Below are 56,590 nucleotides of genomic sequence, written 5' to 3'. Positions count from 1 at the left end.
CGGCGGCGGGGTCCCGTGCTCCCCCGCGGGCAGCGGCCACTGGAGGATGTCGGTGTCCGACAGGGTCACGACTGGGCTCCTCTGGTACCGGCGTTCGGCGGCGCGGCCTGCTCGACGGCCGGTGCCACGGCCGGCTCGACGGCCAGTGCGATGGTGGCGAAGCCGTGGCCCGGCGCCGGCGCCAGGGCCGGGACCTCGCCGTTCCACAGGGCGAGCTGCAAGGGCCAGGGACGGTTGTAGAGGAGGAGGGCGGTCCGGGTCCCCGTGATGCCGGGCAGGTCCAGGACGAGCGGGAGTTCGGCGAGGACGTAGCCGAGGTTGAGTTCGATCTGCGCCGGGGTCGGCTCGCCGCCGAGGACCGTCATGAGGTAGCCGCGGGATGCTTCCCGGCACAGTTCCCGTAACCGGCCGTCCGAGCGGAAGGCGTCGTCGACCTGGGCGCGCAGCTCGCGGTAGCGCTTCCGGTTGATGAGCCGGGTCCAGCTGTTGACCCGGTCGTGCGGGTTCGGGCCGGAGGCGTGGAGGGCGCGCCGTGCCGCCGCGCGCATCCTGCGCACGGCCCGGGTCGCGCTCTGTGCGGCCTCCCGGGGTGCCCGCCCGCAGGCGATGAGGCCGAAGGCCATCTCGTAGCCGGGCAGGACGGCTTCGACGTGCCGAAACCTTCCGGCGGCCCAGGCCAGCAGGGTCTCGACGGTCGCGGGCCGGTAGAACCCGTTGAACGGGCTCAGTCCGAACACCGCGGCCTCACCGGTGTCGAGGATCTCCCGCGACTGCTCGTTGAGCGGGTGGACCGTGACGGCTTCCGCCGGGACCGCGATCACAGGCTCCGCCGCCAGTACGCGCCGCAGACGTCGATCCGTCGGATCGGGTCGTCGATCCGCTGCTCCTCACGGAAGTCGTGCACAGCGGCCCGGCACGCCGGGATGACGTAGTCGTCGATGATCACGAACCCTCCGGTGGACAGCCTGGGGTACAGGTGGGTCAGGGCGTCCCAGGTGGATTCGTAGAGGTCGCCGTCGAGCCGGAGCAGCGCCAGCTTCTCGACCGGCGCCTGGGGCAGGCTGTCCCGGAACCGGCCCGGGAGGAAGGCGACGTGGTCGTCCAGCAGCCCGTAGCGGCGGAAGTTCTCCGCCACCTCCTCCTGGGGCACGCCGAGTACCCCGTTGGCCTCGTGCAGGGCCAGTTCGCGGTCCAGGGGGTGCCCGTCCGCACCCACCTCGGGGATGCCGGTGAAGGAGTCGGCCACCCACACGCGGCGGTCGGTGATGCCGTGCGCCTTCAGGAAGGCACGCATGAAGATGCAGGCCCCGCCGCGCCAGACGCCGGTCTCGATGAGATCGCCGTCGACGCCGTCCGCGACGACCCGCTCCAGGCAGTCGTGCAGGTTGTCCAGCCGCTCCCTTCCGATCATCGTGTGCGCGGCAGCGGGCCAGTCCAACCCTCCGTGCCGCTCCTCGGCCTGGTAGCCGGTCGGTCCGTCCGGAGTGAGCCCACCGTCCTGGTAGATGACATTGGTCAGGACCTTCTTCATGAGGTCCAGGTAGAGGTGCCCGTCACTGTCGCAGTCATCCACTGGCTGTCTCCCTGGCAGGTCGGTTCTGGTCCGGATCGGTCCAGATCGGTCAAGATCGGTCCGGAGGGCTTGGCGGACGTCACGCTGGTGGTGCGGACCACCCGCGGTCGATGAAGTCGGGAGCGCCCTCCTCGGAGTTGACGCCCTTCTCGACGAAGGCGAGGTTGTGGTAGATCGTCAGAGCCACGGCATGCCGGTCGGCGTAGGACGGTCCGGGCGCTGCCGCCGGTGGCACCCACTCCCGGTGGTGCAGGCCGTCGACGAGCTGCTTGAGCAGGCCGACCGAGGTTCCGGGCCCGGCGACGGGGCCGGCGGTGCCGCCGTAGCCGGGCCAGTAGGCGGTCTGGAGATCCTCGACGACGTACAGCCCGCCGGGCCGCACGTGCGGGAACAGGGCGGTGAAGGAGGCTCGCACATGGGCGTTGAGGTGGCTGCCGTCGTCGATGACGATGTCGAACGGCCCGAACCGACGGCCGAGGTCGTCCAGGAGTCCGGGGTCGCCCTGGTCCCCGACGGCGGTGGCGATGCGGGGGCCCCGAACACCGGGTTTGGGGACGATGTCGAGCCCGAGGACCAGTCCCGCCGGGAAGTAGCGCTGCCACATGCGCAGTGACGCGCCGCCCTGGTCGGGTGCGTCGTAGCCGCCGATCCCGATCTCCAGCACTCGGACCGGCGCGTTCCGGAAGCGGGCGAAGTGCCGCTCGTAGTGCTGGGTGTACCAGTGGAGGTCGGCCCACTTGTCCGAGCCGAACCGGGTCGAGAGCCCGCCGAGGTCGACCGGGTGCCGTTGGCAGGCGGCCACGACCGCCTGGACCGCGACCGCCAGCCGCTGGCGTTCGCGGACGATCGCGGTGAGCCCACCGGGGGCCGGGTTTGGAGCATTCAGCTCGGCGCAGGTGGTGACCCGTCGACTGGTCCGACGATCGGTGCCGGGGCCGTAGAGGCCGCGCAGGAGGTCGACGGCGTCATGGGTGATCCGCACCGGCGCCGCCTGCCAGCCGTCCCGCTTCGAGGTCAGCCCGTCGCGGTCGACGGTGAGGAGGCGACAGGCCCGTTCACCGCCCGACGTGAGCTCGAAGGCGAGGTGCGCGGCGCCGTCCACCGGCACCGGATCGCACCGCACGGCCAGTTCCTCGACGACGACCTCCGCGACCCGGTCGAGCCCGAGGTCGGCGACGGCCCGCGCCAGCCGGTGCTCGTCGGCCGCCGCGCGCAGCAGCGGTTCGATCGCGGGCCAGCCGGGGCCAGCCACCGCGCCCGTGGGGGCGCCGCCGACCGGTGCCGCGGTCGGGGCGCCGACCGGTCCAGGGCCGGTGCGGGTCATGACGCGGCCTCGACCAGCTGTCGGACGACCTGCTCGGGGCCGGGCATGGCCTTGATCTCCTCCCGGACCTGCCGGCAGGCCTCTCGGATCCGCCGGTCGGTCAGTGCGCGGTGGATCCCGTCGGCGAGTGCCGCGGGGTCGATGTCCCGGTCGGGGAACGCCACCCCCACCCCCCGCTCCACCACCGCTTGTGCGTTCACCGGCTGATCCGCCACCTGGGGCAGGACCAGCTGTGGCACCCCGTTGGCGAGTGCGGTGAAGGTGGTGCCCGACCCGCCGTGATGGACGACGGCGGCGCAGCTCGGCAGCAGAGCGCTGAGCGGCGCCCAGTCGACGGCACGGAGGTTCGGCGGGAGCGGCCCCAGGCCGGACAGGTCCGCCCCACCCGTGGTGAGGACGACCTCGGCGTCCGCGGCGGCCAGCGCGTCGACCACGTCCCGCAGGACCGGGGTTCCACCGACCGCGGGAAGCACCGATCCCCAGGTGACGCAGATGCGTGGGCGCCGCGGCGCAGCGCTCACCCAGTCGGGCAGCACGGCACCGCCGTTGTACGGCACGTAACGCATCGGCCATCCGGCCTTGGCGTCCGGAGGGCGCAGGCTCTCCGGGCACAGGTCGACCGTCGCCACCGGATCGGTGAGCGCACCGGTGATCCCGTGGCGTGCCCGCACGTCCTCCAGTGCGCTCAGCACCGCGGCGAAGGACGGGTAGGGCAGCCCGATCCCGTGCATCACGCAGGGGATTCCGGTGGCCTCGGCGGCGAGCTGACCGCCGGCCAGGAAGGTCGTGAAGACCAGGAGGTCCGCGCGCCACCGGCGGATCAGGTCCACGGTGCCGTCCACCATCCGGCCTCCCACCCCGAGGACCAGGGCGGCGACGTCCTCGCGCGCGGGGTCCAGCCGATCGGCGGCCGTCGGGCCCGGCCGGCCCGCCGCACCGGTGAACCGGCGCCAGGCGTCGGACAGGTCGTACCGGTCCGGCCGGTTCTTCGTGACCCGGACACCGAGCCGGTGGTAGGCGTCGGCGGCGTCGCCGTCGGATACGTCCACGGCGGCCAGGCCCGAACGCGCGGCCATGTCCAGGCTCGGTCCGGTCGCGGCCACGAGTACCTCGTGACCGGCCGACTGCGCCGCCCACATGGTGGGCACCGCAGGCATGAGGTGGCCGACCCCGGGTGCCACCACGAACAAGATGCGCACGAAGTGCTCCTAACCGGCTGGAGGCATCGAGGACCGCCGAATTCGGCGTGATTCGTTGGGATTGTCCAGCTCGGCCACACCGTATTCAAGTACGCCGGGCCGGGACCGTCACCCCGGGACCGATCGCACCGGATTGCCTGGCACGCGCATTCCGGGGGAGCTTGACCGGAAGCAACGGACACGAGACCGTGTCACGCGACGGTCATTCCAACAGAGTTCGGACAAAGGGATTTCATGTGATGAGCACATTCTCGGATCCCATGGCGGACAGGAAAGCCGATTCGGCCACACCCATCGAATGTCTCAGGCTGGCCGGAGACGACACCCGCTCCCTGCACTCCGTCGTCCACTCCTTCGAACTGGCCGACCTCACGGCCGTGTTGGTCGACGAGATCCTGTTCCGCTGCGATCCACCGGGCAACACCGATCCGGTCACCGTCGACCTGGACGTCACGCGCGGCGAGGAGCGGGTCAGCACCTCCTTTCTCGTCCAAGCCGGTCGACCGGTCGGCCTGAACGGTGCGGACGGCCCGGCCGCACTCTTCCGCATCGAATACGATGTGCTCGACCTGGTACGGGAGTTGTTCGGGCCGTCCGCGCCCGGCGGGCCGGCGAACCGACGGACCGAGCTGCGGTTCGTCCCGGAGTCCATGACAGTGGAGGGCGTTCGCCCGCTCGGCTCGATCATGGCGGCGGCCAGCACCATCCTCACCGGCTGCTCCTCCGACCACCCCGGACTCGCCCGGCTGGCCCTGCGCCACGACTCGGACAAGTGGGGCGGCCTGCACTGGTTCGCCGCCCTGTACGAACGCCACCTGCGCCAGCTGCGCGACCAACCCGTCCGAGTGCTCGAAATCGGAATCGGCGGATACGACCACCCCACCCTGGGCGGCGGGTCATTGAAGATGTGGAAACACTACTTCCCGCGCGGTCTGGTATTCGGCGTCGACCTGTACGACAAGAGCGGCCTCGACCAACAGCGCCTGCACACACTGAAGGCGGACCAGAGCGACCCCGCCCAGATGATCGAAATCGCCGAACGGCACGGTCCGTTCGATATCGTCATCGACGACGGAAGTCATATCAACGAACACGTCAGGACAACATTCCGGGCGCTGTTCCCCCACGTCCGCGCCGGAGGCCTCTACGTCATCGAGGACCTGTGGACCTCCTACGCCCCGGGCTTCGGCGGAAACGAGGACCCGGAGGCGTGCGACAGCACCACGCTCGGCCTCGTCAAACGGCTCGTCGACGACCTGCACTACGAGGAGCAGCCGTTGAAGACCACCGGCGGAGTCGGTCCGTCCCTGGCCGGAATGCACCTCTACCGCAACATCGCGTTCCTGGAGAAGGGCCGCAACGCCGAAGGGGGGATCCCGGGCTGGATCCGCCACTGAGTCCGCAACACCGCTCGTTCCACAGGCAGAGCCCGGCGAAGAGCCAGGCGGACCCCAGCACGGCGCGGGCCTCGTCGAGGGTGCGACAGTGCGTCCGACCGGGGTCGGCGATCATCACCTCGCAGTCCCGACCGGCGGTCAGGAAACGAACCGCCCGGGGCGGTCGGCGACCGACCGTCCCGGGCACCGGACCGCGCCCGGCGGCCCCGTCAGGACCACCCCCACTGCGGCTTGCCGTTGTCCTTGCGGCCGATGTCCCCGTACTGGTACTTGTTGTTGGGGAGGGCGAAGACGTACTCGTGCGGGTCGGCCGCTGCGCCCTCCAGCTTCTCCGGGACGCTGTGGTAGCCGAGCGCGTAGAGGTTCTTGGACGGATCCCAGCTGTTGTAGCAGGCGATGGCCTTGAGCTTGGTCTTCATGTGGGCGTCGGGGATGTTCAACACGTAGGCGGCGCCCCTGCTGCGGTCGGGGAGCTCGTGGTCGTAGGCGTAGACGAAGTTGAAGCGCACATCGGTGAGCTTGCCCTCCCTCGCCAGCTGCACGGCCGCGTCGGTGATCGCCTTGTGGGTCGCGCTGACCTCCAGCCAGCCCGCGGTGAACTTGTGCGAGGCGCCCGGGTACTGATCCGCGATGGACGCGATCTTCGACTTGACCGTGCTGGTGAACTTCTTGAAGGCGTCGTCCCCGCCCCACGCGGAGTCGGGGAGCTTGAGGTTGATCACCTTGTCGACGCCGAGGCGGGCCGCCGAGGCCATGAACTCGGCGGTCCGGGCGGGCACGATGACGCTGTCACTGGCGCTCGCAGGTATGGTCGGCCAGTTCAGCCCGTGGTGGCCGCGGGCCACGCACGGATGCCGGCGGTCCTCTGTGGTCATCGGACAGGGATCGGTGTTCATCCGCCTCGCCAGCCCGTCGTTCTCACCCCGTGTCACCAGCACCAGGTACACGGGCCGTCCGGCCGCCTTGTGCTCCAGGATCGACCCGGCCAGACCCAGCGCCTCGTCGTCCTGGTGCGGCGAGTAGAAGATCGCCGGAGCTGACGCGGCCGACGCCCTGCCCCCCGACAGACCGGTACCCAGGAGCGTGGCCCCGGCCAGCGCCCCCGCCGTCAGCACCCGTCGCCGGGACAGACCCGCCCCTCCGTTGTCCACCATTGCCGCCTCCTGCCGGCCCCACCGGGCCGGCCCGTACCCCGGCCCGCCGTCGCCGGTGGCAGCGGAGGAGTCGAAGCGGTGGAGGAAGTGACGATCGGCCATGGGCAGGCTCCTTGGACAGCGGCCCCACGGGGCGGCACGGGAAACGGGAGTCGACGGTGACGGCGGACGAACCACCAGGTCACGCCCCCGACGCTACAGAGCGCACCCGTCACCCGGCGTCACCCACCGGAACGGGGACCGCACTCCCGCTCCCACCCTCGCCCGGCACCGTGCTCCCGGGTCCCACCCCGCCCATCGGCGGGGGTGCTGGTACGCCGTACCGGCTCCACGGCCGCCGGATCCGCTCCGCCGGACGCCTCGCCCTGCCCGTTCGTGCGGGAGCACGGGAAGCGGCGGGCGCGTGCGGCGGCATCCGAGGCTCGTCCGGCCAGCAGCGGCGGGCCGGCGCCCGGCGCTGGCGCACAGCGCGGGGCTCGTCCTCACGGGGTCGGTGCCGGCCGGAGCACGAAGCCGCAGTTCAAAACATGCGAGGACCAAGCCCGGGTGCGGGTTGCATCGGCTGTGCTGAGGACGTCTTCACGACGGCGAGGGTTCTTCACCCCACGAGGGCATACCCCGCACGCGTTCTGCTCGGCCGAGCCGTGGACGGCCGCTCAGCGGTGCTCGGGGTTCCCAGTCTCCCTCCGCACTCGGACCGGGCACCCAACCTCGTGTACCGGTCACATTGCGGCGGTGGCACTTACCGGCGTGATTCGGCAGGATCCCCTTCATGAGGTCTCAGGACACAGGGTTGTCACCCGCGTGGGTTGCGCGGAAGGTCGTGGCGTACGACGAACTCCAGGCCGTGGCGGGCTCGCTGTGGTGGTTGCAGTCCGACCCCGATCACGGCGGCGTCCGGCGCGTGATGTGTTCGGAGGGCTCCGGCAACGCCTTCGCGGTGACACCGTCCGACTTCTCAGTCGGAGGTGAGCTCCACGCCTACGGCGGCGGCAGCTTCGCCGTGGTGGAGGGCGCGGTGTGGTTCGTCGGGGACGGCGGCTCCCTCTTCCGCCAACCGCTCGGCCGCGCGCCGGACAGGATCGTGTCCATCCATGGCTCCGAGCACTATGGCGACCTCACTCCGGGCCCGGACGGCAGCGTCTTCGCGGTCCGTGGTGACGGCGCTGCGGACGAGATCGTCGCGGTGACTCCGGCCGGAGACGTTCAGATCCTGGTTCGCTCCTCCGAGTTCCTCTCCTGCCCCCGGCTCGCCGGGGACGCCCTGGCGTACCTGGAGTGGAGCCGGGACCAGATGCCTTGGGACAGTTGCCGCCTCCTGCTGGCCGACATCCGTTCCGGCCGCCCCGGAGCGGGCCGGGTCGTCGCAGGCGGCTCCTCGGAGTCCGTGCTCCAGCCGTCCTGGGGGCCGGACGGACTGCTGTACTTCATGTCCGACCGAACGGGTTGGTGGAACCTCTACCGGCTTCGCGACGACACGGTGACGCCGGTCCTGCCCATCGATGCGGACTGCGCGCCGGCGCCCTGGGAAGCGGGCTACCAGTCCTACGGATTCGCCCCCGACGGCGCCGTCGTGCTGACCGTCCTGAACGGGTTCTCCGCCGAACTCGTCGCCGTCGATCCCACCGGCGGTCGGCGCCGGCTCGGCCCGAACCTCACCTCGGTGAAGCCGTACATCGCGGTCGACGAAGGCCGGCTCGCCGTGATCGGCTCCTCCCCCTCGTCCGCCCCCGGGCTCTGGTCGCTCGACCTCGCAGCACAAGCCGACGCCCCGGCCGTCCCGGTGGGCACCCGGTCAGGGGCGGTTCCGCCTTGGACGCCCGTCCCGCCGTCGCTCGACACAGCACCGGGTGCGGACGGTCCTGTCCGCTTCCTGCTGCACCGGCCTTCGGGAACAGCGGCGCCCGTACCGCTTCTGGTGCGGGCGCACCCCGGTCCGACGGACGATGTGCCCCTGCGGCTGGACTGGACGACCCAGTTCTTCGTCAGCCACGGCTTCGCCGTCGCCGAGGTCCTCTACCGGGGCAGCACCGGCCGTGGCCGCACCTTCCGGCAGATGCTGCACGGCCACTGGGGCGAGTACGACGTCGAGGACTGCGCCGCGGTGGCCGAGCACCTGCGCTCGACCGGCGTGGCACTGCCCGGGGCGATGTTCATCAGCGGCGCGAGCGCCGGCGGGTACACGGCGCTCCAGGCGGCAAGTCGTCCCGGGCCGTTCGCCGGTGCGACGGCCACCTCGGCGATCATCGACCCCGCACGGTGGGAGCTGTCCGTCCCGGAGTTCCAGCGCCCCCACGCGGCCGCCCTCCGCGGGCCTGCCGGAGCGGTGACGCCGGAACGGATCCGTTGTCCCGTACTCGTGATTCACGGCACCGCCGACACCATCACGTCCGCCGAGGAGGCCATGCGGTTCGCCCAGGATCTGGCCGCCCTCGGCGGTGACCACGACAGCCTGCTGCTGGAGGACGGCGACCACTACCTGTCGGCGCCCGCCGCCCGGGAACAGGCCCTCCGCGCCGAACTCGACTTCTACCGCCGCCTCATGAGCCGCCCAAGAGCTTGACGGCCATGTCATCGGCCTCGGGTAGCACGGCCCGGGCGAACTCGCGCAGCTCCCGGGCCGGGGCGCAGTCGGCATGGACCCGCAGCTCGGCCAGGACGCCGGCCACCCGCTCGACGCACCGGCCTGACCCCGTCCTGGCCGCGTAGGCGACGGCGTCCCGGCCGGCCGCGCACGCCCGGTCGAGGTCTCGAGTGCGCAGCCAGGTGGCGGCGAGCAGGGCGGCGTCGATCGCCCGCCGGCGGACCCTGTCCTCCCCCACTCCGCTGAGCGCCTCGGCGAGTTGACTCCTCGCAGCCGGGGCACGACCGAGGTCGTGGAGGCAGTGGGCCACCTCGTCCGCGAGGTAGGCGTGGTTGAAGTAGCGGATCCAGGTGGGCTCGTCCTGGTGGTCAACGGTGTCGAGCAGCTTCTCGGCCTGGATGATCAGCTCGGTCGCCTCGGCCTCCCGGCGCATCCTGGCGTTCGCGCGGGCCACGACAGCGGTGATCGCGGCCCGGGTTGCCGGGCTCGCGGCGGTTCCGGCCGCCGCTTGGGCCGAGGCTGCCCAGCGCAGGGCGGTCTCCGGCTCTCCACAGTGCAGCGCGAGGTGCCCGAGGTTCACCGCCACGAGGTAGGCGCTGTACGCCTGATCGTTGGTCACAGCTGTCAGGGTGAGCGCGCGCCGGTAGTAGGCCTGGGCCTGGTCGGGGTTTCCGGTGTCGACGGCCTGGTATCCGGCGAGCTCGCAGAATCCTGCTGTGAGCCCCGCCCGCCGACGAGCGACCGACTCGTCCGCGACCGGGCGACGGAGAAGCGCTTCGAGTTCGTTGTCGATGTAGGAGCTGACCTGCCGCTGGTACTGCCGGGCCCCGTGCGTGTGATCGAGCTGACGGAACAGGTCGAGCATTCCCTCGGCGGCGCCGAGGTCGGACTCGGTCACCGGCAGCACCAACGCGGTCGCTTCGGTCGGTGAGCTGATGGACAGCCAGTCGACGACCAGACCGCTCACCTGTGCCAGAGGCGACCGTACGGGCGTCACCTCCTGCTCGCCCCGGCTGAATTGGTTCGCCGCTTGCGCTCGTCCGTCACCCTTCTCCGGAACGGCGGCCGGCCCACCGACCGCATCCGATCCTCCGGGGAGCAGGGAACGCAACTCGGCCGCGGAAACCTTCAACAACCTCGCGAGCTTCGGCATCTGCCACGGTTGCGGCGTCGCCGTGCCTTTCTCCCAGCGGTGGACGGTTGTGCGGTCAACGTCCATCAGCGCGGCCAACTGCTCCTGGGTGTAGCCGGCGGCCCTGCGCTGCACGGCGAGCCGTCCCCATCGTGCCATCGCGCTCTCCCCAAGAGTTCCTGGTGCGCCAACCGCGCAGGTCATCAGCGCCTTTTCAACATCACTGCCGCACGTTGCCACAAGTCTGCACTGTTCCACCGTGCTTGGCAGGTGCTTCCGTATGAGCCCCCAAGGATTTCGCACCTTGGACCGGGCTCCTCCCTACGCACTGCCACGGAGCCGCACGCACCTGGGCGTCGGCACGCTGTCCGGCCGTGCTCGGGCGGCGCCCCCGTCAGGCTCCACAGCTTTCCAGGCAAGGAAACCGATAGCCACGACCGGTTCGAGTCCGTCCGTGAGTCGTCGGCCCGCCCGCCGGGCCCGTCACGGACGAACGGTGACAGCACTCACTCCGACCTCCGACAGCGGAGGACTACAAGGAAGACGTATGGAGATGACTGAACACGCTCCCCCGCAGCACGCGGTGGTGATCGCCTCCGGTGGGCTGGACAGCACCACCGTTGCCTACTGGCTCGCCGACAGCGGCAGCCGGCTCACGCTGCTCTCCTTCGACTACGGGCAGCGGCACCGGAAAGAACTCGATTTCGCCCGCCAGGCCGCTGGCCGCCTGAACGCCCGCCATGAGGTGGTGGACCTGAGCGGTCTCGGCCGCCTGCTGTCGGGCTCGGCACTGACGGACCCGGCTGTCGAAGTGCCCGACGGCCACTACACCGCCGAGAGCATGCGCAGCACCGTGGTGCCGAACCGGAACGCGATCATGCTCTCGGTCGCTGTGGGTGCGGCGGTCGCCGTGGGGGCGGACGCGGTGGCGTTCGGTGCCCACGCCGGCGACCACGCCGTCTACCCGGACTGCCGCACCGAGTTCTTCGACGTGTTCGGCGAAGTCGCCCGGGTCGGCAACGAGGGGTTCATCGCCGAGGGCTTCCGGCTGCTGGCGCCGTTCATCGACCAGACGAAGGCGGACATCGTGCGGGTCGCCGGTCAGGTCGGTGTGCCGTTCGCGGACACCTGGTCGTGCTACCGCGGCGGCGAGCTGCATTGCGGGACGTGCGGGACGTGCGCCGAGCGGATCGAGGCGTTCGCGCTCGCCGAGGTCGAGGACCCGACCGAGTACGCCACCGCGCCAACGGGGGTGGCCCGATGAACGGGGTCGTCGTGCCCGGCCGACACCGGATCGGGAAGACGTTCCGGTTCGAGGCGGCCCACTCCCTGCCCGATCTGCCGGAGGGGCACCAGTGCGCGCGGATGCACGGTCACTCCTACGCGGTGGAGTTCGTTCTCACCGCCGACCGGCTGGTGCCGCCCGGGTTCGTCACGGACTTCGGCGAGCTCGCCCCGGTGAAGAAGCTGATCGACAGCACGCTCGACCACCGGGTGCTGAACGACGTCCTGTCGGTCGCGCCGACGTCGGAGAACCTCGCCGCCTGGCTGGCCAGCTGGTTCGTGGAGCACGTGGAGCCGCCGTTGCCGGGCCGGCTGGTGTCGGTGCGGGTTTCGGAAACGGCGAGCAGCTGGGCCGAGTTCGTACTGGAGGAGCGGTGAGCGTGTCCGGGGGTGAGGTCGTCGGCGGCAGGGGTCTGCTGGTGGCGGAGTGCTTCGGGCCGACGTTCCAGGGCGAGGGTCCGAGCGTCGGGCAGCAGTCGCTGTTCGTCCGGTTGTCGCGGTGCAACCTCCACTGTCCGGGGTGCGACACCCCGGAAACGTGGGACTGGTCCCGGTTCGACCCGCGGGAGGTGTCCACGCGGCACGGCGTCGAGGATCTGGCGGCGTGGGTGATGGCCCGCTCTCCCCGGCTGGTGGTGGTCACCGGCGGTGAGCCGCTGCTCCAGCAGCCCCAGCTCGTCGACCTGATGCAGTTGCTGTCGGGCCGCCGGGTGGAGGTGGAGACGAACGGCACCATCGTCCCGCGGCCGGAGCTGGTCGAGTCGGTCGCGGCGTTCAACGTGTCGCCGAAGCTGGCGGCCTTCGCCGCGCCTGGAGACCGGCGGATCGTCCCGGAGGCGCTGGAGGCATTGGCCGCCTGCGGGAAGGCCCGGTTCAAGTTCGTCGTCCACGAGGCCGGCCAGCTCGACGAAGTCACCTCCCTGGTAGAGGAGTTCTCGCTTCCCGAGGTGTGGGTCATGCCGGAGGGGGCGAACAGCGCGGTGGTCCTGCGCACGATGCGGGAGCTGGCGGACGAGGTTCTGGGGCGGGGCTGGAACCTGACGCCGCGGCTGCACACGCTGCTCTGGGAGGCCGAACGTGGCCGGTGAGAGCAGCGAAGCACCTGGACGGCGCGGTCGTTCCGGCTCCCCGAGGCCGCGCGTGTTGGGTAGCGGCCAAGTATGTGGTGCAGAGGGGAGCGGGATCCTGCATGCCGTCCAGGCACAGACCACTATAGCCAACTCCCGTACTCCGCGCGCCCATTCGCTGATGCCGTTCCTCGTCGATCCACGGCATCTGAAGGCCGCCGCACGGGCCTGCATGCGCCGGGCCGGAGCACCGGGTGCCGACGGGACGAGCTGGGCGCAGTTCCGGCAGGGCATGGACAGCCGGCTGGAGGTCCTGGCCGAGGAGCTGCGGACGGGCTCCTGGAGGCCCGGCCCGCTGCGCGAAGTGGCGATAACCACGTACACCGGCAAGGCGATGCCCTCGGTGATCCCAACGGTGGTGGACCGGGTCGTCCAGCGGGCGATGCGGTCTGCGGTCGAGCCTGTGTTGGAGCAGCGGGCGTTCGCCGACTGGGTCTCGGGCTACCGGGCCGGGCGGAACCGGATCACGGCGCTGCGCGACTCCGACCGGCACCTGCAGGAGGGCTTCCGGTGGGTGGCGGACGTGGACGTGCGGCGGGTGTCGGAGGGGTCGTGCGCGGCCGAGGTCACCGACTGGCTGGCCGAGCACGTGGCGGACGGCTCGTTCCTGCGGCTGTTCGAGCGGGTGCTGGAGCCGTTGCCGTGTCCGCTCGTCCCGGGCACGGCGCTCGCGCCGCTGCTGATCAACCTGCGGCTGTCGCGGGCGGACGCGCGGCTTGCGGGGCTGCGCACGGTGCGGTTCGCGGACAACTACTGCGTCTTCTGCGGCGGCGCCGAGCAGGCCGGAGAGGCCCTCGAAGCCATCACCGGCGCGCTGGCGCGCTGTGGGCTGCGGCCCAACCTCGCCAAGTCCAAGGTCTGGGCCGGCGTGAACGCCGAAGACCTGTTCCTGATCGCCGGATGAAGGGGGCAGCCATGACGATGAACTTCGTCGGCCACAGGCTCGCCTGGGTGCCGGTGCCGGGCGGTGTGTGCCTGTTCGGTGACCGGCAGAAGCCGTTGCGTGTGGTCGACCTGGAGTGGACGGCGACCCCGGTCACCCCGGCCCAGCTCGGCCTCGATCCGGACCACCGGCCGCTGGTCGGGGTAGCCCAGGCGCAGGCGGCCCGGATCGCGGCAGACCTGGGCGGCCGGCTGCCGCTGTCGAAGGAGTGGGAGTGGGCGGCCTCCGGGCCCGAGCGCCGCCGGTACCCGTGGGGAGACGAGGAGCCGGCGGAGGGACGAGCGAACCTGCGCGACCTCTGTGGAAGGCTCACCCCGGTCAACTCCCACCCCCGGGGCCGGACCCCGACCGGGCTGTGGGACATGGCGGGCAACTGCTGGGAGTGGACCGCCTCGAAGACGATCGGCGACGGTTTCGTGATCCGCGGCGGTTCCTACAACTCCCTGCCGCTGTACGCCCGGTGCACGTTCCTGAACGCCGCGCCGGCCGAGCTCAGCTCGCCTGGCATCGGCTTCCGGGTGGTGAGGGCGGCGTGATCGGCGACCTCGTGATCGCGGGCTGCTCACGCCGCAAGACACCGGACATCGGCCTCCTGCCAGCCCTGGAGCGCTACACCGGGGGCATCGCCCCTCAGCTGCACGCCCGCTTCGCCGATCACCCGCACGCCCGCAGCCGGATCCGCTTCCTGTCCGCGGCCTTCGGCCTGCTGCGTGCGGACGACCTGATCGCCTCGTACGACCAGCGCCTCGGCTCCGACCGGGCCGAAGGACTGCGCCTGATCGTGAACGGGCAACTGCGGCGCGACTTCACCGCCAACGGCGTCCCGCAACGAGTACTGCTGGTCCTCGAACCCGACTACCTGGTCCTGCTCGCCGACCTCCTGGCCCTGCCGGAGCGCCCGGTCCTGCACTGGATCCCCGACCCCCGCGGCTGGCCCCAGGCCGCCGCCGTGCTCGACGAATGGAGGTGGCCGTGACGCACATCAGCCTCACGGACGCACTCAAGACCCAGGCCAACGCCCACCGGTACTTCACCACCGGGTTCACCGAGCGCACCGGCCTGAACTGGCACCAGCCCACCCCTGCGCAAGCCGCCGCCGGCCGGACGATGTCGGTCGTGATCCCGGCACGCAACACCGCCTACGCCCTGCCGACGGTGCTGAACGCGCTCGGCGCGCAGCAACACGCGGCCGACGTGGAGGTGATCCTCGTGGACGATGCCTCCACGGACGCGACGTTCGAGATCGCCCGCCGGCACCCGGTGGTCACCACCGCGGTGCGCCTGGCCGAGCGACGCGGCTCGGCAGCGGCGCGCAACGCCGGTACCCGCCTCGCCCAGGCAGCGACCGTCCTGTTCGTCGACGCGGACATGGTGCTGCCCCCGCACGTGTTCGCCGATGTCGCCGTGCGCGCCGCGGCCGACACCGTGCTGACCGGGTTCCGGCACAACGTCGCCTACCGGGCGTCGCCCTGCGGTGAGCCGCTGCTGCCCAAGGCGCCCCCGCTCCTCAGTGCCGACCACCGCGTCACCTGGAAACCCCCGGTGGGTCAGGTCCTGCCATACTCCGGCCTCACGCTCGCCGACGCACTGGACGGGCGCCCGCTGGACGCCACCAACGACTTCCAGACCCTCGGGTACGGCCGGTCCTACTACGACTGGGACCTGCCGCGGATGGTCGTCACCGCGCTGCTGGCCGTTCCGCGCAAGCAGCTGGTCGACGTCGGCGGCTTCGACGAGGAGTTCGGGGCGCTGGGCTGGGGCATGGGGGACACCCACCTCGGCGCGGCCCTGATCGCCTCCGGCTGCCTCGTGGTCCCGCTGCGTCAGGCCGTGGGCTTCCACCTCGACCCGCCGGACGCCGCCGCCCAGTGGCAGGCCAAGCTCGCCTCCTGGCCCGCGACGCTCGCCCACTACCGCCACCTGCTGTCCCTCCCCGCCCCCACCGACCGCGGCGACGCTTTTGTCGCCGCCGCCGGAAAGCACCTGACCGACGCCGAGGTGATCACCCGATGATCCGCGCCTTCGCTGCCGCTACGTTCGACGGCACCACCGTCGTGCACGATCCCGCGGTGGGCACCAACCACCTGCCGCCCGAGCCGCTGCCCGCCGGCTGCGTCGCCTTGGACGACCAGCAGGTGGCCGCCTGGCCCGAGGCGGATCCCTCGACGCTCGCGCTCGAATACCCGCTGAGCATGTGCTGGTCCCCGATCGTGCGCTGCAACCTGGACTGCCCGCAGTGCCTCGACGACAAGAGCGTGCGCGAGTCCACCGCGGCGGAGCGGCGCGTCCTCGCCGGCCACATCGCCGCCTCGGGGGTGCTGGGCGTGGACATCTCCGGCGGCGAGCCGCTGCTCCTCCGTGACCTGCCCGAACTCGCCTGCGCGATCCGCCGCCAGGGCACCAGCGTGGTCAGCTGCACCACCAACGGCTGGCACCTCGCCCGCCGCGCCGAGGAACTCGCCGACTCCCTCGACGCGATCCGCGTCTCCCTCGACGGCGCCACCGAGACCACCCACGACGCCTGGCGCGGCCAGGACAGCTACCGGCACGCCGTCGCGGGCATCCGCGCCGCCGTCGACGAAGGCCTGTTCGTTCAGCTCCAGATGGTCCTCATGCAGTCCAACCAGCACGAGGCCCAGGAACTGCTGGACCGCGCCGCCCAACTCGGCGCCGGCGGGGTGACCTTCCTCCAGATGCTCCCCATCGGCGACGGCGCCGCCCTCGCCGCCGAACAGATGCTCACCGACGAGCAAGCCCAGGACATCGTCAGCCCGCTCACTGTCCCCGACGGCGTCCGGGTCCGGCTGCGCACCCGCACCAGCGCAGGCGGCTTCACCGTCCTGCGCGCCGACGGCTACGCCTGGCGCAACACCCGGGGCGCCACCGGCATCTCCGCCCTCGTCCCCGTCACCGGCCCGTCCGACCTGCGCCTGCCCACGTCCGAGGGTTCCTCATGACCAGCTCCTCGCGCGCCGGAAGGCGGGTCTTCGCCCAGCGCGTCCCGTTCGCACCGACGCACTACCAGTGCTTCGACGCGGCCCGCCTGATCGCCGAGTCCGTCGTCGGGATCGACCCGGACGTGACCTACGTGATCGGCATCGCCTCCGGCGGGATCAAACCGGCCCGCCTCATGGCCGACTACCTCAAGGTGCCGCTTCACACGGTCACCGCGAAACACAACAAGAGCGACGCCCCCTTCCAGCAGGCCACCGGCGACGTCGAGGTCCAGCTCGCCAACTCCCTGCCCGGACGCCTGTCCGGGACAGTGCTCCTCGTGGACGACATCGTCGGCACCGGAGCGACGTTCACCGCCGTCAGCAATGCGCTGAACGACCGGCTCGACTACTCCGCCGAGATCATGACGGCGGCACTCTTCCGCAACCGCGGGTGCACGCAGACCCCCGACCGGTGGGCCTGGAGCGTCGACGACTGGGTCGTCTTCCCCTGGGAGACGCCGCACAGCGGCCAGACCCAGCCCGTCCCCGCCCTGAAGTGGGTGAGCGCCCGGTGATCACCCACCCCGCCTCCCGCGGCGTTCTGCTGGTCCTCGTCTCCTGGACCCCGAACGCCCCGGCCGGCATCGAACGCGCGACGGCCGCACTGGCCCTCGGCCTCGCCCGCAACGGCCACCGGCCCGTCATCGCCACCGCCGCACCTCAGCCCGAAGGCCCCGGCCTCCCCGGCGTCACCATCGCCAGATTGCGCCTCGACGACGTCCAGTTCCCGTGCGACGACGACGTACTGCGCCGCGCCGTCACCTACCAGGACACCAGGCTGACCCGCCAGATCCGGGACCTGATCACCGAACACCGCATCGACACCGTCCTGTTCACCGACGCGCTGTGGGGCCTCGGCCGCCTTCGCGGCGACATCCCCGGCCACGTCCGTCGGGCCCTCGCCGCCCACGTCAAACCGCACACCCTCGACGCCGGACCCGCACTCGCCCGCGCCACCCGCGTCCTCGTGCCCTCCGCGGTCATGCGCGACGAGCTGGCCGGCTGGGGCCCTTGCAACCTCCGCGTCGTCCCCAACGCACTCATGCCCGACCCCACCGTGACCCCACCAGCCCCGAAGCTCCGCGAGCAACTGCGCCGCAGCGGCCCGGTACGCGTCCTCGCACGGCTCGGGCCGGAGAAGGGCGTACTCGACCTGCTGGAGGCCGCCTCCGGCTGGGACCGGCCCCTCGAAGTAGCTCTCGCCGAAGCGGGGTTCGAGGACAGCACGGGATCCCAGTCCGCACTCCTCCACGCCTGCAGGAAAGCAGCCGCCCGGACCCCGAACGTCCGTCTGCGTGGGACGCTGGCCTGGGATGAGGTGCTTCCCTGGCTCGCCGGCGCGGCGGTGGTCATCGTTCCCAGCCACAAGGAGACCTTCGGCCTGGTCGCGCTGGAGACGATGAGCGTCGGCACCCCAGTCGTCGCCTACCGGGTCGGCAACCTGCCCGCCCTGATCAGCCCGACCGGCGACGGCGACCACCTCCTCGTCGACCACGACGACGGCCCGACCGCTCTCTACAAAGCGGCACGAACCCTGCTGGAAGATGACATACTGTACGCCGCGACTACACAGACCGTGTATCGGAGAGCGGCCGAGTTCGAGCCGCGCCGAATCGCTGACTTCTTCCTGGAGGCGGTGTCGTGATGTCCGAAACCCCAGCAACCCCTGCGCCGTTGCTGCTCGTCGACGGATTCAACCTTCTGTGGGCCGGCACCTTCGGCTTCCCCGCCCCGATCTTCTCCCGCGACAAGACCCGCGAACTGACCGGCCTGTTCGCCTTCTTCGCCCTGCTTCGCGCCTCGGTCCGCGACGACCTCGACGTCGCGCAGCCCGAGGTCCTGGTCGTCTTCGACGGCGAGCACGGCACAGCCGAGCGCGTGGCCACTGATCAGGAGTACAAGGCGAACCGGGAGGCAACACCGGAGGCGCTCAAGCCGCTGCAGTTCCTCGCCCCGGTGAAGGACGGCCTGGACGCGTACGGGATCCGGTGGGTTGAGATCGAGAACGCCGAGGCCGACGACGTCATCGCCACCCTCGCCACCCGGGCCGCCGCATCCCGGCCGGTTCTGGTGATGTCTCGGGACATGGACTTCTACCAGCTCCTCGACGACCGCGTGCGCGTCCTCAACCGCTCCCGGAAGTCCTCCCGGCGGATCATCACCGCCGACGAGGTCCTCGCCCGGTTCGGTGTCACCCCCGCCCAGTGGCCAGCGTTTCGCGCCTTGACCGGCGACAAGTCCGACAACATCCCCGGCGTCCGCGGCATCGGGCCGAAGGTCGCCGCCACCCTGCTGCGCGATGGCATGCCACTGCGCGACCTGCCCGGCTCCGGTCGGCTTACCGGTGCCAAGGGCGCCGCGATCACCACCGCCTGGGCCGACGTGCTGCGCTGGGAGGCGATGATCACGGTGCGCCGCGACCTGGACGTTCCCGTCGTCCTCCGCGGCGAGTCCAGCCCCCAGCTGCCGAAGCCCGCCGACGTCGTCGAGAAGCTGGAGCTGTGGTGAGCAGTGCCGTGCCCGGCTCGCTCCTGGCCGCCTTCGCACACCCCGACGACGCCGAACTGTGGGCCGGTGCCACCCTTGCCCTCCACGCCCGGTGCGCCGCCGTCACCATCGTCGTCCCGCACCGCGACGACCTCCGCGACGCCGAGGCCTGCAAAGGCGCCACCGTCCTCGGCGCCGAACTACGCCAAGTGCCCCGGCTCGACCACGCCACCATGCAGCAAGTGCTGCTGGAGGCAGAGCCGGACGTCGTCATCACCCACCCGCTCAACGACGTCCACCCTGAGCACCGGGCCGTCGCCGCCACCGTGCTCGCGGCCGTGCCCGAGCCGCGGATCGCCACCGGCCGGCCGAGCCGCTTCTACACCTGCGACACCTACAACTCGCTCACTCTCGACGGCCCGGTGCGCGCCGACGTCATCGTGGACGCCACCGCGACCTTCGACACCAAGATGGCCGCGCTGCGCGAGCACGTGAGCCAGCCGATCGAGCAGCACTTCGGGCCCATGGCCGAGAACCTCGGCCGGCTCTGGGGCGCCCGCATCGGAACCCGGTACGCCGAGGCGTTCACCGCTGTACCGATCCTCGGCTGTCTGCCGAGCGCCGCCCACCTCTGACACGCCGCACTTCGCGGCCCACCTACCGTCAACTCACCTTAAGGGATGACCATGACGTCCATACCCGTGCAAGCCCAGCGCCGCCGCCCGGTCGACCGCCCGCGCGTCGAAGAGCTGACCCGCGAGTTGCTGCTCGCCCTCGGCGAAGACCCCGACCGCGACGGTCTCCAGGACACGCCCCGCCGGTTCGCCGACTGGTGGGGCGAGTTCCTCGACCACGACGCCGGCAGGCTCGACACCAGCTTCGCCCAGGAGGGCCGGTACGGCGACTTCGTCCTGCTGACCGACATCGCGGCCTGGAGCGTCTGCGAGCACCACCTGCTCCCCTTCCGCCTCGACGTCTCCATCGCCTACGTGCCGACCACCGCCGTCCTCGGCCTTTCCAAGCTCGTACGGCACCTGGAGGCCCACACCCACGCCCTCCAGCTCCAGGAACGCATCACGCACGACGTCGCCCACGACCTCGCCAAGGCCGCCGCCACCGACGACGTCGCCGTCTTCACCACCGGCGAGCACCTGTGCATGAGCATGCGCGGCGTCAAGGCCACTGCGGTACGCACCACCACCATGTGCCGCCTCGGCCGCACCGAGAGCGACCCCGACCTCGCCGCCCGCATCGAACGCCTCGCACTGCCCGTCCGCCTGTAGCCGCTGCTGACCTGCGGATCCTGCGTCGGCCAGGCACGAGTTCAGCGGTGCTCGGGGTTCTCGAAGTCGAAGCGGCAGCCGGCGTCCCACTCGGAGCGCTGGTTGCCGTGGGCCGGGATGCCGCCGGCGTCCTTGAGCATGCGGGCCAGGTGGAGCTGGTTCCAGGTCATGAAGGTGGTGTTGCGGTTGGTGAAGTCGTTCTCCGGACCGCCGGAGCCGGGGTCCAGGTAGGACGGGCCGGGGCCGGCCTCCCCCACCCAGCCGGCGTCGGCTTGGGGCGGGATGGTGTAGCCGAGGTGCTGGAGGCTGTAGAGGACGTTCATCGCGCAGTGCTTGGCGCCGTCCTCGTTGCCGGTGATCAGGCAGCCGCCGACCCGGCCGTAGTAGGCGTACTGGCCTTCGGAGTTGAGGATCGAGGAGCAGGCGTAGAGCCGCTCGATGACCTTCTTCATGACGGAGGAGTTGTCGCCGAGCCAGACCGGCCCCGCCAGGGTGAGGATGTCGGCGGCCATCACCTGGGAGTAGATGACGGGCCACTCGTCGGTCTCCCAGCCGTGTTCCGTCATGTCCGGCCAGACGCCCGTCGCGATGTCGATGTCCACCGCCCGTAGGACGTCGACCGTAACGCCCTGGCGTTCCAGGATGCCGGTGCTGACGTCGATCAGGCCCTGGGTGTGGCTGCGCTCCGGGGAGCGCTTCAGGGTGCAGTTGATCACCAGGGCGCGCAGGTCGGCGTAGGACGTCGTCGGGTCCGGCACGGATTCCTCCTCCAGGAGCGGCAGGAGACCGGTCGGGCCGCGGACTCCCGGTACAGCTCACCAGTCCGGCTTCGTGGGCGCTCGCGGAACTGGGCCGGTCGCCTGACCGCACACCACCTGATCGAGCGTTCGGGGCCGGCGGCCCGGTCCCGATTCCGGCCCGTCCCCCTACTGGCCCGTACGCACGCCCTCGACGAGGATGGCCGTCGAGCGCAGGAGGACGGCAGCACCGGCGGAGGCGCCGGCCGGGCTTGGGGAGAGGGCGACGACGTGCCGTTACGCATCCACTTCACCATGGAGGACCTCGCGCGGACCCGCGTCGCCGACGGACCGGCGCCCTGCATCGAGCTGAGCACCGCGGCGCGGCAGCTGCAGGAGCGCACCCAGCCGGTACGGCTCGGGGCCTGGCGCCACCGCACCCTGTCCGCCCTGCAGCCCGCCTCGCGCATGGTCCTCGCCCTCATGCCCTCGCGCGGGCGGATCACCGACTTCCTGAGCGGCGCGAACGCCGCGACGCCCGCCGAGCTGATCGAACAGGTCCGTGCCACGCCCCGCAGCCGCGTACGGGCCAGCCTGGAGAACACAGCCCGGCACCAGCCCCTGCCCTCGTGGGCCCGCCGGCTGCCCGACGACCCGCTGCTGCTGCGGCAGTTGTGCGACAGCCTGGAGCACGTGGCCGGCCATGCCCTCGTCCCGCACTGGCGGGAGGTCGAGGCCTTGACGGCGGCCGACGCGGCGGTGCGGTCCCGCCAGCTGCTCGGCGGCGGCGTCGAGGCGCTGCTCGCGCGCCTCAACCCGCGGCGGGTCCGCTGGCAGGCGCCCGTGCTGGAGATCGCGACGGTCTCCGGTCTGGACGCCGACGTGCACCTGGCCGGGCAGGGGATGCTGCTCCAGCCGTCGGTGTTCGCCGTCGAGGCCCCGATCGTCAACCTCGACGCGGTGCCCCAGCCCGTCCTCACCTATCCGGTGGCCCGGCTCCAGGAGGGCGCGGCCACGCCGCTGTTCCCGGCCATCCCGTCCGGCGGCCGTCGGGAGACGCCGCCGGCGGTCGGCGCCGTCGGAGCCCTGCTGGGCCACACCCGGGCGGCGGTGCTCGGCGCCATCGCCGGTCACCCGGGCTGCTCGACCCGGCAGCTCGCCGCGCTCGTCGGCATCTCCATGGCCAGCGCCAGCGAGCACGCCACGACGCTGCGCAACGCGGGCCTGATCGCCACCCGCCGGGACCGCCAGACGGCCGCCCACGTCGCCACCCCGACGGGCATCGCGGTGCTCGACGCGCCCTCCGGACGGCCCTGAGCGGCCCACTACCACCCCACCGATCAGTCGGCGCCGGACCGACGCCCAGCGTCCTCCCAGAGGTCCAGCCCGGCTCGCAGGAGTCCACGTACGGCCGCGGTCTCCTCGTCCGTCAGGGCTTCCTCGTCGGCGGCCGGTTCGAGGGTGTCGCCGCCGAAGACCTTCTCGTAGGCGCTGTCGTGGACCGGCCCCTGGGAGGGAAGGGGCGGGCCGACCGTCACGCTGTGGGCGAGGTCTTCGAAGAAGTTCCACGCCTCCAGCAGCAGTCCTGCCGACACCGGGCCGGGGTCGGGGCCGGGCTCGGGGTGCTCGACCCATCGCCGTACGGCGGCCAGGTCGAGCGTGCCCTCGCCCTCCCAGACGAGCTGCCGACCGTTGCGATCACAGTGGTCCCGCAGCGTTTCAATGTCCCGGAAGACGAGGAGTCCTCCGAGGTCGTCGACGAGGAGCTCATCGGGTGCGTCGCCCTCGCCGGGCCGCCAGATCACCGTCAGGTCCCCGCTCCTGGTCGCGATGCGGTACGGATAGTGGTCGGCCATGCGGGGTCTCCCGTGGTGTCGCGGCGCCACCCGCCGCGCGGGTCGTCCTGCCCGCAGTGATCGTCACACACGAGGGCTGCCGGGAGGGGGCGAGGGCCGGGGGCGACTCAGGCCCGGTCGGCCCGGCGGATGACGAGCATGTCCTGGGTGTGGCCGATGCCGTAGCCGCCGCCGGGGAGGGCGAAGTGCTCCTGGACGTAGGCGGCCAGGGCCGCGCGGGAGGGGCGGGGGTCGAGGGTGGCCAGGTCGGCGACGTTGACCATGAACTCGGCGACGTCCACCGCCTCGGCGAGGTCGGGCGCGCGGTAGTGGAGGTCGAGGGTTTCGAGGGCGTAGTCGTGCTCCGGGTGCCGCTCGTGCAGGCGGTCGGCGAGCGGGGCGAGGTCGTAGCGGACGCCGGTGAAGTGCGCGGCCATCCGCATGCACGGGCTCTCCGGGTTCTGGAGCACGACCAGGAGGGTGCCGCCGGGTGCCGTCCAGTCCAGGGCGCGGCTGACGGTGCCGAACCAGTCCGCCTCGGGCACGTAGTAGAGCACGTGGGAGAGGTGGACGAGGTCGGCCTGCTCGGGCGGGTGGACCCGGTCGAGCGGTTCCGGGAGGACGAGGGCGTCGGGGCAGGCCACCCCGAGCTTCTCGCGCATCGCGGCGCTGGGTTCCACCGCGATCGTGCGGTCGAAGGAGCGGCTCAGGTGGGCGGTGGTGCGGCCGTCGCCCGCGCCGAGGTCGAGCAGGACCCGGCGGTGCGGCAGGGTGGCCACGATCTCGCTCAGCCGGGCGTGGGTGATCGGCTTCTCGTCCGTCCCGGCCAGGAACAGTTCGAACGCCCGGCGGTAGTCGGCGCTCGTCACGTCCAGGACTCGGACCGGGTCCGCGTCCCTCGTCGTCGTCTCCACCTGTCGGCCTCCCCTGTTGACGGTGTGCCAGGTGGCGCCCATTGCACCCCGTGGCGGCTGCGCGGGGGTGCAGGGACGTTCCTGCCCGCGTGTCGGCCACGCCGCTCCGCGACCGCCAGGCCCCGTTTAATCGGTGGCCCGGCGTCCGTGGCGGCTCCTACAGTGTCCGCCTGATCAAGAACGCCCAGGGAGCCGGACATGCGTGTGCACTACCCCCGGACGCCGCATCTGCCCTGGTCACCGGGCACCGCGGCGGACGACGTACGGACCGGGGACCTGTCCGCGCTGGCCGGCGCCGAGGTCGTCGTCACCGAGAAGCTCGACGGCGAGAACACCACGCTCTACCGCGACGGCCTGCACGCCCGCTCGCTGGACTCCGCCCACCACCCCTCCCGCGCCTGGGTGAAGGGCCTCCAGAGCCGGATCGCCCCGCGCGTCCCGGACGGCTGGCGGATCTGCGGCGAGAACCTGTTCGCCCGGCACTCGATCCCGTACACCGACCTGGAGAGCTGGTTCTACGGCTTCTCGGTCTGGACGGGCGGCACCGACGGCGGGGACCTCGACGGCGACCACTGCCTGGACTGGGACGACACCGTCCGCTTCCTGCGCCGCCTCGGCGTGCCCGTCCCCCGGGTGCTGTGGCGCGGCCGCTACGACGAACGGGCCCTGCGCGCCCTGCGGTTGGACCTCGACCGGCAGGAGGGGTACGTGGTGCGGACGGTCCGGGGCTTCTCCCGGGCCGAGTTCGGCGAGCGGGTCGCCAAGTGGGTCCGTCCGCGGCACGTGCGTACCGACACCCACTGGATGCACGCCGCGGTGGTGGAGAACGGGCTCGCCCTGGGCTCCGCGCTCTGGGCCGTACGCTCCGGTGCGCTGCCCGAGCCCGCCGCCCTCGCGGCGGCCTTGGGCATACCCGAACTCTCCTGCTCTCCCGATGAGTTGGCCGAGGTGTCGGCCCGGCTGGACGAGCTGGGCCGGGGCGGGGACGCCCGGCTGGCCGGCGTGCTCGCCACCGCGCTGCGCACCGCCCACCGCCAGTCGCTGGCACCGCTGCTGGCCGGGCCGCTCGGGCTGCCGCTGGCCCGACGGGTCGCCGACCTGGTCGGGCTGCACCCCGCCCTCCAGCACCCGTACCCGGACGAGGAGCGCCGCGCCGGGCTGGTCCGGCTCTCGGCGGCCGCCGACCTCGGAGTGCTGCACGCCGTCGCGGCGACCGCCGCCCCCGGACGGGCGGAGCGCGAGCAGGTCGCCTGGTCGGCGCTGTACGCCGAGGACGCCGGGCTGCTCGCCGAAGCTCCGCTCGCCCGGCTGCGGGCCGAGCTGCGGACGGCGCTGGCCGGTCTGGACCGCGACGCCGCCGACCGCTGCTGGGCCCAGGCCCGCGAGGCGTACGCCCTCGGCCGGATCGCCACCGCCGACGAGGCCGTCGCGGCCACCTGGCGCTGGCGCGACGGCCGGTTCCCCCGACTGGTCCACCTGTGCGGCCCCTCCGGCAGCGGAAAGAGCAGCTTCGCCGCCGGGCTCGGCGGCGTGACCGCCCGGATCAGCCTGGACGACCTGCGCGCCGCCCGAGGCTCGCGCGCCGACCAGCGCGACAACGCCGATGTGCTGCGCGAGGGCCTGGCCCGGCTGGACGCCGCCCTGGCCGCCGCACCGGCCCCCGGCCCTGGAGAATCCACCGGTGACCCTGCGGGATCCACCGGCGCCACCGCCGTCTGGGACGCCACCTCGCTCAACCACCAGCAGCGCTCCCACGTCCACGCCGTCGCCCAGCGCCGCGACGCCCTGGTCACCCAGGTGGTCCTGGTGGTCGGCGAGGAGGAGCTGCTGCGCCGCAACGCCGTCCGCCCGCACCCCGTGCCCGACCAGGTGCTCACCGCGCAGCTGCACCGCTTCGGCCCGCCCTACCCCGGCCAGGCGCACCGCACCTGGTACGTCGGCCCCGGTGGCACCGTGGAGGACACCGCGGGCACGCTCGACGAGCAGGAGGACTGATGCGCCCCATCGAACAGATCTGCCAGCGCATCCGCTGGGACGCCCGCTTCGACCCGGCGCGGTTCTCCCTGGGCGTGCGCCACCGCGACGACCGCACCGAGCGCGTCCCGCTGGAGGCCTTCACCGCCTCCGGCGAGATCCCCTGGCACCGGGTGCACTGGGTCGAGGCGGACGGCGTACGGGTCTGGGACCGCGCCTCGGGCGTGGACCTGCTCGACCGCACCGAGGCCGGGCGCCGCACCGACCCGCCGCTCCTGCCCGCGCCCTTCTTCACCGCGACCACCCCGTACGCCTGGCACCCGGACGGCGGCTGGCGGCCGGCCCGGACCGGCGAGACCGCCGGGACCGCCGCCACGGCCACCGGCCTGCGCGTGGTCACCTGGAACACCCTGTGGGACCGCTACGACGCCGAGCGGATCGCCACCGCCCGGCGCCGCCCGCTGCTGCTCGCCGCGCTGGCGGCCGCCGACGCCGACGTCATCGCCCTCCAGGAGGTCGAGCCGCAGCTGATCGCCCTGCTGCTGACGGCGCCCTGGGTCCGCGCCGGGTACACCCTCGGCGCCGACCCGCTCGGGCCGGAGGTCGACGACCACGGCCTGCTGCTGCTCAGCCGGCTGCCGGTGCTGGCGGCCGGGCGGCACGCGCTGGGCCCGCACAAGGCCGTCACCGCCCTCGCGGTACGGGCCTCCGGCGCTCCGCTGACCGTCGCCGCAGTCCACCTCAGCAGCGACCACTCCCCGGACGGCGCCGACCGCCGCCGCTCCGAACTCGCCCGGCTCGCCGAGGGATTGGCGGGCGTGGAGGGCGAGCTGCTGCTGCTCGGGGACTTCAACGACGGCCGCTCCGGCCCGGCCGGCCCGGCCGCCGCGCTCGGCCTGCGGGACGCCTGGGCCGAGGTGCACGGGCCGGGCGACGACACCCCCACCTTCGACCCGACGGCCAACCCGCTCGCCGCGGTCTCCTCGCTGACCGGCCGACCGGGCCGGCTGGACCGCGTCCTGCACCGCGCCGACGGCACCCGCGCCACCGCGGCCGTCCTGCTCGGCGACCGCCCGGACGAGGACGGGCTCCTGCCCTCCGACCACTACGGCGTGGCCGTCGATCTCCTCCTCGAAAGCGGCGACACCGACGGCGCCATGGTCCTCGACGCCGCGCCCACCGCCCGCACCGCCGTCGCCTGGCTGCCGCCCGAGGAGCTCTGGCCGCCGATCCAGCGCCTGCGCGAGGCGTACGACCCGCAGGTGCGCCGCTGGCCCCCGCACGTCAACCTGCTGTTCGGCTTCGTCCCGGAGGCCGAGTTCGACCGCGCCCTGCCGCTGCTGGGCGCGGCCGCCGCCGAGGTGGCGCCGTTCACCGCCCGGCTGGAGGGCGTGCACACCTTCGGGCACCGCGAGGACGCCACCGTCTGGCTGGACCCGGCCGCCGCCTCCGCCGCGCCCTGGTCGGCGCTGCGGCACGCGCTGGAACGGCGCTTCCCGCGCTGCCGCGGCCGGGCGGAGGGCTTCACCCCGCACCTGAGCCTCGGGCGCAGCGCCGACCCGCAGCGGGTGGCCGCCGACTGCGCGGCCCGGCTGACCGGGGCCTCGGCCCGGGTCGGCGAGCTGGTGGTGCTCTCCCGCCGGGGCGCCGAGCCGATGCGGCCGCGCGCCGTGGTCTCGCTGGGGACCGGCGAGGTTCGGCCGGTGCCCGAGCAGCCGCTCGCCTCACCGGCCCCGGAGCCGCCCGAACACGCCTTGGCAGCAATGGAGTTGGCCAGCCGGATCGCGGCGGCCCTGCCCGAGGGCGTGGTGCACACCGTCGGCTCCCGACGGCTCGGCTGCCAGTTGGACGGAGGCGACCTGGACCTGGTGGTGGCGCTGCCCGGCGCCGCCGATCTGCCCGCCGTCCGCGCCCGAGTGGCGGCCGCGCTGCCGGAGGCCCGGCGGCTGCGCGAGGTGCGCGGTGCCCGGGTGCCGGGGCTCCGGCTGACCGCCGACGGCCTGTCGGTCGACCTCGTGGTGGTCTTCACCGGCGCCCTCGATCCGGCCCAAGCCGTAGACCGCCGTGCGGAGTTGGGCGAGGCGGAGGCCGTCGCGCTGAGCGCCGTGACGGACGCCGAGGCGGTCCTAGCGGCGCTCGGCGACCGCCACGCCCGCTTCGTCCGGCTGGCCCGCCAGGTCAAGGCATGGGCGCGGGCGCGCGGCCTGGACTCCGCACCCTTCGGCCAACTGCCCTCGCTCGCCTGGTCGGTGCTGGCCGCCCGAACGGTCCTGGAGGCGCCCGACGGCCCCGAGGGCGACCTCTTCCAGCGCTTCACCGAGACCTGGGCGGGCTGGGACTGGCGCCGGCCCGTCGCCCTCACAGGTGGTCCGACGCCGCCCGCCTCCGGCCCGCTCACCGTCCTCACCCCCTCCGCCCCGGTCCGCAGCTGCACCACCCAGGTCAGCGCCGACACCCGCGACCTGCTCACCGAGGAGCTCTACCGCGCCTGGGAACTCACCACCGAGGCCGCCGACTCCTCCAAGGCTCCCAACGCGCCCGAGGCACCCGAGAGGCCCGAGAGGCCCGGTGCCGCCGAACCCCCGTGGCCCGCCCTGCTCGCCGCTCCCCCGCTGCACCGCCGGCACGCCGCCTGGGCCGTGGTCAGCGCCGACGAGGAGTCGCTCGGCCTCGCCCGGGGCCGCGTCCGCGCCCTGCTGGCCGCCCTGGAAGACGCCGGAGCCACCCGGCTGCACGCCTGGCCCCACCCGTACCGGACCGCCGACGGCCGCTTCCACCTCCCGATCGGCCTCGGCCCCGCCCCGCTCTCCGCCGCCCGGCTCGCCCCGCTCGCCAAGGCCTGGTCCCGGGCCCTGCCCGGCGTCCGGGTCGAGCACGTCGACGGCGGCGGCGCTCCCACCCCGACCCGCTGAACCGCCCCTCCCGCCTGGACCATCCCCACCTGCTGGACCGACCCGACCACCCCGATGGGCCGAACCACCCCTGCCCATCGGTCTCTTCTGGACAATCGCCCCCGAAATTTGCCACGGTGAGGACCAGCGGCCCAGTCATCGATCATGCGGCCGAAGCCCCATGGGAGTTCCCCGTGCCCTCCGCCGACTTCCCCGCCTTCTACCTCGGGCAGAGCACCTTCTCCGACCCCGGCGCCCACCTCCCCCGCTACGCCGACCTCCCCAAGGATCCGCGCCGCCTCGCCCGGATCGCCCGCGACCTGATCATCCACCGCCTCGAAGGCTGGCTGTTCCACCACCCCATTCCGGCGAACCGGCTCCACCACGACGCCGAGACCCGCTACCTCGACGACATCCTGCACCTGATCACCGACCGCGACCCGGCCCCGCTCAACCACCCGCGCGCGCCCGCCGACCGCTTCGTCGGCGTCTGCCGGGACCTGGCGCTGCTGCTCTGCTCCTTCCTCCGCCACGTCGGCGTGCCGGCCCGGTTGCGCTGCGGCTTCGCCGGCTACCTCGGCCCGGACGGCTTCCACTGCGACCACGTGGCCACCGAGTACTGGGACGACCGGCGCGGCTGGCTGCTCGCCGACCCGCAGCTGGCCGACCCGAAGGTCGCCGCCGCCTGGCGGGTGGACTTCGACCCGATGGACGTCCCGCGCGACCGCTTCCTGGTCGCCGGCCGGGCCTGGCGCACGATCCGCGCCGACCGGTCCACCGCCGGCTCCTTCGGCGTCCACCCGCCCGAGGAGGGCCCGCTCAACGGCGAGTGGTTCGTCGCCCACTCCACCCGGCTCGACCTCGCGGCCCTGAACAAGGTCGAGACCCTCCTCTGGGACACCTGGGGCACCGGCTCCACCAACACCCCCCACGCCCCGTACGACGAGGTCGCCCACCTGACCGTCGGCCCGGTCGACCTCCCCGCCGTCCGCCGGCTCTTCTCCGAGCACGACGCGCTGCGCACCCCGAAGACCGTCCTGTCCCTGGCCCCCTTCAACGGCCCCCGCGAGGTCACCCTGCGCTGACGCCCCCGGCCCCCTCGCCCCCTCGCCCCCTCCTGGCGGAGCAGCCCGCCCCTACGCCCCGGCCTGCTGGTAGAGCGTCACCAGGAGGCCGTACACGGGCTCGCCCTCCGCGTCCTCCTCCGTCTCGTCGACCAGTCCGGCCAGCGCCTCGACGAGCCTCGCCGCCTTGGCCGGGCTGAGTCGGAGGTGGCGCAGCGCCAGGAGGTGGTCGACGGGCGAGCGGTCCAACTCCTGGGCGACGGCACCGAACAGCGCGGCCGTGCCCTCGACCTGCGGCTCGGCGACGAAGAAGCGATCGGCGGTCCGCCGGTAGTACTTCTCGGTGCCGCCGCGCACCCGTCGCGTTCCCGCGTCCTGGACCAGCCCCGCCTCGCCCAGCACCCTGAGGTGGTGCGAGACGCTGCCCTTGTTCGCCCCGAGCTGCGCGGCGAGCCGGCTGATCGTCGACGGACGGCTGCTCAGGGCGAAGAGCAGGCGTTGGCGCAGGGGGTGGGCGAGCGCGGCGTGCTGCAGCGGCGCGCTGATCTGCTGGACGGTCTCGTCCGGTCGGTGACTCATCTGATCAAGCGTTAAGTACGGTTGACGCTTTGGCAAGTCGCTGGTCTACTGCCTCTCCATGACCTCCACCACAACGCCGTCCGCCCTGGACACCGTCACCCTCGTCGAGTCGATAGCCGACCTGGTCCGTGAGAACTACGTCTTCCCCGACGTCGCCGGGCAGCTGGCGGACCTGCTGAGGCGCCGGAGCGCCGAGGGCGCCTACCGGACCGAATCCGCCGAGGAGCTGTCCGAAGCGGTCACCGCGGACCTGCGGTCCGTCAACGGCGACCTGCACCTGGGCCTCAAGTACCACGCCGTGGCGGTGCCGCCGGAGCCGGGTGCGGCGGTACTCGCCATGGTTCGAAGGGAGTTCGACACCTTCCTGAACGGCGTTCCCCGCGTGGAACTCCTCGACCACGGCGTCGCGGTCCTGGAGATCGGACCCAAGCTGTTCCCGCTGGACTGGGCGGCACCGCCGCTGACCGCGGCGCTCTCCCTGGTGGCCCCCGCCCGCGCCCTCATCCTGGACCTGCGCCGCAACACCGGTGGCGACCCGAACACGGTCGCCTTCGTCTGCGCCTACCTGCTCGACGGCCGCACCCACCTGAACACCATGTTCTCGCGGAAGGACGAGGTGGGCGCGCAGTCCTGGACGCCCCCGTTCGTCCCCGGCGCCCGCTTCGGCGGCACCAAGCCGATCTACGTGCTGACGAGCGCGGACACCTTCTCCGGGGGCGAGGAGCTCGCCTACGACCTGCAGCAGCTCGGCCGCGCCGAGGTCGTCGGGGAGGTCACCCGCGGCGGCGCCCACCCGCGCGAGGGCTTTACGGTGCACCCGCACCTGGAGCTCAGCGTGCCCTTCGCCCGCGCGGTCAACCCGGTCTCGGGCACCAACTGGGAGGGCGTCGGCGTCCAGCCCGACGTCCCCTGCGACGCCGACACGGCACTCGACCGCGCCCTGTCCCTGGCCGCGGCGCGCCTGGCGTAGGGCCTGTCCTCGGACTCGCCTCTGCGGGACGACGCCGGGGCATGGTCGAGACGGCGAAGGAGTCCGGGGCCCCGATGACCGCGGCCCCGTTCACCTGACGGGCTCGCGGTTGATGCTCAGCAGGGCCTGGACCAGGCCGCCGGGCACCCGGCCGGTGAGCACCGGGACCCGGGCGACGGCCCCCGGTCGCGGTCCAGGCAACCTGCGGCAGTGATGTCGCTGTCACTTGGCATGATGCCCGGCATGGTGAGAACACAGCGCATCAAGGGTTTCTCCGCGACCGGCCGGCCGATCTCCACGCCGACCACCAAGTTCGGCGGCCAGCCCGTGTGGCTGGCAGGCCCGCAGTGGCCGATCAGCGCGGCGTGGGACCGGCCGATGCGCTTCGCCGGCCAGATCGAGCTGGGCCCGGTGATCGGAGCGGCCGGCGACGGAAAGGTCGCCTACGTGTTCGTCACCCACGCCGATCACGAGGAGCACTTCTTCGACCCCGACATCATCGACCCCGACGGCGGCGAGAACGCGGTGATCGTGCAGCCGGGCGGCGGCCATGCCGGCCCGGTGCGCCCGCTGCGGACCGGCCCCGGGCTGTACGGAGTCGACGGGTCGGAGGTGGAGTTCACCGTCGACCTCCGCCCCGCCGACGAGCCCGATTCCATGACGGACGAGGAACTCGACTCCCTGCCCTCCGCCGACCGGGACCGCTGCATCGAGCTGATGGACGGCGACAAGATCGGCGGAACACCGCTGTTCTTCCAGGGCGACGAGTGGCCGGAGGGCGGCCCTTGGCGGCTGCTGCTGCAGCTGGACTCGAACTGGGTGCCTTTCCACCTCAACCTCGGCTCGTCGCCGAGGTTGTTCGCCTTCGTGTCCGAGGACGGCGCCCAGGGCAGGCTGCTCGTCCAGGACTCCTGACCCGATCGGGGCTCGCCCGTCGGAACCGGCTTCGAAAACGGCAGGCGGGTACAGGACCGTTGACGCCCATCACTGACAGCCGCAGCCGTCTCGTGCCCGACGCGGATATCTGAAATATTTATTGCGCAATTTTTCCTTCAGATCTATCGTCGACGCATGCCCGAGAAGCCCCGGCCCGACCGGATCACCGACCTGTCCCGTCTGAAGGCGTTCACCAACCCGCTGCGGATGCAGCTCTACCGCCTGCTCTTCGCCGCCGGGAGCGCGACCGCCTCGCAGCTCGCCGAGCAGGTCGACCAGGCTCCGTCGCTGGTCAGCTACCACCTGCGCAAGCTCGCCGAGCAGGGCTTCGTCACCGAGGCGAGCGGCCGGAGCACCGACGGGCGGGAGCGGTGGTGGCAGGTCGCCTCCGAGGAGGGCTGGGGCTTCCGGGAGTCCGACCTCGCCGGCACGCCCGAGGGCGCGGCCGCCGTCAGTACCGTGACCAGGGGCCTGGTCGACTCCCGGGTCGCCCAGTACCGCGCCTACCTCGACCAGACCGCCGCCTGGGGCGGGGAGTGGACCGACGCGGCCTTCAGCTCCGAGTGGCTGCTCGACCTCAAGCCCGCCGAACTCGCCGAGCTGGGCGAGGAGTTGCAGGCCCTCGCCCGACGATGGCGGGAGCGCGGCAACGCCGCCAAGGCCGCCGGGGACACCGCGGGCCGTGAGCACGTGTCCGTCCACCTGTACGGGTTCCCCTTCCGCTCCTGACGCCGGCACAGGCCGGCCCCGAGCACCGGCGCAGGCCGGTCCCCGGCCGCCGGCGCCGCCGTGTCCCGACCTCCGGAGTCCGCCCCATGGTCCTCACGGAACCGCCCCTCTCCCGCCGGGCCGCCGCGCCGCCCGCCCACCGCGACGGCAACGTGCTGCGCTGGCTCACCGCCTACACCGCCTCGCTGATCGGCGACAGCGTGTACTTCGCCGCCCTCGGCTGGTCCGCCCAGCGGTCCGCCGGCCCCGCCGAGGTCGGCCTGGTCATGGCCGCCGGCGCCGCCCCACGCGCCCTGCTCATGCTCGGCGGCGGCGTCCTGGCCGACCGGCTCGACCCCCGCCGGGTGGTGCTGGGCAGCGACGCCGTGCGCTGTCTGCTCATCCTCTCGGTGGCCGCCGCCATCGCGCTGACCACGCCCGCGCTCTGGCTGCTGGTCGCGGTGGCGCTCGTCTTCGGCGCCGTGGACGCCCTGTTCGTCCCCGCCGTCGGTGCCCTCCCGCCCCGGATCACCAGCCCCGACCAGCTGGCCCGGGTCACCGGCCTGCGCTCGCTCGCGGTGCGCCTCGGCCAGATCGCCGGACCGCCGCTCGGCGGCCTGGCCATGGGCCTGGGCGGCCCGGCCGCCGCCTTCGCCGTCGCCGGGCTGCTCTTCGCGCTCTCCCTGCCGCTCCTGCTCTCTGTCCGGATCAGTCCGCTCGAAGCCCCTCCGGGTGACGCCCCGTCCGGGGCCGACACCCCGCCCCGGCCCGGCACCGCGCGCGCCGAACTCCTCGACGGGCTGCGCTACATCCGCCGCCACCCGCTGATCGGACCGCTGGTCGCCGTCGGGGCCGTCTGCGAACTCGGCCTCACCGGCACCCTCAACGTCGGCCTGGTCCTCCTCAACGCCGAACGCGGCTGGGGTCCGTCCGGCTACGGCTGGATCGTCGGCTGCTTCGGCGCCGGGGCCGCCGCGAGTGCCGCGCTGCTCGCCGTCGTCGGGCGGATTCCCCGGGCCGGTCTGACCATGGCCGTCACCCTGCTGGCGGGCAGCACCGGCGCGGCGGCCATGGCGCTGGTGCCGCAGCTGTGGACCGCCGCCGTCCTGGCAGCCCTGACCGGCCTGGGCGCGGGCGTCTTCGGCAGCCTGGACGGCACCCTGATCCAGACCACCGCCGACCCCGCCTACCTGGGCCGGGTCACCTCCGTCGTGATGCTCACCATGGTCGGCCTCGCCCCGCTCAGCTACCCGGTGGTCGGCGCCGCCATCGGCGTCTGGGGCACCGCCCCGGTCTTCGTCGGCTGCGGCGCCCTCTCCTGCCTCGGCGCCGCCCTCGCCCTCGCCTCCCCCGCCGTCCGCCGCGCGGAACTCCCCCGCGCGGCCTCCCGCTGAGCCCCCAGCACCGGGCGCGGACACCGGCCCGGCAGACCCCGCCGACCCGTCACCAGGTGACCGGGAGCGCCTCGACGCCGTAGACCGTCGACCCCTCGCGGAAGCGGAGCCCGGCCTCGGGAACGGCGAGGCGCAGGGTCGGGAAGCGCCGCAGCAGGGCCGGCAGGGCCACCTTCAGTTCCAGCCGGGCCAGCTGCTGGCCGAGGCACTGGTGGGCGCCGAAGCCGAAGGCCAGCTGGGCGACCGGACGGCGGCGCAGGTCGAGGTCGTCCGGTCGTTCGGGGACGAGCTCGGGGTCGCGGTTCGCGGTCAGCGGGGAGAGCAGGACGTGCTCGCCCTCCGCGATCCGGTGGCCGTTGACCTCGACGTCGGCCACGGCGGTGCGCAGGAGCGGTGCGGGGATGGCGAGATGGCGCAGCAGTTCCTCCACCGCCGTGCCGGTGACCGCGGGGTCGTCGCGCAGGGCGGCGAGCTGGTCGGGGTGGCGGAGCAGCGCCAGCACGCTCAGGGCGAGCTGGGTCGCGGTGGTCTCGTGGCCCCCGACCAGGAGGGTGGTGCCGAAGCCGACGAGCTCCGCGTCGGTGAGCTCCGCGCCGTGCTGCCGCACCACCGCGCCCAGTACGCCGCCCCCGGGGGCAGCCCGGTTGCGGGCGACGATGTCCGCCATGGCGGCGTTCAACTCGTCGGAAGCGGCGACCAGTTGGCCGGCGTCGGCAGTCCCGTCCATGATCACCTGGGAGCAGCGCTGGAACATCGTCCTGGTCCCGTACGGGACGTCGAGCAGTTCGCAGATCGCCGCCGAGGGGATCGGCAGGGCGAAGGCCTCGACCAGGTCGACGACCGGCCCCTGCTCCGCCATGGCGTCGAGGTGCTCGGCGACGATCGCCTCGATCGCGGGCCGCAGCCGGTCGACCTGACGGACGGTGAAGCTGCCGGTGAGCATCCGGCGCAGCCGGGCGTGCTCCGGGCCGCTGTACGCGGGCAGGAAGCCCGGGTGGTTGAACAGGGTGCGCGGCAGTGCCGGGTCGATGCCGTTGCCCGTCACCAGTCGCTCCTCCGCGAAGGCGGCCCGGACGTCGCCGTACCGGGTGATGACGACGGCGTCGATCTCGCCGCGCACCGGATGGGTCACGCGCAGCCGCGGCAGGCCGCCCTCCTCGCGCATCCGGCGGAGGTCCGGCGACGGGTCGAACGGGCAGGTCCGGTCCCGTTCGGAGGCGACGAAGGACGCCGAGCGGTGATCGGGCATGGTGCGGGCTCCTCGGTGGGATCGGTCCGGGGGCGCGGTCGCGCGACAGGGAAGGGGAAGGGGAGGCGTCGGACTAGCCGTGGTACCGGGTGGAGGCGTGGTGCCAGTCGTGGGCGCCGCGGATGGTGGTCTGCAGCGCCTCGGTGCAGTAGCGCCGCAGCAGGTCGCGTTCGGCCGGGGTGAGGTGGTCCGCCGCCGTGCCGGCGAGCAGGGCCCGGTGGGCGCCGGTGAACAGTTCCAGGGCTTCGGCGCGGCGGCGCAGGGCCCGGTCGAGCGCCTCCGCCCGGGAGAGCCCGTGCTCCCGTTCCAGGCAGAGCACCAGGTTGTTCCGCTCCCCCTGGGCCGCGTCCTTCTCCAGGGAGACGATGTCGTTGTCGCAGATGATGAAGGTCTTCGTCATCTCGCGCATGACGGACAGGTGCGGCAGCGCGTACAGGTGGTCGGGCAGGACGCAGGAGGACAGCCGCTCGGCGAGGTCGACGACCGGTGCCACCCCGATGGTGTGGCGCCGGACCCGCAGGTAGGTGCTCAACGGCATGGGCGCACCGGACTGCCGGCTGCGCGCCTCGTGGACGTGGTGGTCGAGGTACGAGGACCAGTGGGCCGCCGAGCGCCGGATCCAGTCCTCGGGCATGCCGTAGCAGCTGCGCCTCCGCATGTCGGCGAAGGCGGCGGCCAGCGGCAGCGGGGACGCCTGCCCGGTGACGCCCTCCCGGACGAGTCCGACGAGGTGGCGGACCCGCTCGGGCGTGCCGCCCCACTGTTCGTCGAGCGCGTCGTCGAACAGGAAGTACCAGCTCTGCTGGTCGACGCCGATGTCCAGTTCGGCCCCGGTCGCGTTCGGGTAGAACATGGCCGCGATCAGCGGGAACTGGCCCTTGAGGTGGTGGTCCCGCTCCGCGTCCGTGGCCAGGAAGCCGAAGGACCGCGGCCAGTCGAGGTGGCGGTCGTGGGCGGCCCGGAAGTCCGGGCTGGTCCGGCTCGGGAAGGGCAGCGGGTCGGGGGCCGGGGCCTGCGGGCCCGGGGAGAGGGTCTCCGCCGTGGCTGTCATGGTGAGGTGCACCTCCGGGAACGGGAACAGGAACGGGGCCGGGCCAGGGTCCGGGCAGCGCGGAACGAAGCCGTACGGATCAGAGCCGTACGGAACGGAGCCGCGCGGAGCCGGGCCGTACGGATCGGAGCCGTACGGAACGGGGCTGGTTCAGTCGCCCGGCCAGGGAGAGACGCGCATGGGCAGCGCGTTGGGCCGGATCAGCGCGTGGGCCACCGGCCGGACCCGGTGGCCCGCCACCGGTCGCGGCCGCCACCGGGAGACGACCGCGCGCAGGACGACCAGCATCTCGGTCATCGCGAAGTGGTCCCCGATGCACCTCCGATTGCCCAGGGCGAACGGGACGTAGGCGCCCGGCGGCAGGTCCTTCTCGGGGCGGTCGAGCCACCGGTCCGGGTGGAACCGCAGCGGGTCCGGGTAGTGGGCCGGGTCCCGGTGCATCGTCAGCGCGCTGTAGATCAGCTCGGCCCCCCGCGGGAGGTCGACCCCGCAGACCCGCACGGGCTCCAGGGCGCGCCGCATCAGCAGCCAGCTGGGCTGGTGCAGCCGGAGCACCTCGCGGAGGAACCGCTCGGTGAACGGGAGCGTCGCCGCGCCGGGCGGGGCGCCGGCGGACAGGGCGTCGCACTCCGCCTTGATCCGCTCGGTGAGTTCGGGGCGACGTCCGATCTCGTGGAGCGCCCAGGCCAGGGTGGTGGCCGTGGTCTCGGCGCCGGCCATGAGCAGGGACAGCAGCTCGTCGCGGGCCTCCACGTCGGTCATCCCCCGCGGGTTGCCCGGGGTGCCGACGAACATGATCGACAGCAGGTCGCCGCGGTCGGCCGGGTCCTGACGGGCCTGCCGGACGGCGGTGTCCGCGAGTTCGCGCAGCGCCGTGGCCGCGGCCAGGTACCGGCGGTGCCCCAGTGCGGCTGAGGACGCGAGGGGAGCGGGCAGCAGGGTGCCGACGAGGACCCCGCGCATCACCGTGTTCAGGTGCTCAGCGACGCGCTCCCCCAGTTCGGCGACGGCCCGGGCGCCGTCCGGGCGTTCGGCGCTGAACAGGGTGGCCACGAGCATGGCCGTGACCATCCGCCGCAGCACCACGTCCATGGCGATCACCTCGCCGGGGCGCCAGGAGGACACCTGTTCCTCGGCGATGCCGGTCATCGTGGCGACGCCGCCGGCGATGGTGTCCCGGCGGAACGCGGGCTGGAGCGCGCGCCGTTGACGGAGGTGGACGTCGTGCTCGGAGGTGATGATGCCGTTGCCGATGAAAGGCCGTGCGACGTCGAACAGCAGGCCTTTGCCGAACTTCCGGCTCTGCGTCAGGAGAACCTCGTGGACGGCCTCGGGCGAGTTCAGGACGAACACCGGTCGATTGCCCAGGAATATCCTGACGATGCCGCCCTGCGCCCGGATCGACTGGAGGAACTCCACGCGTTTGACGGCGAGTTGCGGCAGGTGGCCGAGCAGTGGAACCCGCCCCCGTGCCGCGGGCGCCGCCGCGGAAGCGCTGATGGAACGCACGGCCCCGCACCTCCCTGAAGTCTCGGACCGGAAATCAGCCCGGTATTGGAACGTTCATTCGCTCGCGGTGCACGGTGATCATCGTCCGACGGATCGGGAGAGGTCAAGGGACCGGCTGGAATTGCACCACCGGGGTGATTTTGAGCCGCACGGCGTGAATTCCCCACCGCCCGCTCATTCCGGCCTCGGGGAACACCACCCTGTTCCCCGAGGCCGCGTTCCAGGCCACCAGGACCGGATTGGACCGGGACGCCGTCCGCCCCGGCGGCTAGCCTCGGCCGCACCGCACAGTCGATCAACGGAGAGCCCCCATGCACCCCGAACTCGCCGACGACCTCGGCCGGTTGCCCGAGATCCTGGAGGAGACCCGGCAGCACGCGCTCGCCTTCCTGGCGGGCCTCGACGAACGGCCCGTGGTCGAGCGGGCCGGGCCGCCCGCCGTCGCCCCGCTCACCGAGGAGGGCGGCGGGACGCGCGCCGCTCTCACGGAGTTCGCGGAGCGCTGGGAGCCCCGGCTTTCGGCGAGCGCCGGGCCGCGCTACTTCGGGTTCGTGACCGGCGGGGCGACGCCGGCGGCGCTCGCGGGCGACTGGCTGACCTCGGCCGTGGACCAGAACTCCAACTCCTCGCTGGACCCGGCCGGTCAGCAGCTGGAGCGGGAGACGGTCGGCTGGCTGGGCGAGCTGTTCGGGCTCTCGACGGCGCACCGCGGCACCTTCGTGAGCGGCGCGACGATGTCGAACACGGTGGGGCTGGCGATCGCCCGCGAGTGGCTGGGTGAGCGGCTCGGTGTGGACGTCGCCGAGGACGGGGTCGGCGCGCTGGGGCCGGTCCGGGTGCTGTCGGGCAGTGCGCACTCCAGCGTCGCCAAGGCGCTGTCGGTGCTCGGCCTGGGCCGTACGGCGCTGCGGACGGTGCCCGTCCTGCCGGGCCGGGAGGCGGTGGACGTGGCCGCGCTGGAGCGGGCGCTGGCAGAGGCCCCGGGGCCGTGCGTGGTGGTGGCCAACGCCGGGACGGTCAACACCGTCGACTTCGACGACCTGCGCGCGATCGCGGCGCTGCGCGAACGGTACGGGTTCTGGCTGCACGTGGACGCCGCGTTCGGCGCCTTCGCCGCGCTGTCCCCGGAGCACGCGGAGCTGGTCGCGGGGCTGGACCTCGCCGACTCGGTCTGCGTCGACCTGCACAAGTGGCTCAACGTGCCGTACGACAGCGCCGTGCAGTTCACCCGCCGCCCGGACCTCCAGGCGCGGGTCTTCCAGAACGCCGCCGCCTACCTCGGCCCGCTGAGCGAGCACCCGGACCTCGTCCACCTCACGCCGGAGAACTCCCACCGGCTGCGCGCCCTCGCCGCCTGGTTCACCCTGCGGGCGTACGGCCGTGCCGGGCACCGGGAGATCGTGGAGCGCTGCGTCGCCGGCGCCCGGGCGCTCGGCACGGAGGTGGCGCGGATCGACGGGCTGGAGCTGCTCGCCCCGGTCCGGCTGAACGTCGTCTGCTTCTCGCTGACGGCGGACCCGACCCCGGAGCGGCTGGCCGCGCTCGCCGCCGAGCTGGCCGATGAGGCCTTCCTGACGCCCACCCGCTACGCGGGACGGCCCGCCCTGCGCGCGGCGTTCAGCAACTGGCGCACCACCGGGGCGGACGTCCGGCGGACGGCGGAGGCCCTGGACCGGGCCGTCCGGAAGCTGACGGCCTGAGCGGACGCACCGGTCGGAACCGGCACCGGCCAGTGTCAGTTCCGGCCGGTACCGGCTCCGGGTCGGCCTCAGCTCCGCTTGTGGTCCCCCGTCCCGCCGTCGATCAGCTCGCGCAGGATGTCCATGTGCCCGGCGTGCCGCGCCGTCTCCGTGGTCATGTGGATCAGCACCCAGCGCAACGAGACGGAGTTGCCGAACCAGGAGGTGCCGAGGTCGTCCAGCGCGAGCTCCCCGATCGTCTCGTCGGCGTCGGCCCGGGCCCGGGCGTAGAACGCCAGGACGTCCGCCGTCGACTCGCCGGGCTCCACCCGCATGTCGGAGTCGTCGTCGGCCTCGATGTCGAATGGCAGCGGGCCCATATCCCGGCCGAACGTCCCCCGGAACCAGCCGAGTTCGGCACCGCCGAGGTGCTTCACCATCCCCAGCAGGTTGGTCCCGGAGGGCGTCATCGGACGACGCAGCTGCTCGTCGTCCAGCCCCTCCAGCTTCCACAGCACGGCCTCGCGGTGCCGGTCCAGCGCCGCCCGGAGGCTTTCCTTCTCCCCACCCGTGAAGGGCACACGATTGCTCATGCGCGGGACCGTACCAGCCGCCACCGACACAACCGCGGGGGTGGCGGGACAGCCCTACGGCCACTGCCCCCAGCCGTCCGGGATCACGGGTGCGCCCCGTCCCCGTACACGCCGCCCGCCTCGTCGGTGAGCTCCGCGATGAGCTCCGCGTGCGCGAGGTTCATGTACCGCAGCGGGCGCCAGCGGGAGCGGTGGTCGGGGTGGTCGCCGAACATCTCCGCCGTCACGCACAGCCGCCTCCACCACAGCATGGCGTCCTGGCGCATCCGCTGCGTCCAGCCGGGCTCGTCCTTGCGGCCCTCCAGGACCACCTCCTCCCAGGCCACCAGGACGTCCGAGAGGAAGATGCAGTCGCTGGCGGTGACCTCCGCCAGTCGCGCGGCGGCCAACCGGGCGCTGGTGCCCTCGGGTTGGGCCTCGACCAGCTCACTCATGCGGGCGGCCAGGAAGGCCCGCAGCGGGGAGACGTCGTCGGTGTGGAGGTCATCGGCGAACTCCAGCAGTTCCACCTGCTTGCGTACCCGTGCCATCGTGCGGCGCTTCCCCTCGGCTCGGACGGTGCAAGCACACTGACACACCGTCACCGTTCTCGCCACCGACCTTATCGGCTCGCACCGGACACCACGGCCGATTTCCGAACATCCCGTACCGACTCGCCGGCCCGTGCCACCATGCGCGGCCTCCTCGCCCAACACGCGTGGCGGACCTTGCCCTCACACCGGTGTGAAGGCCGATGATGCTCCCATGACCGCCACTCCTTTCGACCCGTACGAGCTGCTCGCGCAGAGCCGCCTCGGCATCCTCGCCACCATCAAGGCGGACGGCCGGCCGCAGCTCTCCCCCGTCATGCCGTTCTACGACCGGGAGGCGAACGCCATCCTGGTCTCCACCCGGGACGGGCTGGCCAAGACCGCCAACCTGCGCCGGGACCCGCGGGTCAGCCTGGAGGTGACCGGGCCGGACGGCCGCTCCTGGACCACCGCCGAGGGCGTGGCCACCCTGACCGGGCCGGGCACCGACCCCGAGGGGCCGGAGGTGGAGGCCCTGGTGGACTACTACCGCCGCGCCGCCGGGGAGCACCCGGACTGGACGGAGTACCGCGAGACGATGGTCGCCGACCGCCGGGTGCTCCTCACCATCCCGGTCGACCACGTGTACGGCACCCGCATCTGACCGGCCCCGCCCGGCCCGGCCACCGTCACGGGGGAACGGTGGCCGGGCCGCAAACCCCTTCCTGAGCCGGGGAGTTCAGCGCGTCGCGTCGACGCCGCCGGTCAGCGCAGCGTCGCCGTGACCACGGTGGCGTCCAGGTCCTCCTGCCGGCTCTCCACCGCCGCCAGCCCGGCCGCCCCGGTCACCGCGAGGGCCGCCGCCACCTGCCGCTCGCTGGTCTCGAACAGCAGCGACCCGCCGGGCGCCAGCCACCGCGGCGCCTCGGCGGCCACCCGCCGCAGCACGTCCAGCCCGTCCGCCCCGCCGTCCAGCGCCGGCCGCGCCTCGTGCAGCCGCGCCTCGGGCGGCAGCAGGCCGAGGTCGCCGGTCGGGACGTACGGGACGTTGGCGATCAGCACCTCCACCCGGCCGCGCAGTTCAGCCGGGACGGCATCGAACAGGTCGCCCTCGAAGACCCGCCCCGCGACGCCGGCCAGGTTGCGGCGGGCGCAGCGGACCGCGCCCGGGTCGATGTCCGCCGCGTACAGCTCGACCGGGTGCGCGGCCGCGGCCGCCACGGCGGCGCCCAGCGCGCCGCTGCCGCAGCACAGGTCGAGCACCACCGCGCCCGGGGCGGTCAGCGCGGTGGCGGCGGCGGCCAGGAACTCGCTGCGGCGGCGCGGGACGAAGACGCCCGGGTCGACGGCGATCCGCAGACCGGCGAACTCCGCCCAGCCGACGACGTGTTCGAGCGGCCGCCCGTCGGCGCGGAGGCGGACCATGGCGGCCAGGTCGGCGGGCGAGGCGGCGGCGGAGAGCAGGATCCGCGCCTCGTCCTCGGCGAACACGCACCCGGCGGCGCGCAGCCGGGAGACCACCGAGGAACGGAGGGAGGCGGAGGAGAAGACCGACAAGAGAAACCCCTTGGGGGAAGACGGGAGAGCTGACGACTCCGTCAGGGCTCCCGCGGGGGCCGACACCGCGTCGGCGCGCCGTTCGCGCTATGCGCGCGAGGCGCCCACGCGGCCGCGCTCCGGGAGCACCCGCTCGGACATTCCGTAGATGGGGCTCACCTCCCTGAGTCGCGGTCATACTCGGCGTCGGCCACCCTACCGCACCGTCAGTCGGGAACGGTCGAACAATGTCCACCGGCCCCGCCGAACCCGCCTTGGCGCGCGCCGTGCCTCACGCTCGTTCATCCGAGCTATTCGATAGCTCCACTGACAGTACACAGCTTGTAGCGGATCGTGACGGCCACCCATAGTGACGCTATGACGAGACAATCCCGCGGAGCGTCACGGCTTCGCGCCCGAACGGCCCGCTTCATCAGCGCCGCGGCCACGCTGGGTTTGCTCGGCGCAGGCCTCGCCGCCCCACTCGCCCCACTCGCCCAGGCCGTCACCCCCGCGCACCACCCCGCCGCGCCGCTGCCTGAGCGGGTCCGGGCCACCGGCACCCCCCTGCTCCAGGAGGCCTTCACCGGTGCCACCGCCGACTCGCGCTTCATCGCCGTCGGCTCCGCCTGCCTCACCGGCGCGGCCCCCGCCCAGCCCGGGCCGGGCGACCACCCGCTCGGCGGCTGCCCCGCCGCCGAGACCGGCCCGGTGCCGCCGCTGGACTCCGCGCCGCTCGGCTACCTGCGGATCACCGACGCCGGCAACGACCAGAGCGGCGCGGTGCTCTTCGACCAGGCCCTGCCCGCCGGCAACGGCCTGGACGTGACGTTCGACCAGTGGCAGTACGGCAGCACCACGCCGAACACCCCGGCCGACGGCATCTCGTTCTTCCTGGTGAACGGGGACGTCTCGCTCACCCACCCCGGCGCGTTCGGCGGCAGCCTCGGCTACGCCCAGAAGCTGCCCGACGACAACCCGAACCTCGGCTTCCTGCCCGGCGTCGACCGCGGCTACCTCGGCGTCGGGCTCGACGTGCTCGGCAACTACTTCGGCGACTGGGAGCAGCGCGGCAACGGCTGCTCCCAGCGGTCCCCCGCCGGTACGTCCTTCCGCGTGCCCGCGCCCGGCGCCAACATGGTCACCGTCCGCGGCCCCGGCGACGGCACCACCGGCTACTGCTTCCTCACCGCGACGACCGGCAACTTCACCACCAACGGCCCGTGGCCCTCCACCCTGCCCGGCAAGCTCCAGGGCCCGCTCACCACGCTGCCGGCCGGGGTGACCCCGGCCGAGGCCCAGACCTTGCTGGAGCCCTCGCGCCGCCGGGTGAACGTGCACCTGACGCCGGCGCCCTCCCCGGTGCTGACGGTCTCCGTCGACTTCAACGACGGCACCGGCTCGCACCAGGTGCTCCACACCCCGGTACCGGAACCGGTGCCCTCGACCTACAAGTTCGGCTTCGCCGGCTCCACCGGCCTGTTCACCGACGTCCACCTGATCCGCAACGTGGTGATCTACACCGACCAGCCGCTGCCCGAGCTGAACCTGGTCAAGCAGCCGCACGAGCCGCTGCCCGGGCTGCTGACGGTGGGCACCCCGATCCCGTACGACTTCGTGGTCACCAACTCGGGGAACGTGCCGATCGCCAACCTGGCCGTCAACGACCCGAAGGTCGGGCCGGTCACCTGCCCGGTGAGCACCCTGGCGCCCGGTGAGACGGTGACGTGTACGGCGACGTACCTGGTCACCGCCGCGGACGCCGCCCAGGGCCACGTGACCAACACCGCCCAGGCCACCGGAACCACCGACGTCGGCCCGGTCACCTCGCCGCCCGACACGGTCACCCTGCCGGTGGTGGCGCCGCCGGGCATCTCGCTGACCAAGCACGTCGACGCGCCCGAGCCCTTCCACGTCGGCGACACCGTGCCGTACAGCTACGTGGTCACCAACACCGGCGGCAGCCCGGTGACGGCGCTCTCGGTGACGGACGACAAGGCCACCGGGATCACCTGCGACTCCACCGTCCTGGCACCGGCCGGCAGCCCCGGGGACAGCACGGTCTGCCACGGCACCTACGTCGTGACGGCGGCCGACGCCCAGGACGGGAAAGTGCTCAACCACGCCACGGCCGACGGGACCTCGGACGGCCGGCCGGTCACTGCGGAGGCCCAGGCCACCGTCACGGTGATCGGCCCGTCCTCGATCTCCCTGACGAAGCAGGCCGGCACCCCCGGTCCGGTCCACGCCGGGGACACCGTCACCTACACCTACACGGTGACCAACACCGGCACGACCACGCTGACCGACGTGAGCGTGGCCGACGACCACGTCCAGAACGTGACCTGCGACCACACCACCCTGCTCGCGGGGCAGGTCGCCACCTGCCAGGGCACCTACACGGTGACCGCCGCCGACGATCAGCTCGGCCACGTCACCAACACCGCCCAGGCGGACAGCACCGGGCCACTGGGCGAGCTGGTGCAGAGCCCGATCGCCCAGGTGACGCTGCCGGTGGCGGGCGTCCCGAAGCTCGACCTGACGAAGCGGGCCGACAGCGCCGGTCCGTTCCACGTCGGGGACACCGTCGCGTACACCTACACGGTGACCAACTCCGGGACGACGGTAGTCGACGACCTGACCGTGGCCGACGACCACGTCTCGTCCGTGAGCTGCGACCGGACGACCCTGGAGCCCGGCCGGACGGCCACCTGCCACGGGACGTACACCGTGACGGCGGCCGACGGGCAGGCCGGGCACATCACCAACACCGCCCACGCCGACGGCACCGACCCCCAGGGCCAGCCGGTACAGAGCCCGCCCGTCGAGGCCACCGTCGACGTCGTCACCCCGGTGTCCGCGCTCACCATCGCCAAGCAGGCCGACAGCGCGGGCCCGTTCCAGGTCGGTGACACGGTGCACTACACCTACACGGTGACCAACTCCGGGATGACGGTGATCAACAGCATCACCGTCAGCGACGACCACGTGTCGTCCGTGACCTGCGACCAGACGACCCTCACCTCCGGCCAGAGCACCACCTGCCACGGCACCTACACCGTCACGGCGGCCGACGCGCAGGCCGGGCACATCACCAACACCGCCCACGCCAACGGCACCGACCCCCAGGGCCAACCCGTACAGAGCGCGCCGGTCCAGGCCACGGTGACGGTCGGTACCGCCACCTCCTCGCTGGCCGTCACCAAGCGGTCCGACGCCGCCGGGACGGTGTACCCGGGCGACACCGTCACCTACACGTACACCGTCACCAACACCGGGAGCACCACGCTGACCGGCCTCACCGTCGGCGACGACCGCGTCCGGCAGGTGACCTGCGAGCAGACCACCCTCGACCCGGGGCAGAGCACCACCTGCCACGGCACGTACACGGTGACGGAGGCGGACGCGCAGGCGGGCAGCGTCACCAACACCGCCCAGGCCTCCGCCCGCGACCCGCAGGGGCAGACCGTGCAGAGCCCGCCGGTCGAGCTCTGCATCTCCGTCGCGCCCTGCCCGCCGAAGGGGCACGACCACAAGGGCGGCGGGGGCAAGGGCTGCCCGAGCCGTCCGGGCCACCATCCGATTCCGCCGCAGAAGGGCGGCCCCGGCGGCGAGCTGCCCTCAGCCGGGGCGCCGGTCGCCGTCGTCGGCTTGGCCGGGGGCGGGCTGGTGACCCTCGGTGGGGCGCTGTTCTACCGGGCCCGGCGGCGCGCGGCCGCCGGTCGGTTCGTGGCGTAGCAGCCCCGATCACCGCCTGATCCCCGCCGTCCACCGGTCGACGGACCGCCCTCGGTGCCTGCGGGCACCGAGGGCGGTTCCGTGTCCGGACCGGGGCTGCCACCCTGGTCGGACCGGGTTCAGGCGGGCTGCGGGGCCGGCGGCCTGGTGCGGTAGCCGCCGCCCCGGCCCGGGGGCACCAGGCAGGGCAGCAGCCAGTCCCAGAGGGCGCCGACCCGGCGGGCGCGCTCCCCGGCGGGGCAGCCGTCGGCGAACACCACCTCCAGGCCGCAGGCGGCGGCCACCACCAGGGTCTCCGGGCCGAGGCCGCCCGAGCGGTCGCGCAGCTCGCCCGCGCGGCGGGCGCCGGCCAGCAGGTCGCGGACGACGCCGGCCCAGACGCTGTGGAAGCCGCGGATGTCGGCGAAGGCCTGCTGCCCGGGGTCGGCCGCGGCGGGCCTGGCAGTCGCGGGTACGGGCGCAACCGTGGCGGGCGCAGCCGTGGTCGGCGCAACCTGCCAGCCGCCGTCCTCACGGCCCAGGCGGAAGGCCGCCCGGATCACCGGGTCCGTCCCGAGGGCCTCGACCAGCCAGTAGCCCGCGTCGATCAGCCCCTGGAGCGGGGACGACGCGGCGCGCAGCTCCGCGCAGGCCGACCGCAGCGAGCGTTCGGCCTGCGCGGACACCGCTCTGGCCAGCTCCTCCTTGGAGGCGAAGTGGAAGTACAGCGCCCCCTTCGTCACCCCGGCGGCCGCGGCGATCTCGCCGAGGGTGGCACCGGCGTAGCCGCGGCGGTCGAACAGTGCCGCCCCCGCCTCCACCAGCCGCCCGCGCGTCCGTTCCGACCTCTCCTGGACCACCCGTCCCACAACCCCTCACAACGACAAGCAGGTTCCGACCAGACCGCGGCCGCCCCACGACGGACGCCGCGGCCTCCGACGGCCGTCCGCGGCCGGTGTCGCCGATGCGACACCGACCGGGACGACCCGGCCCACGACCCGGACAACCGCCCGGTTCAGCCGGCCCGGCTGAACCGGGCCGCCGCCTCCGGCCCGGCGGCCGCACCGACGGCCACACCGGCGGGCTCGCGCTCCGCCGCACGCTCCGGCCCGCGCTCCGGCCCGCGCTCGGACACACGCTCGGGACCGGCGAGCAGGATGGAGCGCTGGAGCCGCCGCAGTCCGACCGAGGGCTCCATGCCCAACTCCCTTACCAGGGTGTTCCGCAGGCGCTGGTAGGCCTCCAACGCCTCGCCCCGGCGGCCGGAGCGGTGCAGCGCGACCATGTACTGGCCGTGCAGGCTCTCGTGGGTGCGGTAGCGGTCGACCAGGACGGTGAGTTCGGCGAGCAGCACCCGGTGCCGGCCGAGGCGCAGGTCGGCCTCGATCCGCTGGTCCAGCGCGCAGAGCCGGGTCTCCTCCAACCGCCGAGCCTCGACGGCGAGTTGGCCGCCGACCGGGACGTCCGCGAAGGCCGGCCCGCGCCACAGCGCGAGCGCCTCGCCGAGCAGCCGGGCCGCCCCCGGGTAGTCCTCGCCGTCCATCGCCCGGTAGCCGGTGCCGGCCAGGCGCTCGAACTCCCGGAGGTCCGTCAGTCCGCCGCCGCTGTTGAGCATGTAGCCGCCCGGCGAGGTCACCAGGACATCCTTGGCGCAGGACACCCCCCGCGCCGTACCGGCCGTCGCGAGCGCCCGGTCGATGAGGTCGCGCAGCTGGAGCACGTACGTCTGCACGGTGGTGCGCGCACTGCGCGGCGGACGGCCGGACCACAGCTCGTCGGCCAGCACCCCGGCCGACACCACCTGGTCCGCACGCAGCGCCAGCAGTCCCAGCACCTGCCGCGGCTTCGGCGCCGACGGCACCACCGATATCCCGCACACCCGGACGTCCAGCGCCCCGAGCACCCGAATTTCCACGATGACCACCCCAATCACACGGAACGCCGCAGCCTCCACGGCCACGGCCGGCACCCGGGTCGACACCCTGGGTCAACTGCTACCAGTGAAAAACAGGACGCGCGGTTTGTCAATACAAAACCGAACGTGCTGTTTGTTTTGCGCGGACGTTGCGGCCCGCCACCCTCGGCAGTGCCACCGCCGCGCCGCGTGACCGAGCCCGGGCAAAACAAAGGCGGCGCCGGACCCCCGTGGTCCCGTCGCCGCCGATTCGCCCGCCCCCGCCGCCCTCGCCCACCCGGATTCCCGCAGGTGGGTCGGGCGGTGAGCCGCCGTCAGCCCACCCCGACCTCCGTCTGCACCTCGGCGCGCACGGCGCCGCCCGCACCATCCGGACCGCCGTCGAGGTCTCCGCCCTCCGAGTCGCCCTCCGCCGCCGCACGGGCCGCCGCCGCCTCGGCCACCACCTGGGCACCGCGGTTCGGCCCCATCTGCAGCGAGCCGAGCACGCCCGGCACCGCGATGCTCGGCATCAGGTGCTGGTACAGCGCGGACACCCGCAGCTCCAGGTCGGCCCGGCCGCAGAGCTTCTGGGACTGGATCTGCACCCCCGTCCACGCGGCGACGAGCAGCCACGCGGTGTCCGCCGGCACGACGTGCGGGAGCAACTCGCCGCGCTCGCCGGCCGCGACCAGCAGCGCCTCGAACCGGCTGATCCAGCCGGGGATGGCACCGCCGCCCAGATCGTCGAAGAGGTCCTGCCCGAGCGACAGCCGGGCACCCGCGCTGAGCAGCGGGTCGCGCGGCATCAGGTACGCCACCACCATCCCGGTGTCCACGAACTCCTGGAGCTTGCAGCTCCGTTCGGGAACTCCGTCCTGGACGAACTGCTCCTCCACCACGCCCTGCGCCAGATCGCGCTTCGAGGCGAAATGGAAATACACCGCACCGCGCGTCACACCGGCCCGGGAGACCACCTCGCCGATGGTCGCGCCCTCGTACCCGAACTCGTCGAAGACCGAGGCCGCCGCCTCCAGGATCAGCCGACGTGTCCGGAGCGCCCGTTCCTGCCGTACCACCGAAACCACCCCGCCCTGAGCTCCCGGAAAACAAAACCAAACACCCCGTATCTTAGCTTCGCCCCACCCACGACCGACAAGACGATGCCGAGGAATCCCGCCAACCACTCCCCCTCCCCACACCCCGTCAGGCCCCACCGCCCCGTGGGTGACCGCACGCCTCGGCCGCCCCGGTGGATCGGCCTCCGGCGCACCGCCTCCCGCGCCCGAAAAACCGAACGAACGGTTTCTTCCAGGCGTTCGCCTCCGTACCAACATTCGCTCCCATCCGTACGTGACCTCCGAGCCGGGCCGGTCGTTGCACCGGATCTGCGGGATTCCTCGACGGAAGCGGGTGCGGATGGGCCTCAGGCTGGGCGTGGTGGTACTGACGATGGGCGACCGGCCCCGGGAGCTGGGCGCGCTCCTCGACTCGGTGGCCGCCCAGGAGGGCGAGGCCGCCCGGGTCGTGGTGATCGGGCAGGGCGTGCGGCTGCCGCCCCTCCCGGACTGGGTCGACGCGGTGGAACTGCCGGAGAACCTCGGCATCCCCGGCGGCCGCAACCTCGGCGCCCGGCGACTGCGCGAACTCGGCGGCGTGGACGTGGTGGTGAACCTGGACGACGACGGCCTGCTCCCCCGCACCGACACCTTCCGGCTGGTCCGGGAGGCCTTCGAGCGGGAGCAGTTCCTCGGCGTCGTCGGCTTCCGGGTCGCCGACGGGACGGGGCACACCCAGCGCCGCCACGTCCCGCGCCCGGGCTCCTCCGGCGCCCTGCGCTCCGGCAAGGTGACCACCTTCCTGGGCGGCGGCCACGCGATCCGGATGAGCGCCATCGACCGGGTCGGCGGCTTCCCCTCGCGGTTCTTCTACGCCCACGAGGAGACGGACTTCGCCTGGCGCGTCCTCGACGCCGGCTGGTCGATCCGCTACCGGGCCGACCTCCTGCTCCAGCACCCCCCGACCGAGCCCGCCCGGCACGCCGCCTACTACCGGCTGACGGCCCGCAACCGCGTCTGGCCGGCCAAACGCCGACTGCCCGCCGTCCTGGTCCCGCCGTACCTCGCCTCCCGGTCGGTCTACACCCTCTCCCGCCGCCCGCCCGCGGCCGGACTGCGCGCCTGGTACTCCGGCTTCCTGGAGGGCGTCCGCACCCCGTGCCCACCCCGCCGCCCGATGCGCTGGGCCACGGTCTGGCGGATGACCCGGCTGGGGCGGCCCCCGGTGTTCTGACACCCGGGCGCGGGGGCCCGCTGTCGGCGCTGCTCTTGTAGCACCCCCTACCAGTCGCTACGCTCGCCGGTATGAAGCAGTTGAACGTCCGACTGGACGACACCGTGCACGAGGCCCTGGAGCAGCGCGCGGAGGCCGCCGGGATGAGCCTGCCGGACTACGCGCGCAAGGTGCTGGCCGAGGAGGCGGACGAGCGGAGGGAACGGTTCCTGACCGCCGCGGCGCACTTCGCCCAGACCTGGGGGCCCGCCTTCGAGGAGAAGTTCGGGCCTTATCCCCTGAGCACCCGCGCCGCCGAGGCGGACGCCGCGTGATCCTCCGGATCGACCGGGCCTGGCTGCTCGACATCGCCCACCAGTTCCTGCCGAGCGACCCGGACGTCACCGACTACGGCACCCTCGCCGCCGCCGTCGCCCGGCACGCCGACACCGTCATGGAGGTACCGGTGTACGGGGCCGCGCACCAGCGCGCGGCAGCCCTGATGCACCAGCTGATCCGCGTCCCGGCGCTGGACTCCGCCAACGAGCACTTCGCCGCCGTGGTCGCCGCCTCCTACCTCAGCGCCTCCGGCGTCATCGTCACCGCCGAGCCCAAGCAGGCCGTCGAGCTGGCCGCCCGAATCCGGGCCGGCGACGCCGACGTCCGGGAGACCGCGGCCGCGATCCGTACCTGGTACCGCTGAGCGTTCCGGGGCAGCGCGAGAAGTCGGCCGATCGACTCTGCTGGCGAAGTCGATTTGCCGGGTATCTGGAAGCACCCATCCCGTGGTCTCATATGGTGAGACAAACCTGTCGCCATACCACAGAACCAGCCCTCGACTTTGCCAGCAGAGTCGCCGATCCGACTTCTCGCGCGCCCGCACGTCCGTCTCCTCCCCGCAGGTGCCGGGCTCAGCCGGCGGGGCCGTCGAGGGGCCAGGTGGCGCGGTCGCGGACGTGGTCGTAGGCGGGGACTTCGGCGGCCAGGACGTCGAAGTGGAGCAGCGGGGCCCACAGGGCGCGGTCGCCGATGACGTAGAGGCGGCGTTTGGCGCGGCTGGCGGCGACGTTCAGGAGGTGCGGGGTGCCGGCGGCCCAGTTGCGGGCGCCGGGGCGGCCGGCGCCGAGGAGCAGGATCACGACGTCGGCCTCCTTGCCCTGGGCCTTGTGGACGGTGGCGCAGCGCTCGTCGAGCAGTTCGGCCGTCCAGCCGGGGAGCGTGCGGCAGGTTTCGCGGGCCTCGGCGACGAGGGCGCGGAAGGGAGCGATGATCCGCAGGCGTTCGACGGTGACGCCGTGGTGGTCGAGGCGGCCCAGGAGGAAGGTGAGGGCGCGGCGGTCGCGTTCGCCCCAGGGGGCGTCGGCGGGGCGGTCGGGGTCGGGGGTGTCGAGCCAGCGGCTGGGGAGGAGGCCGTCGTGGTCGGGGTCGGGGAAGGGCTGGGGGTGGGTGCCGTGGACCATGAGGCCGCCGTACGCGACCTCGTTGCTGACGGTGAACATGGGCTCCTCGCAGCGGCGGTGGACGCGCAGCGGTGAGCCGACCCAGACGGTGTCCTCCTCCGCGCCGGTGGGCGCGGGCAGGTAGGTGCCGTAGCGGTTGACGCGGTCGGCGACGGCCTGGGCGGAGGTCGCCGAGGGCAGCCATTCCTCGTCGACGCCGTAGGCGAGCAGGAGTCGGCGCTGCAGGGCGGTCGGCATGGTGACGACGGGTTCGAGCTGGAGCGGGTCGCCGACGAGGACGGCGCGGCGGGCCCGCCAGAGGGCGCCGACGGCGGCCTGCGGGGTGGCCTGGCCGGCCTCGTCGACGAGGATCCAGCCGATGGAGCCCTGGCCGAGGCGGGCGAACATGCTGCCGATGGAGGAGAAGGTGGTGGAGACGACGGGGACGAGGAGGAAGAGGGTCTGCCAGGCGTGCAGGACCTGCTCCTCGGGGACGGGCCCGCTGTTGCCGGCCATGAGCTCCACCAGGACCTGGAGGTTGCCGCGGATCCGCTTCGCGGTGTTGGCGACGAGGGCGCGGTGCAGGTCGAGGGCGCGCAGGAACAGGTCGCTGCGGGCGGTGCTCCAGGCCTCGTCGGCCCAGGGGGCGCCGAGCTCCTGCTCGTGGTCGGGGAGCCGCGGCCAGTCGAGGGGCAGGGACGGGAGGTCGGCGGCGGCCGCGCGCAGGGCCCGGTGGGCGGCGTCGAGTTCGGCGGTGGCGCCCTCCAGCTCGCGCCGGGCGGCCCACGCCTCCTGCCGGGCCCGCTCGGCGTCCGTACGGGCCGTGGACTCGGCGGCGCGGGCGGCGGCCTCCTGGACGCGGGCGCGGCCGACGGCCGCCTCGGCCTCCATGACGGCCGAGGTGGAGCGGGTGTCCAGGCCGGCCGCGGCGTCCTCCGCCTGGGCGCAGCGGGCGATGTGGGCGTGGGCGGCCTCCAACACGGTGCGCTGCTGGACGAGTTGGGCGAGGAGTTCGCCCCGGCTCTGTTCGCGGTGCTGCTCGGCGGCCTCGCGTTCGGCGCCGCTCCGGAGCAGTCGGCGCAGCCCGGCGCGCAGGCCCGGCTGGGCGCCGGGCGGCTCGTCGTGCAGGGCCGTCAGCACGTCGACCTGCCGGCGGTGCCCGTCGGCGTGTTCGCGGGCGGCGGCCAGCGCGGCCCGGGCGTCGGCGAGGGCCTCGCGGGCCCGGGGGACGTGCTCGACCGCGGTCCGGTGGGCGGCCTCGGCGGCACGGGTGGCGGTGCGGGCCGTCTCGACGGCCGTGCCGGCGGCGGCCTGACGGGCCTCGGCGGCCGCCGCGCGGTCGTCGGCGCGGGCGATGGCGGCGCGCAGGGCGTCGAGGCGGTGCTGGGCCTCGCCCGAGGCCGTCTCCGCCAGGGCGGCGGCGAGGCGGACGCGTTCGGCGCGCAGGCGCTCGACCTCGGCCTGGGCGGCCTTGAAGGCGGCGACGGCCTCGGGCCAGGAGGGGACGGGCTGGGCGGAGGCGGCGGGCGTGGCGGGGACGGTGGGTGTGGCGGTGGGTGCGGTCGTGGCCTCGGCCGTACCGGTGCCCGGGGCGGCGCGGCGGTCGCTCGGGGTGCGGGCCGGTCTGGGCACGCTGGGCGGGACCCAGTCGCCGAGGACGGCGTTCATGCCGCGCAGCGGCGGGAGCCCGGCGGCGTCGCGGGCGTCGCTCTCGTCCTCGGGCAGCCGGCCCCACCAGAAGCGCTCGGTGAACCTCGTCCGGTTGGACTTGTTGCCGAGCACGGCGGCGACCAGCCCCCAGGCGGGGGCGCCGCCGAGCAGGGCGGAGGCGAGGTCGGAGAAGTGGTCGGGGCCGTCGTGCCAGTGCTCGTCCAGGGCGTCGGCGCCGGGCAGTTCGGCGGTGATGTTCTCCACGGCGCCGTTGTTCGAGGAGGTCACCACGATCTCGCGGCCGGTCAGCCGCGGGTCGAGGGCGGAGACGAAGCGCGCGTGGACGCCCTGGCGGTCCTTGCCCCGCCAGGGGCGGCCGACGAGCGCCTCCTCGGGCCGCCGGTAGCCGGCCATCACGGCGGCGCGTTCGACCACGAGGGCGGCGACGAGGTCGCGCAGCATGGTGGTCTTGCCAGTGCCGGGCGGGCCGTTGACGGAGAACAGGCCGCCGGCGTCGGCGTCCGCGGCGGTGCGGTCGGCGAGCATGCGGTCGACCGCGAACTGCTGGCTCAGCGCGAGCGGGTACCGCGCCTTGGCGGGCCATCGCCCGGCGGGGACGAGGGCCGGGTGGACGCCGTCGAGGACGGTGAGCCGGTCCTCGCGCAGATCGGTGCGGGCGCCGACCGGGATGTCCCGGCGGCCGGTCAGGTAGGCCTCCAGGGCCGGGCCGAGGCCGTCGTCGAGCGCGGCGCGGACCCGGGCCAGGTCGGGCGGCAGCAGGCTGTTGAGGAACGGCTGCGCGGCGGCGGGCTTGGCCTTCGGGTCGCGCGGGCGGTGGACCAGCCGGCTGCGGACCCGGATCACCCGCGGGTCCAGGTGCTCCTCGACGCCGCAGAGGTGGGCGATCTGGGCGGTCAGGGCGACCAGGTCGGCGAGCCCGACCGGGCGCGGGCCGGTGTCCTGCGCCACTTCGTCAGCGGGCGGCTCCGGCGGCACGGGCGCGGGCTCCCCCGCCGCGCTCTCCTCGTCCGGACGGCGGGCCGCCGACCAGTCGGCGACACGCCGCACCAGCGGTTCCGTCGCCCCGCGCACCGCCGCCCCGGCGACCTCGCCGAACAGCGCACCGACCGCCGCCACCGCCGCGCCGCCCAGGATCTCCGCGATCAGCTGCCGCCAGCCGCGGACGGCTTCCTCCCCCACGGTCACCGGGTTCGGGAGCGGCGAGGGCCCCGGCGCGTACGGAATCGGCGTGGCGGTCAGCCGCCCCACCGCGACCTCGAACGCCTCCCCCAGCTCCTCGAACCCGTCCAGCCACCCGGCCACCGACGGCCCCGGGTCGAACAGCCGACCCGCCGCCCAGCCGCACGCGGAGACCACCGAGGTGTCCTCGACCGGACGCCCGTGCTCGTCCAGGACCAGCGCGAACATCGCGCTCCGCCCCGACAGCACCAACTCCTCGTCCGGCACCCCCGGGTCCGGGTCGGTCCCCTCCGGCAGCACGGCGATCATCGCCTGGCGCAGCAGCTCCAGGTCGTACACCCCGCCGTACACCTCGTGCCGCCACACCATCCCCCGCGGCGCCCGCCGCGCCGCCGTCTCCGGGTGCTCCGGCGCCCACGGCAACAGCACCGCCGCCTGCCCGGCCGCCGGCGTCACATCGACGACGACCGCGTCCGACGCCCGAGGACGGCCAGACCGACGCTTCCGCGGCACCTCCGGAATCGGCGGCGGACTGAACAACTCAACGGCCCGCCAGCACTCCAGCAGACCCCCCACACGCCCGTCCCCGCTCCGCACCCGTCGCCCCCCTGCGTCGAACCCACGGCACCCGGCCACTTCGTGTGCCGATCAACCGGGCGCAGAATCTACCGGACACCGGGCGGGTAGGCCGAGTCCCAGCGCACGCGCACGCCTCCCCACGCCGCACGGCAGGATGCCCCGTGGCACCCCGGCACGGGCGTCGGCAGTGGATCGAGGTCTAGGCTCACGGGAGTTGACGTTCCTCGGCTTCGGGAGGATGCCCCATGGCAGCCGTGCACGTGACCGTCTGGGATGACCGCGACCGGGTCGGCGGAGGCCGCGCCCCGACAGCTTCGGAGGCCCCGGCGGCCCCGACGGCCGTCCCCGCCCTCTTCGTCCACAACATCTTCACCTGGGGCAGCGACCCCGCGTACGGGTTCGCCGGGCAGCGGCCCCTCGCGGACAGCCGGCGGCTCCTCCTGATGGACCGCCGGGGCTACGGCGACAGCCCGGACACCGCGCGCAGCGACTTCGACGTCGACGCCCAGGACATCGAGGGGCTTCTCGGCGACGGGGCCTCCGCCGCGGGGTTCGGCGGCGCCCACCTCGTGGGGCACGGCAACGGCGCCGTCGCCGCGCTCATCGCCGCCGCGCGCCGACCCGACCTCGTCCGCTCCCTCGCCCTCATCCAGCCCTCCGCCTTCACCGCCGCCGCGCACCACCCGGTCGTCGCCGAACTCCTCGACCGGGTGCGCGACGGCGCCCCGGGCATCCCGGACGACGTCACGCCGGAGCAGTACCTGCGGGCGTCCACCGAGGGGCTGGGGATGGCCATGCCCGAGCCCACGCCGCGCCGGCTCCGTGCCGTCGCCACCTCCATGGGGGAACGGCCCGTCTGGGAGGCGCGGATCCCGCTGGAGCCGATCCGGCGCGCCGCCCTGCCGGTCCTGGTGATCTGCGGAACCTGGGAGCACGCGCCGGCCGCGTACCGCGAACACGTGGGGCTCCCGCTCATGGCCGTGGCCGAGTCCCTCACGGACTCCCTCGACGGCCGCCTCCTGCGGGTGCCCGGCTACTACCCGCACACCCAGGAGCCCGCCGCCGTCAACGCCGCCCTGCGGGAGTTCTGGGGCTGAGCCTGTTCCGCGAGGGGAGCCGTCACGCAGCTACCAGCTTGTCGATCAACTGGTTTGTTTCGTCGTGGAGATGGCCGGCCCCGGGGCCGGGGGGGGGGGGGGGGCGGCGCGCGGGCCCCGGGCGGGGGGCGC

General features: G+C 73.4%; 51 protein-coding genes (1 of these 51 cut by a window edge). 30 read left to right on the top strand and 21 right to left on the bottom strand.

Annotated elements, in window-relative coordinates:
• The 5 genes from ACFCY1_RS00255 to ACFCY1_RS00235 all read right to left on the bottom strand — a co-directional run.
• Window positions 1-69, bottom strand: partial view of a cytochrome P450 gene (locus ACFCY1_RS00255; protein WP_049655872.1) — the beginning only. Its footprint begins 1,131 nt before the window's first position; 69 of the gene's 1,200 nt are visible here — the first part of the coding sequence; its start codon is at window positions 67-69; its stop codon lies beyond the left edge, outside the window.
• Window positions 66-821, bottom strand: a complete 756-nt coding sequence (locus tag ACFCY1_RS00250) for a tRNA-dependent cyclodipeptide synthase (RefSeq protein ID WP_375872951.1) — start codon at window positions 819-821, stop codon at window positions 66-68. Before ACFCY1_RS00250 ends, ACFCY1_RS00255 begins: the two co-directional genes overlap by 4 nt.
• Window positions 818-1,573 (bottom strand): TylF/MycF family methyltransferase, encoded by a 756-nt coding sequence (locus ACFCY1_RS00245; protein WP_234348545.1) that lies wholly within the window; start codon window positions 1,571-1,573, stop codon window positions 818-820. Before ACFCY1_RS00245 ends, ACFCY1_RS00250 begins: the two co-directional genes overlap by 4 nt.
• Window positions 1,574-1,652: 79 nt before the next feature.
• Entirely contained in the window at window positions 1,653-2,897 is a 1,245-nt protein-coding gene (locus ACFCY1_RS00240; RefSeq protein WP_375872950.1) for a hypothetical protein, read from the bottom strand.
• Window positions 2,894-4,096, bottom strand: coding sequence for a nucleotide disphospho-sugar-binding domain-containing protein (locus tag ACFCY1_RS00235; RefSeq protein ID WP_375872949.1), 1,203 nt, complete (start codon window positions 4,094-4,096; stop codon window positions 2,894-2,896). The genes ACFCY1_RS00240 and ACFCY1_RS00235 overlap by 4 nt, the downstream gene beginning before the upstream one ends.
• 239 nt (window positions 4,097-4,335) lie before the next feature.
• Between ACFCY1_RS00235 and ACFCY1_RS00230 the strand changes: the two genes are divergently transcribed.
• On the top strand, window positions 4,336-5,493 hold the full coding sequence (locus tag ACFCY1_RS00230) for a hypothetical protein (protein ID WP_375872948.1): 1,158 nt from the start codon (window positions 4,336-4,338) through the stop codon (window positions 5,491-5,493).
• 209 nt (window positions 5,494-5,702) lie between these two features.
• Here ACFCY1_RS00230 and ACFCY1_RS00225 read toward each other — a convergent pair whose 3' ends face one another.
• Complete coding sequence (locus ACFCY1_RS00225) at window positions 5,703-6,749, bottom strand: PIG-L deacetylase family protein (protein ID WP_375872947.1); 1,047 nt, start codon at window positions 6,747-6,749, stop codon at window positions 5,703-5,705.
• Window positions 6,750-7,470: 721 nt separating this feature from the next.
• Between ACFCY1_RS00225 and ACFCY1_RS00220 the strand changes: the two genes are divergently transcribed.
• A complete protein-coding gene (locus tag ACFCY1_RS00220) occupies window positions 7,471-9,210 on the top strand; it encodes a prolyl oligopeptidase family serine peptidase (protein WP_375872946.1) in 1,740 nt (579 codons plus the stop codon).
• Here the strand turns inward: ACFCY1_RS00220 and ACFCY1_RS00215 are convergent.
• Window positions 9,188-10,498, bottom strand: a complete 1,311-nt coding sequence (locus ACFCY1_RS00215; RefSeq protein ID WP_375872945.1) for a helix-turn-helix transcriptional regulator — start codon at window positions 10,496-10,498, stop codon at window positions 9,188-9,190. The genes ACFCY1_RS00220 and ACFCY1_RS00215 overlap by 23 nt on opposite strands.
• 412 nt (window positions 10,499-10,910) lie before the next feature.
• Here ACFCY1_RS00215 and queC point away from each other — a divergent pair, with 412 nt between their 5' ends.
• The 13 genes from queC (at window position 10,911) to folE (ending at window position 20,483) form a co-directional block, all read left to right on the top strand.
• A complete protein-coding gene (gene queC / locus ACFCY1_RS00210) occupies window positions 10,911-11,627 on the top strand; it encodes a 7-cyano-7-deazaguanine synthase QueC (protein ID WP_310593086.1) in 717 nt (238 codons plus the stop codon).
• Window positions 11,624-12,025, top strand: a complete 402-nt coding sequence (locus ACFCY1_RS00205; RefSeq protein ID WP_375872944.1) for a 6-pyruvoyl tetrahydropterin synthase family protein — start codon at window positions 11,624-11,626, stop codon at window positions 12,023-12,025. The genes queC and ACFCY1_RS00205 overlap by 4 nt, the downstream gene beginning before the upstream one ends.
• Before the next feature lie 2 nt (window positions 12,026-12,027).
• The gene (locus tag ACFCY1_RS00200; RefSeq protein WP_375872943.1) at window positions 12,028-12,735 is read left to right on the top strand and encodes a 7-carboxy-7-deazaguanine synthase QueE; all 708 of its coding nucleotides are present in this window, start codon (window positions 12,028-12,030) and stop codon (window positions 12,733-12,735) included.
• A gap of 160 nt (window positions 12,736-12,895) precedes the next feature.
• On the top strand, window positions 12,896-13,678 hold the full coding sequence (locus ACFCY1_RS00195) for an RNA-directed DNA polymerase (RefSeq protein ID WP_375872942.1): 783 nt from the start codon (window positions 12,896-12,898) through the stop codon (window positions 13,676-13,678).
• An 11-nt stretch (window positions 13,679-13,689) separates the two neighbouring features.
• The gene (locus tag ACFCY1_RS00190) at window positions 13,690-14,253 is read left to right on the top strand and encodes a formylglycine-generating enzyme family protein (protein WP_375872941.1); all 564 of its coding nucleotides are present in this window, start codon (window positions 13,690-13,692) and stop codon (window positions 14,251-14,253) included.
• Complete coding sequence (locus ACFCY1_RS00185) at window positions 14,250-14,693, top strand: hypothetical protein (RefSeq protein ID WP_375872940.1); 444 nt, start codon at window positions 14,250-14,252, stop codon at window positions 14,691-14,693. The genes ACFCY1_RS00190 and ACFCY1_RS00185 overlap by 4 nt, the downstream gene beginning before the upstream one ends.
• The gene (locus ACFCY1_RS00180) at window positions 14,690-15,730 is read left to right on the top strand and encodes a glycosyltransferase family 2 protein (RefSeq protein ID WP_375872939.1); all 1,041 of its coding nucleotides are present in this window, start codon (window positions 14,690-14,692) and stop codon (window positions 15,728-15,730) included. Before ACFCY1_RS00185 ends, ACFCY1_RS00180 begins: the two co-directional genes overlap by 4 nt.
• On the top strand, window positions 15,727-16,674 hold the full coding sequence (locus ACFCY1_RS00175; protein ID WP_375872938.1) for a radical SAM protein: 948 nt from the start codon (window positions 15,727-15,729) through the stop codon (window positions 16,672-16,674). Before ACFCY1_RS00180 ends, ACFCY1_RS00175 begins: the two co-directional genes overlap by 4 nt.
• Complete coding sequence (locus tag ACFCY1_RS00170) at window positions 16,671-17,228, top strand: phosphoribosyltransferase (RefSeq protein ID WP_375872937.1); 558 nt, start codon at window positions 16,671-16,673, stop codon at window positions 17,226-17,228. Before ACFCY1_RS00175 ends, ACFCY1_RS00170 begins: the two co-directional genes overlap by 4 nt.
• Entirely contained in the window at window positions 17,225-18,358 is a 1,134-nt protein-coding gene (locus ACFCY1_RS00165) for a glycosyltransferase family 4 protein (protein WP_375872936.1), read from the top strand. The genes ACFCY1_RS00170 and ACFCY1_RS00165 overlap by 4 nt, the downstream gene beginning before the upstream one ends.
• On the top strand, window positions 18,358-19,221 hold the full coding sequence (locus tag ACFCY1_RS00160) for a 5'-3' exonuclease H3TH domain-containing protein (protein WP_375872935.1): 864 nt from the start codon (window positions 18,358-18,360) through the stop codon (window positions 19,219-19,221). Before ACFCY1_RS00165 ends, ACFCY1_RS00160 begins: the two co-directional genes overlap by 1 nt.
• Window positions 19,218-19,835: a PIG-L deacetylase family protein gene (locus ACFCY1_RS00155; protein ID WP_375872934.1), complete on the top strand. Its 618-nt coding sequence runs from the start codon at window positions 19,218-19,220 to the stop codon at window positions 19,833-19,835. Before ACFCY1_RS00160 ends, ACFCY1_RS00155 begins: the two co-directional genes overlap by 4 nt.
• A gap of 51 nt (window positions 19,836-19,886) precedes the next feature.
• Entirely contained in the window at window positions 19,887-20,483 is a 597-nt protein-coding gene (gene folE / locus ACFCY1_RS00150) for a GTP cyclohydrolase I (protein WP_375872933.1), read from the top strand.
• A 41-nt stretch (window positions 20,484-20,524) separates the two neighbouring features.
• Here folE and ACFCY1_RS00145 read toward each other — a convergent pair whose 3' ends face one another.
• Window positions 20,525-21,241 carry a flavodoxin family protein gene (locus ACFCY1_RS00145; protein WP_375872932.1) on the bottom strand — a complete coding sequence of 239 codons (717 nt, stop codon included), beginning with the start codon at window positions 21,239-21,241 and terminating at the stop codon, window positions 20,525-20,527.
• Between the two features lie 270 nt (window positions 21,242-21,511).
• Here ACFCY1_RS00145 and ACFCY1_RS00140 point away from each other — a divergent pair, with 270 nt between their 5' ends.
• A complete protein-coding gene (locus ACFCY1_RS00140; RefSeq protein ID WP_375872931.1) occupies window positions 21,512-22,537 on the top strand; it encodes a DUF5937 family protein in 1,026 nt (341 codons plus the stop codon).
• A gap of 23 nt (window positions 22,538-22,560) precedes the next feature.
• Here ACFCY1_RS00140 and ACFCY1_RS00135 read toward each other — a convergent pair whose 3' ends face one another.
• Window positions 22,561-23,076, bottom strand: coding sequence for a hypothetical protein (locus ACFCY1_RS00135; protein ID WP_375872930.1), 516 nt, complete (start codon window positions 23,074-23,076; stop codon window positions 22,561-22,563).
• 107 nt (window positions 23,077-23,183) lie between these two features.
• Complete coding sequence (locus ACFCY1_RS00130; protein WP_375872929.1) at window positions 23,184-23,969, bottom strand: class I SAM-dependent methyltransferase; 786 nt, start codon at window positions 23,967-23,969, stop codon at window positions 23,184-23,186.
• A gap of 198 nt (window positions 23,970-24,167) precedes the next feature.
• Here ACFCY1_RS00130 and ACFCY1_RS00125 point away from each other — a divergent pair, with 198 nt between their 5' ends.
• The 3 genes from ACFCY1_RS00125 (at window position 24,168) to ACFCY1_RS00115 (ending at window position 29,919) form a co-directional block, all read left to right on the top strand.
• The gene (locus ACFCY1_RS00125; RefSeq protein ID WP_375872928.1) at window positions 24,168-25,964 is read left to right on the top strand and encodes an RNA ligase family protein; all 1,797 of its coding nucleotides are present in this window, start codon (window positions 24,168-24,170) and stop codon (window positions 25,962-25,964) included.
• On the top strand, window positions 25,964-28,855 hold the full coding sequence (locus ACFCY1_RS00120; protein WP_375872927.1) for a poly(A) polymerase: 2,892 nt from the start codon (window positions 25,964-25,966) through the stop codon (window positions 28,853-28,855). Before ACFCY1_RS00125 ends, ACFCY1_RS00120 begins: the two co-directional genes overlap by 1 nt.
• Before the next feature lie 173 nt (window positions 28,856-29,028).
• Entirely contained in the window at window positions 29,029-29,919 is an 891-nt protein-coding gene (locus tag ACFCY1_RS00115) for a transglutaminase family protein (protein WP_074002884.1), read from the top strand.
• A gap of 51 nt (window positions 29,920-29,970) precedes the next feature.
• Here the strand turns inward: ACFCY1_RS00115 and ACFCY1_RS00110 are convergent, their stop codons facing one another.
• Complete coding sequence (locus ACFCY1_RS00110) at window positions 29,971-30,477, bottom strand: winged helix-turn-helix domain-containing protein (RefSeq protein ID WP_049652949.1); 507 nt, start codon at window positions 30,475-30,477, stop codon at window positions 29,971-29,973.
• 58 nt (window positions 30,478-30,535) lie between these two features.
• Here ACFCY1_RS00110 and ACFCY1_RS00105 point away from each other — a divergent pair, with 58 nt between their 5' ends.
• The 4 genes from ACFCY1_RS00105 to ACFCY1_RS00090 all read left to right on the top strand — a co-directional run bounded on the left by ACFCY1_RS00105 (window position 30,536) and on the right by ACFCY1_RS00090 (window position 34,485).
• Window positions 30,536-31,447, top strand: a complete 912-nt coding sequence (locus ACFCY1_RS00105) for a S41 family peptidase (protein ID WP_375872926.1) — start codon at window positions 30,536-30,538, stop codon at window positions 31,445-31,447.
• Between the two features lie 243 nt (window positions 31,448-31,690).
• A complete protein-coding gene (locus ACFCY1_RS00100; RefSeq protein WP_375872925.1) occupies window positions 31,691-32,362 on the top strand; it encodes a hypothetical protein in 672 nt (223 codons plus the stop codon).
• 156 nt (window positions 32,363-32,518) lie between these two features.
• Window positions 32,519-33,112 carry an ArsR/SmtB family transcription factor gene (locus ACFCY1_RS00095; RefSeq protein WP_375872924.1) on the top strand — a complete coding sequence of 198 codons (594 nt, stop codon included), beginning with the start codon at window positions 32,519-32,521 and terminating at the stop codon, window positions 33,110-33,112.
• Window positions 33,113-33,198: 86 nt separating this feature from the next.
• Entirely contained in the window at window positions 33,199-34,485 is a 1,287-nt protein-coding gene (locus ACFCY1_RS00090) for an MFS transporter (protein ID WP_375872923.1), read from the top strand.
• A gap of 49 nt (window positions 34,486-34,534) precedes the next feature.
• On the opposite strand, the gene ACFCY1_RS00085 is transcribed toward ACFCY1_RS00090, so the two are convergent.
• The 3 genes from ACFCY1_RS00085 to ACFCY1_RS00075 form a co-directional block, all read right to left on the bottom strand.
• On the bottom strand, window positions 34,535-35,734 hold the full coding sequence (locus ACFCY1_RS00085; protein ID WP_375872922.1) for a cytochrome P450: 1,200 nt from the start codon (window positions 35,732-35,734) through the stop codon (window positions 34,535-34,537).
• Between the two features lie 73 nt (window positions 35,735-35,807).
• Entirely contained in the window at window positions 35,808-36,785 is a 978-nt protein-coding gene (locus ACFCY1_RS00080; protein WP_375872921.1) for a pentalenene synthase, read from the bottom strand.
• A gap of 150 nt (window positions 36,786-36,935) precedes the next feature.
• The gene (locus ACFCY1_RS00075) at window positions 36,936-38,294 is read right to left on the bottom strand and encodes a cytochrome P450 (RefSeq protein WP_375872920.1); all 1,359 of its coding nucleotides are present in this window, start codon (window positions 38,292-38,294) and stop codon (window positions 36,936-36,938) included.
• A 311-nt stretch (window positions 38,295-38,605) separates the two neighbouring features.
• Between ACFCY1_RS00075 and ACFCY1_RS00070 the strand changes: the two genes are divergently transcribed.
• Window positions 38,606-39,994: a pyridoxal phosphate-dependent decarboxylase family protein gene (locus ACFCY1_RS00070; RefSeq protein ID WP_375872919.1), complete on the top strand. Its 1,389-nt coding sequence runs from the start codon at window positions 38,606-38,608 to the stop codon at window positions 39,992-39,994.
• Window positions 39,995-40,062: 68 nt separating this feature from the next.
• Here the strand turns inward: ACFCY1_RS00070 and ACFCY1_RS00065 are convergent, their stop codons facing one another.
• Together ACFCY1_RS00065 and ACFCY1_RS00060 are read right to left on the bottom strand one after the other, a co-directional pair.
• Window positions 40,063-40,566 (bottom strand): DinB family protein, encoded by a 504-nt coding sequence (locus ACFCY1_RS00065; protein WP_375872918.1) that lies wholly within the window; start codon window positions 40,564-40,566, stop codon window positions 40,063-40,065.
• Window positions 40,567-40,649: 83 nt separating this feature from the next.
• Window positions 40,650-41,096 (bottom strand): hypothetical protein, encoded by a 447-nt coding sequence (locus ACFCY1_RS00060; protein WP_074002894.1) that lies wholly within the window; start codon window positions 41,094-41,096, stop codon window positions 40,650-40,652.
• A 214-nt stretch (window positions 41,097-41,310) separates the two neighbouring features.
• Between ACFCY1_RS00060 and ACFCY1_RS00055 the strand changes: the two genes are divergently transcribed.
• Window positions 41,311-41,739 carry a PPOX class F420-dependent oxidoreductase gene (locus tag ACFCY1_RS00055; protein WP_049652970.1) on the top strand — a complete coding sequence of 143 codons (429 nt, stop codon included), beginning with the start codon at window positions 41,311-41,313 and terminating at the stop codon, window positions 41,737-41,739.
• A 101-nt stretch (window positions 41,740-41,840) separates the two neighbouring features.
• Here the strand turns inward: ACFCY1_RS00055 and ACFCY1_RS00050 are convergent, their stop codons facing one another.
• Window positions 41,841-42,632 carry a putative protein N(5)-glutamine methyltransferase gene (locus ACFCY1_RS00050; protein ID WP_375872917.1) on the bottom strand — a complete coding sequence of 264 codons (792 nt, stop codon included), beginning with the start codon at window positions 42,630-42,632 and terminating at the stop codon, window positions 41,841-41,843.
• A gap of 357 nt (window positions 42,633-42,989) precedes the next feature.
• Here ACFCY1_RS00050 and ACFCY1_RS00045 point away from each other — a divergent pair, with 357 nt between their 5' ends.
• On the top strand, window positions 42,990-46,349 hold the full coding sequence (locus tag ACFCY1_RS00045; RefSeq protein ID WP_375872916.1) for a hypothetical protein: 3,360 nt from the start codon (window positions 42,990-42,992) through the stop codon (window positions 46,347-46,349).
• A gap of 119 nt (window positions 46,350-46,468) precedes the next feature.
• On the opposite strand, the gene ACFCY1_RS00040 is transcribed toward ACFCY1_RS00045, so the two are convergent.
• From ACFCY1_RS00040 to ACFCY1_RS00030, 3 genes are all read right to left on the bottom strand, one after another.
• A complete protein-coding gene (locus ACFCY1_RS00040) occupies window positions 46,469-47,188 on the bottom strand; it encodes a ScbR family autoregulator-binding transcription factor (protein WP_117486142.1) in 720 nt (239 codons plus the stop codon).
• A gap of 155 nt (window positions 47,189-47,343) precedes the next feature.
• Window positions 47,344-48,243: a BTAD domain-containing putative transcriptional regulator gene (locus ACFCY1_RS00035; protein WP_375872915.1), complete on the bottom strand. Its 900-nt coding sequence runs from the start codon at window positions 48,241-48,243 to the stop codon at window positions 47,344-47,346.
• A gap of 314 nt (window positions 48,244-48,557) precedes the next feature.
• Window positions 48,558-49,301 carry a ScbR family autoregulator-binding transcription factor gene (locus ACFCY1_RS00030; protein WP_063780342.1) on the bottom strand — a complete coding sequence of 248 codons (744 nt, stop codon included), beginning with the start codon at window positions 49,299-49,301 and terminating at the stop codon, window positions 48,558-48,560.
• Between the two features lie 340 nt (window positions 49,302-49,641).
• Between ACFCY1_RS00030 and ACFCY1_RS00025 the strand changes: the two genes are divergently transcribed.
• The 3 genes from ACFCY1_RS00025 (at window position 49,642) to ACFCY1_RS00015 (ending at window position 51,196) form a co-directional block, all read left to right on the top strand.
• Window positions 49,642-50,514: a glycosyltransferase family 2 protein gene (locus tag ACFCY1_RS00025; RefSeq protein ID WP_375872914.1), complete on the top strand. Its 873-nt coding sequence runs from the start codon at window positions 49,642-49,644 to the stop codon at window positions 50,512-50,514.
• Between the two features lie 71 nt (window positions 50,515-50,585).
• Complete coding sequence (locus tag ACFCY1_RS00020) at window positions 50,586-50,828, top strand: hypothetical protein (RefSeq protein WP_375872913.1); 243 nt, start codon at window positions 50,586-50,588, stop codon at window positions 50,826-50,828.
• Complete coding sequence (locus tag ACFCY1_RS00015; RefSeq protein ID WP_074002898.1) at window positions 50,825-51,196, top strand: fic family toxin-antitoxin system, toxin component; 372 nt, start codon at window positions 50,825-50,827, stop codon at window positions 51,194-51,196. Before ACFCY1_RS00020 ends, ACFCY1_RS00015 begins: the two co-directional genes overlap by 4 nt.
• A gap of 208 nt (window positions 51,197-51,404) precedes the next feature.
• Here ACFCY1_RS00015 and ACFCY1_RS00010 read toward each other — a convergent pair whose 3' ends face one another.
• Window positions 51,405-55,238 carry a DEAD/DEAH box helicase gene (locus ACFCY1_RS00010; RefSeq protein ID WP_375872912.1) on the bottom strand — a complete coding sequence of 1,278 codons (3,834 nt, stop codon included), beginning with the start codon at window positions 55,236-55,238 and terminating at the stop codon, window positions 51,405-51,407.
• A gap of 368 nt (window positions 55,239-55,606) precedes the next feature.
• On the opposite strand from ACFCY1_RS00010, the gene ACFCY1_RS00005 reads away from it, so the two are divergent.
• Window positions 55,607-56,458: an alpha/beta fold hydrolase gene (locus tag ACFCY1_RS00005; protein WP_375872911.1), complete on the top strand. Its 852-nt coding sequence runs from the start codon at window positions 55,607-55,609 to the stop codon at window positions 56,456-56,458.
• Window positions 56,459-56,590: the final 132 nt, after the last annotated feature.

It is taken from the genome of Kitasatospora sp. NPDC056273 (assembly GCF_042268845.1).
In the GTDB taxonomy this organism is placed as follows: Bacteria; Actinomycetota; Actinomycetes; order Streptomycetales; family Streptomycetaceae; genus Kitasatospora.
Note: the sequence above shows the minus strand (reverse complement) of the source record. Positions and strands in the feature narration are given on the sequence as shown.

What these genes read in the sequence shown, in the direction of transcription:
- ACFCY1_RS00240 (WP_375872950.1), bottom strand. Translation starts at nt 2,897, where the DNA reads ATGACCCGCACCGGCCCTGGACCGGTCGGCGCCCCGACCGCGGCACCG.
- ACFCY1_RS00230 (WP_375872948.1), top strand. Translation starts at nt 4,336, where the DNA reads ATGAGCACATTCTCGGATCCCATGGCGGACAGGAAAGCCGATTCGGCC.
- ACFCY1_RS00225 (WP_375872947.1), bottom strand. Translation starts at nt 6,749, where the DNA reads ATGGCCGATCGTCACTTCCTCCACCGCTTCGACTCCTCCGCTGCCACC.
- queC (WP_310593086.1), top strand. Translation starts at nt 10,911, where the DNA reads ATGGAGATGACTGAACACGCTCCCCCGCAGCACGCGGTGGTGATCGCC.
- ACFCY1_RS00205 (WP_375872944.1), top strand. Translation starts at nt 11,624, where the DNA reads ATGAACGGGGTCGTCGTGCCCGGCCGACACCGGATCGGGAAGACGTTC.
- ACFCY1_RS00195 (WP_375872942.1), top strand. Translation starts at nt 12,896, where the DNA reads ATGCCGTTCCTCGTCGATCCACGGCATCTGAAGGCCGCCGCACGGGCC.
- ACFCY1_RS00190 (WP_375872941.1), top strand. Translation starts at nt 13,690, where the DNA reads ATGACGATGAACTTCGTCGGCCACAGGCTCGCCTGGGTGCCGGTGCCG.
- ACFCY1_RS00175 (WP_375872938.1), top strand. Translation starts at nt 15,727, where the DNA reads ATGATCCGCGCCTTCGCTGCCGCTACGTTCGACGGCACCACCGTCGTG.
- ACFCY1_RS00170 (WP_375872937.1), top strand. Translation starts at nt 16,671, where the DNA reads ATGACCAGCTCCTCGCGCGCCGGAAGGCGGGTCTTCGCCCAGCGCGTC.
- ACFCY1_RS00160 (WP_375872935.1), top strand. Translation starts at nt 18,358, where the DNA reads ATGTCCGAAACCCCAGCAACCCCTGCGCCGTTGCTGCTCGTCGACGGA.
- folE (WP_375872933.1), top strand. Translation starts at nt 19,887, where the DNA reads ATGACGTCCATACCCGTGCAAGCCCAGCGCCGCCGCCCGGTCGACCGC.
- ACFCY1_RS00135 (WP_375872930.1), bottom strand. Translation starts at nt 23,076, where the DNA reads ATGGCCGACCACTATCCGTACCGCATCGCGACCAGGAGCGGGGACCTG.
- ACFCY1_RS00125 (WP_375872928.1), top strand. Translation starts at nt 24,168, where the DNA reads ATGCGTGTGCACTACCCCCGGACGCCGCATCTGCCCTGGTCACCGGGC.
- ACFCY1_RS00120 (WP_375872927.1), top strand. Translation starts at nt 25,964, where the DNA reads ATGCGCCCCATCGAACAGATCTGCCAGCGCATCCGCTGGGACGCCCGC.
- ACFCY1_RS00110 (WP_049652949.1), bottom strand. Translation starts at nt 30,477, where the DNA reads ATGAGTCACCGACCGGACGAGACCGTCCAGCAGATCAGCGCGCCGCTG.
- ACFCY1_RS00105 (WP_375872926.1), top strand. Translation starts at nt 30,536, where the DNA reads ATGACCTCCACCACAACGCCGTCCGCCCTGGACACCGTCACCCTCGTC.
- ACFCY1_RS00100 (WP_375872925.1), top strand. Translation starts at nt 31,691, where the DNA reads ATGGTGAGAACACAGCGCATCAAGGGTTTCTCCGCGACCGGCCGGCCG.
- ACFCY1_RS00095 (WP_375872924.1), top strand. Translation starts at nt 32,519, where the DNA reads ATGCCCGAGAAGCCCCGGCCCGACCGGATCACCGACCTGTCCCGTCTG.
- ACFCY1_RS00090 (WP_375872923.1), top strand. Translation starts at nt 33,199, where the DNA reads ATGGTCCTCACGGAACCGCCCCTCTCCCGCCGGGCCGCCGCGCCGCCC.
- ACFCY1_RS00085 (WP_375872922.1), bottom strand. Translation starts at nt 35,734, where the DNA reads ATGCCCGATCACCGCTCGGCGTCCTTCGTCGCCTCCGAACGGGACCGG.
- ACFCY1_RS00080 (WP_375872921.1), bottom strand. Translation starts at nt 36,785, where the DNA reads ATGACAGCCACGGCGGAGACCCTCTCCCCGGGCCCGCAGGCCCCGGCC.
- ACFCY1_RS00070 (WP_375872919.1), top strand. Translation starts at nt 38,606, where the DNA reads ATGCACCCCGAACTCGCCGACGACCTCGGCCGGTTGCCCGAGATCCTG.
- ACFCY1_RS00065 (WP_375872918.1), bottom strand. Translation starts at nt 40,566, where the DNA reads ATGAGCAATCGTGTGCCCTTCACGGGTGGGGAGAAGGAAAGCCTCCGG.
- ACFCY1_RS00060 (WP_074002894.1), bottom strand. Translation starts at nt 41,096, where the DNA reads ATGGCACGGGTACGCAAGCAGGTGGAACTGCTGGAGTTCGCCGATGAC.
- ACFCY1_RS00055 (WP_049652970.1), top strand. Translation starts at nt 41,311, where the DNA reads ATGACCGCCACTCCTTTCGACCCGTACGAGCTGCTCGCGCAGAGCCGC.
- ACFCY1_RS00045 (WP_375872916.1), top strand. Translation starts at nt 42,990, where the DNA reads ATGACGAGACAATCCCGCGGAGCGTCACGGCTTCGCGCCCGAACGGCC.
- ACFCY1_RS00025 (WP_375872914.1), top strand. Translation starts at nt 49,642, where the DNA reads ATGGGCCTCAGGCTGGGCGTGGTGGTACTGACGATGGGCGACCGGCCC.
- ACFCY1_RS00020 (WP_375872913.1), top strand. Translation starts at nt 50,586, where the DNA reads ATGAAGCAGTTGAACGTCCGACTGGACGACACCGTGCACGAGGCCCTG.
- ACFCY1_RS00005 (WP_375872911.1), top strand. Translation starts at nt 55,607, where the DNA reads ATGGCAGCCGTGCACGTGACCGTCTGGGATGACCGCGACCGGGTCGGC.